At 58.0% G+C, this 52,569-nt stretch carries 47 protein-coding genes, 1 tRNA gene and 4 pseudogenes; 27 read left to right on the forward strand and 25 right to left on the reverse strand.

The window, feature by feature from the left end; all coding sequences use genetic code 11:
* Positions 1–2: 2 nt before the first annotated feature.
* The 6 genes from M5B96_RS06300 to argH form a co-directional block, all read right to left on the reverse strand.
* Positions 3–908 carry a polysaccharide deacetylase family protein gene (locus M5B96_RS06300; RefSeq protein WP_248795844.1) on the reverse strand — a complete coding sequence of 302 codons (906 nt, stop codon included), beginning with the start codon at positions 906–908 and terminating at the stop codon, positions 3–5.
* Complete coding sequence (locus M5B96_RS06305) at positions 901–1,743, reverse strand: polysaccharide deacetylase family protein (protein ID WP_248795845.1); 843 nt, start codon at positions 1,741–1,743, stop codon at positions 901–903. The genes M5B96_RS06300 and M5B96_RS06305 overlap by 8 nt, the downstream gene beginning before the upstream one ends.
* 16 nt (positions 1,744–1,759) lie before the next feature.
* Complete coding sequence (locus M5B96_RS06310) at positions 1,760–2,578, reverse strand: ABC transporter substrate-binding protein (RefSeq protein ID WP_248795846.1); 819 nt, start codon at positions 2,576–2,578, stop codon at positions 1,760–1,762.
* A gap of 39 nt (positions 2,579–2,617) precedes the next feature.
* Positions 2,618–3,382 carry an amino acid ABC transporter ATP-binding protein gene (locus M5B96_RS06315; RefSeq protein WP_248795847.1) on the reverse strand — a complete coding sequence of 255 codons (765 nt, stop codon included), beginning with the start codon at positions 3,380–3,382 and terminating at the stop codon, positions 2,618–2,620.
* A 20-nt stretch (positions 3,383–3,402) separates the two neighbouring features.
* The gene (locus tag M5B96_RS06320; protein WP_248795848.1) at positions 3,403–4,281 is read right to left on the reverse strand and encodes an amino acid ABC transporter permease; all 879 of its coding nucleotides are present in this window, start codon (positions 4,279–4,281) and stop codon (positions 3,403–3,405) included.
* Positions 4,282–4,427: 146 nt separating this feature from the next.
* Positions 4,428–5,855, reverse strand: coding sequence for an argininosuccinate lyase (argH, locus tag M5B96_RS06325; RefSeq protein ID WP_248795849.1), 1,428 nt, complete (start codon positions 5,853–5,855; stop codon positions 4,428–4,430).
* Between the two features lie 307 nt (positions 5,856–6,162).
* Here argH and M5B96_RS06330 point away from each other — a divergent pair, with 307 nt between their 5' ends.
* On the forward strand, positions 6,163–7,134 hold the full coding sequence (locus tag M5B96_RS06330; protein ID WP_248795895.1) for a LysR family transcriptional regulator: 972 nt from the start codon (positions 6,163–6,165) through the stop codon (positions 7,132–7,134).
* A gap of 60 nt (positions 7,135–7,194) precedes the next feature.
* Here the strand turns inward: M5B96_RS06330 and M5B96_RS32685 are convergent.
* The 5 genes and pseudogenes from M5B96_RS32685 to M5B96_RS06355 form a co-directional block, all read right to left on the reverse strand.
* Positions 7,195–7,419: pseudogene (locus M5B96_RS32685) on the reverse strand (type VI secretion system contractile sheath small subunit); the annotation flags it as partial.
* A gap of 249 nt (positions 7,420–7,668) precedes the next feature.
* Positions 7,669–8,946 (reverse strand): efflux RND transporter periplasmic adaptor subunit, encoded by a 1,278-nt coding sequence (locus tag M5B96_RS06340; RefSeq protein WP_248795850.1) that lies wholly within the window; start codon positions 8,944–8,946, stop codon positions 7,669–7,671.
* Positions 8,936–10,426: a TolC family protein gene (locus M5B96_RS06345; RefSeq protein ID WP_248795851.1), complete on the reverse strand. Its 1,491-nt coding sequence runs from the start codon at positions 10,424–10,426 to the stop codon at positions 8,936–8,938. The genes M5B96_RS06340 and M5B96_RS06345 overlap by 11 nt, the downstream gene beginning before the upstream one ends.
* Positions 10,419–11,618, reverse strand: coding sequence for an ABC transporter permease (locus M5B96_RS06350; protein ID WP_248795896.1), 1,200 nt, complete (start codon positions 11,616–11,618; stop codon positions 10,419–10,421). Before M5B96_RS06350 ends, M5B96_RS06345 begins: the two co-directional genes overlap by 8 nt.
* Positions 11,615–12,319: an ABC transporter ATP-binding protein gene (locus M5B96_RS06355; RefSeq protein ID WP_248795852.1), complete on the reverse strand. Its 705-nt coding sequence runs from the start codon at positions 12,317–12,319 to the stop codon at positions 11,615–11,617. Before M5B96_RS06355 ends, M5B96_RS06350 begins: the two co-directional genes overlap by 4 nt.
* A 375-nt stretch (positions 12,320–12,694) precedes the next feature.
* On the opposite strand from M5B96_RS06355, the gene M5B96_RS06360 reads away from it, so the two are divergent.
* The 8 genes and pseudogenes from M5B96_RS06360 (at position 12,695) to M5B96_RS06395 (ending at position 23,039) form a co-directional block, all read left to right on the forward strand.
* The gene (locus M5B96_RS06360) at positions 12,695–13,447 is read left to right on the forward strand and encodes a TetR/AcrR family transcriptional regulator (protein WP_248795853.1); all 753 of its coding nucleotides are present in this window, start codon (positions 12,695–12,697) and stop codon (positions 13,445–13,447) included.
* A gap of 142 nt (positions 13,448–13,589) precedes the next feature.
* Positions 13,590–16,655: a formate dehydrogenase-N subunit alpha gene (gene fdnG / locus M5B96_RS06365; protein WP_248795854.1), complete on the forward strand. Its 3,066-nt coding sequence runs from the start codon at positions 13,590–13,592 to the stop codon at positions 16,653–16,655.
* Complete coding sequence (gene fdxH / locus M5B96_RS06370; RefSeq protein WP_248795855.1) at positions 16,655–17,596, forward strand: formate dehydrogenase subunit beta; 942 nt, start codon at positions 16,655–16,657, stop codon at positions 17,594–17,596. The genes fdnG and fdxH overlap by 1 nt, the downstream gene beginning before the upstream one ends.
* Positions 17,593–18,246: a formate dehydrogenase subunit gamma gene (locus tag M5B96_RS06375; RefSeq protein WP_248795856.1), complete on the forward strand. Its 654-nt coding sequence runs from the start codon at positions 17,593–17,595 to the stop codon at positions 18,244–18,246. The genes fdxH and M5B96_RS06375 overlap by 4 nt, the downstream gene beginning before the upstream one ends.
* Positions 18,247–18,250: 4 nt before the next feature.
* On the forward strand, positions 18,251–19,174 hold the full coding sequence (gene fdhE, locus M5B96_RS06380; protein ID WP_248795857.1) for a formate dehydrogenase accessory protein FdhE: 924 nt from the start codon (positions 18,251–18,253) through the stop codon (positions 19,172–19,174).
* Between the two features lie 169 nt (positions 19,175–19,343).
* Positions 19,344–20,741 (forward strand): annotated as a pseudogene (gene selA / locus M5B96_RS06385) (L-seryl-tRNA(Sec) selenium transferase); the annotation flags it as partial.
* A 134-nt stretch (positions 20,742–20,875) separates the two neighbouring features.
* A complete protein-coding gene (selB, locus tag M5B96_RS06390) occupies positions 20,876–22,819 on the forward strand; it encodes a selenocysteine-specific translation elongation factor (protein ID WP_248795858.1) in 1,944 nt (647 codons plus the stop codon).
* A gap of 124 nt (positions 22,820–22,943) precedes the next feature.
* Positions 22,944–23,039 (forward strand) — tRNA-Sec (locus tag M5B96_RS06395).
* An 18-nt stretch (positions 23,040–23,057) separates the two neighbouring features.
* On the opposite strand, the gene M5B96_RS06400 is transcribed toward M5B96_RS06395, so the two are convergent.
* Positions 23,058–23,672 (reverse strand): TetR/AcrR family transcriptional regulator, encoded by a 615-nt coding sequence (locus tag M5B96_RS06400; RefSeq protein ID WP_248795859.1) that lies wholly within the window; start codon positions 23,670–23,672, stop codon positions 23,058–23,060.
* A 145-nt stretch (positions 23,673–23,817) separates the two neighbouring features.
* Here M5B96_RS06400 and M5B96_RS06405 point away from each other — a divergent pair, with 145 nt between their 5' ends.
* The 4 genes from M5B96_RS06405 to M5B96_RS06420 all read left to right on the forward strand — a co-directional run bounded on the left by M5B96_RS06405 (position 23,818) and on the right by M5B96_RS06420 (position 25,971).
* Positions 23,818–24,258: a hotdog fold domain-containing protein gene (locus M5B96_RS06405; protein WP_248795860.1), complete on the forward strand. Its 441-nt coding sequence runs from the start codon at positions 23,818–23,820 to the stop codon at positions 24,256–24,258.
* 81 nt (positions 24,259–24,339) lie between these two features.
* Positions 24,340–24,750, forward strand: a complete 411-nt coding sequence (locus tag M5B96_RS06410; RefSeq protein WP_248795861.1) for a DUF2946 domain-containing protein — start codon at positions 24,340–24,342, stop codon at positions 24,748–24,750.
* Between the two features lie 127 nt (positions 24,751–24,877).
* The gene (locus tag M5B96_RS06415) at positions 24,878–25,483 is read left to right on the forward strand and encodes an SCO family protein (protein ID WP_248795862.1); all 606 of its coding nucleotides are present in this window, start codon (positions 24,878–24,880) and stop codon (positions 25,481–25,483) included.
* 29 nt (positions 25,484–25,512) lie between these two features.
* The gene (locus M5B96_RS06420) at positions 25,513–25,971 is read left to right on the forward strand and encodes a copper chaperone PCu(A)C (RefSeq protein ID WP_248795897.1); all 459 of its coding nucleotides are present in this window, start codon (positions 25,513–25,515) and stop codon (positions 25,969–25,971) included.
* Positions 25,972–26,096: 125 nt separating this feature from the next.
* Here M5B96_RS06420 and M5B96_RS06425 read toward each other — a convergent pair whose 3' ends face one another.
* The 4 genes from M5B96_RS06425 to M5B96_RS06440 all read right to left on the reverse strand — a co-directional run bounded on the left by M5B96_RS06425 (position 26,097) and on the right by M5B96_RS06440 (position 31,647).
* Positions 26,097–28,094 carry a peptidase U32 family protein gene (locus tag M5B96_RS06425; protein WP_248795863.1) on the reverse strand — a complete coding sequence of 666 codons (1,998 nt, stop codon included), beginning with the start codon at positions 28,092–28,094 and terminating at the stop codon, positions 26,097–26,099.
* A 122-nt stretch (positions 28,095–28,216) separates the two neighbouring features.
* Complete coding sequence (locus M5B96_RS06430) at positions 28,217–28,597, reverse strand: RidA family protein (RefSeq protein WP_248795864.1); 381 nt, start codon at positions 28,595–28,597, stop codon at positions 28,217–28,219.
* Between the two features lie 251 nt (positions 28,598–28,848).
* Entirely contained in the window at positions 28,849–29,904 is a 1,056-nt protein-coding gene (locus tag M5B96_RS06435; protein ID WP_248795865.1) for a sulfotransferase family protein, read from the reverse strand.
* Positions 29,905–29,970: 66 nt separating this feature from the next.
* Positions 29,971–31,647, reverse strand: a complete 1,677-nt coding sequence (locus M5B96_RS06440) for a bifunctional sulfate adenylyltransferase/adenylylsulfate kinase (protein ID WP_248795866.1) — start codon at positions 31,645–31,647, stop codon at positions 29,971–29,973.
* Between the two features lie 573 nt (positions 31,648–32,220).
* On the opposite strand from M5B96_RS06440, the gene M5B96_RS06445 reads away from it, so the two are divergent.
* Positions 32,221–33,141: a hypothetical protein gene (locus M5B96_RS06445; protein ID WP_248795867.1), complete on the forward strand. Its 921-nt coding sequence runs from the start codon at positions 32,221–32,223 to the stop codon at positions 33,139–33,141.
* Between the two features lie 117 nt (positions 33,142–33,258).
* Here the strand turns inward: M5B96_RS06445 and M5B96_RS06450 are convergent, their stop codons facing one another.
* From M5B96_RS06450 to M5B96_RS06460, 3 genes and pseudogenes are all read right to left on the reverse strand, one after another.
* Positions 33,259–34,782, reverse strand: a complete 1,524-nt coding sequence (locus M5B96_RS06450) for a D-arabinono-1,4-lactone oxidase (protein WP_248795868.1) — start codon at positions 34,780–34,782, stop codon at positions 33,259–33,261.
* A gap of 90 nt (positions 34,783–34,872) precedes the next feature.
* A complete protein-coding gene (locus M5B96_RS06455) occupies positions 34,873–35,202 on the reverse strand; it encodes a hypothetical protein (RefSeq protein WP_248795869.1) in 330 nt (109 codons plus the stop codon).
* A gap of 205 nt (positions 35,203–35,407) precedes the next feature.
* Positions 35,408–35,895: pseudogene (locus M5B96_RS06460) on the reverse strand (helix-turn-helix domain-containing protein); the annotation flags it as partial.
* Between the two features lie 896 nt (positions 35,896–36,791).
* On the opposite strand from M5B96_RS06460, the gene M5B96_RS06465 reads away from it, so the two are divergent.
* The 4 genes from M5B96_RS06465 to M5B96_RS06480 all read left to right on the forward strand — a co-directional run bounded on the left by M5B96_RS06465 (position 36,792) and on the right by M5B96_RS06480 (position 41,722).
* Entirely contained in the window at positions 36,792–38,591 is a 1,800-nt protein-coding gene (locus tag M5B96_RS06465; RefSeq protein WP_248795870.1) for a transposase family protein, read from the forward strand.
* Between the two features lie 183 nt (positions 38,592–38,774).
* Positions 38,775–39,671, forward strand: a complete 897-nt coding sequence (locus M5B96_RS06470; RefSeq protein ID WP_263859458.1) for a TniB family NTP-binding protein — start codon at positions 38,775–38,777, stop codon at positions 39,669–39,671.
* Positions 39,672–39,678: 7 nt separating this feature from the next.
* Positions 39,679–40,533 carry a hypothetical protein gene (locus M5B96_RS06475; protein WP_248795871.1) on the forward strand — a complete coding sequence of 285 codons (855 nt, stop codon included), beginning with the start codon at positions 39,679–39,681 and terminating at the stop codon, positions 40,531–40,533.
* Positions 40,534–40,762: 229 nt separating this feature from the next.
* The gene (locus M5B96_RS06480; RefSeq protein WP_248795872.1) at positions 40,763–41,722 is read left to right on the forward strand and encodes a hypothetical protein; all 960 of its coding nucleotides are present in this window, start codon (positions 40,763–40,765) and stop codon (positions 41,720–41,722) included.
* A 797-nt stretch (positions 41,723–42,519) separates the two neighbouring features.
* Here the strand turns inward: M5B96_RS06480 and M5B96_RS06485 are convergent.
* Positions 42,520–42,993 (reverse strand): XRE family transcriptional regulator, encoded by a 474-nt coding sequence (locus M5B96_RS06485; RefSeq protein WP_248795873.1) that lies wholly within the window; start codon positions 42,991–42,993, stop codon positions 42,520–42,522.
* A 246-nt stretch (positions 42,994–43,239) separates the two neighbouring features.
* Here M5B96_RS06485 and M5B96_RS06490 point away from each other — a divergent pair, with 246 nt between their 5' ends.
* The 6 genes from M5B96_RS06490 (at position 43,240) to M5B96_RS06515 (ending at position 46,036) form a co-directional block, all read left to right on the forward strand.
* Positions 43,240–43,647: a DUF6957 family protein gene (locus tag M5B96_RS06490; RefSeq protein ID WP_248795874.1), complete on the forward strand. Its 408-nt coding sequence runs from the start codon at positions 43,240–43,242 to the stop codon at positions 43,645–43,647.
* Positions 43,648–43,835: 188 nt separating this feature from the next.
* Entirely contained in the window at positions 43,836–44,111 is a 276-nt protein-coding gene (locus M5B96_RS06495; RefSeq protein ID WP_248795875.1) for a hypothetical protein, read from the forward strand.
* Between the two features lie 45 nt (positions 44,112–44,156).
* Positions 44,157–44,537, forward strand: coding sequence for a hypothetical protein (locus tag M5B96_RS06500; RefSeq protein WP_248795876.1), 381 nt, complete (start codon positions 44,157–44,159; stop codon positions 44,535–44,537).
* A 41-nt stretch (positions 44,538–44,578) separates the two neighbouring features.
* A complete protein-coding gene (locus M5B96_RS06505) occupies positions 44,579–44,794 on the forward strand; it encodes a hypothetical protein (protein WP_248795877.1) in 216 nt (71 codons plus the stop codon).
* 154 nt (positions 44,795–44,948) lie between these two features.
* Entirely contained in the window at positions 44,949–45,677 is a 729-nt protein-coding gene (locus M5B96_RS06510; protein WP_248795878.1) for a metallophosphoesterase family protein, read from the forward strand.
* 23 nt (positions 45,678–45,700) lie between these two features.
* Positions 45,701–46,036, forward strand: coding sequence for a hypothetical protein (locus M5B96_RS06515; RefSeq protein ID WP_248795879.1), 336 nt, complete (start codon positions 45,701–45,703; stop codon positions 46,034–46,036).
* A 376-nt stretch (positions 46,037–46,412) separates the two neighbouring features.
* Here the strand turns inward: M5B96_RS06515 and M5B96_RS06520 are convergent, their stop codons facing one another.
* A complete protein-coding gene (locus tag M5B96_RS06520; protein WP_248795881.1) occupies positions 46,413–46,586 on the reverse strand; it encodes a type II toxin-antitoxin system CcdA family antitoxin in 174 nt (57 codons plus the stop codon).
* A gap of 256 nt (positions 46,587–46,842) precedes the next feature.
* Positions 46,843–48,021, reverse strand: coding sequence for a phospholipase D family protein (locus M5B96_RS06525; protein ID WP_248795882.1), 1,179 nt, complete (start codon positions 48,019–48,021; stop codon positions 46,843–46,845).
* Positions 48,022–48,304: 283 nt separating this feature from the next.
* On the opposite strand from M5B96_RS06525, the gene M5B96_RS06530 reads away from it, so the two are divergent.
* The 3 genes and pseudogenes from M5B96_RS06530 to M5B96_RS06540 all read left to right on the forward strand — a co-directional run bounded on the left by M5B96_RS06530 (position 48,305) and on the right by M5B96_RS06540 (position 50,325).
* Positions 48,305–49,309, forward strand: a complete 1,005-nt coding sequence (locus tag M5B96_RS06530) for a hypothetical protein (protein WP_248795883.1) — start codon at positions 48,305–48,307, stop codon at positions 49,307–49,309.
* Positions 49,310–49,475: 166 nt separating this feature from the next.
* Positions 49,476–50,102, forward strand: a pseudogene (locus M5B96_RS06535) (DUF4011 domain-containing protein); the annotation flags it as partial.
* Between the two features lie 34 nt (positions 50,103–50,136).
* Positions 50,137–50,325 carry a tautomerase family protein gene (locus M5B96_RS06540; RefSeq protein ID WP_248795884.1) on the forward strand — a complete coding sequence of 63 codons (189 nt, stop codon included), beginning with the start codon at positions 50,137–50,139 and terminating at the stop codon, positions 50,323–50,325.
* Between the two features lie 85 nt (positions 50,326–50,410).
* Here the strand turns inward: M5B96_RS06540 and M5B96_RS06545 are convergent, their stop codons facing one another.
* The 3 genes from M5B96_RS06545 to M5B96_RS06555 are packed head-to-tail and all read right to left on the reverse strand — an operon-like array spanning position 50,411 to position 52,428.
* On the reverse strand, positions 50,411–50,911 hold the full coding sequence (locus M5B96_RS06545) for a MaoC family dehydratase (protein ID WP_248795885.1): 501 nt from the start codon (positions 50,909–50,911) through the stop codon (positions 50,411–50,413).
* Between the two features lie 30 nt (positions 50,912–50,941).
* Complete coding sequence (gene panB, locus M5B96_RS06550) at positions 50,942–51,784, reverse strand: 3-methyl-2-oxobutanoate hydroxymethyltransferase (RefSeq protein WP_248795886.1); 843 nt, start codon at positions 51,782–51,784, stop codon at positions 50,942–50,944.
* A 26-nt stretch (positions 51,785–51,810) separates the two neighbouring features.
* Positions 51,811–52,428, reverse strand: a complete 618-nt coding sequence (locus M5B96_RS06555) for a LysE family translocator (RefSeq protein WP_248795887.1) — start codon at positions 52,426–52,428, stop codon at positions 51,811–51,813.
* Positions 52,429–52,569 lie beyond the last annotated feature (141 nt).

A 52,569-nucleotide genomic window follows, 5' to 3' on the forward strand; every position in this document is an offset into this window, starting at 1 on the left:
CATCACGCCAGGTACTTGCGGTAGTGGTGCTCATAGACCGCCGCCGGGTGGTCCTCCGTCATGGCGCGAGCGCTGTCATTCCACCACTGGGCCACTTCGGCAGCCGTAGCAATCCATACATCGTCGTGTTGCTGGATCCCCTTGAGCAATTCCCGCAGCACGCCGATGCGCCCCGGCGTGGCGATGACCTCCGGGTGCAGGCGCAGGACATAGCACAGCCCGAACCGATGGAAACCGGCAAAGTCCACCTGCAGGTTGCCCAGGGTATGGCTGTAGGACGCGATCCGCGACTGTGCCGGCGGTACCGCCGGGCTGAGATTGAAGGCGAAGTAGGGCTCGTCCTCCAACTCATAGTGCAGCGGTAGCTCGATCACCTGTGGCGCCGTCGGATGGGCGAAGGGCAGGTCGTCGCCACGCCAGGAGGACGACCAGAGGATGCCCTCGTCGTGCAAGGCCTCGGTGAATCCCGGCAGCCAGTTGCCGGCCGGAATCCGGAACCCTTTCGGTCGCTCGCCCGTCAGTGCCGCCAGGGCCTGGCAGCCTTGCTTGAGCGCGGCTCTCTGCTCATCGAGGGTCAGGCGGTCGTAGTTCTGGTGGCGGTAGCCGGCACAGGCGATTTCATGGCCGCCGGCCTGGATCGCCTGAATATGCGCCGGCTGCTCCTCGGCGACGATGCCCGGGATGCACCAGCTGCTGCGGACGCCCAATTCGTCGAACAGTCCGAGTAGGCGTTCGACCCCGCGCTGGCTGCCATAGCGCCAGACCGACAGGCTCTTGTCGCGCCCGGCGACCTCAGGTGCTTGGGTAAGAATGCCGTGTATGTCGTTGTAATCAACGGTAATGATCACCGCGCAGCGATAAGGCGCAGGCCATGGGCTATGGAATGCGGGACGCTGGAACTCAGCCATGATGATGCTCCTTCAGCCACCAATGGGCGACGTCGCGGCAGGTGGCAAACCAGACGTCATCGCGTTCGCGCATATGTTCGAAGAGCCGCTCCAGCAACAGGATGCGCCCCGGCTTGCCGCTGATCTTGGGGTGGAACAGGGTGGTCAGGCACAGGCCTTCGGCAACGGCGCCATCGAATTCGCGGCACCAGTTGTCCAGGGTCAGCGCATAGCTGGCGGTGCGGTCCAGTCCGGACGGAAAATTCGGCTCGCGGGTGTAGGCGATGGAGGCGTAGTCATCCATTTCCCAGCGGCCGGGGATTTCCACCAGGGGTTGCGCATGCCCGGGTACCTGTACCAGGTAGGGCCGGTCGTCGCCGCGCATGCTGCTGGAGTAGGTCACCCCGGCTTCCACCAGCATCGCCGGGGTTTCCGCGCGCCAGTCGCCGGAGGGCGTGCGAAAGCCTTCGGCGCGGATGTTCAGGTGTTGCCAGAACACCTCGCGGCATTTGTTCATCACGTCCCGCTGCTGGTCCAGCGTCAGGGCGTAAAAGGATTCGTGTTTGTAGCCGTGGTAGGCCACTTCATGTCCGCGTTCGACAATCGCCTGGCATTGCCGCGGCCAGTTTTCCACAACCCAGGCCGGGACGAAGAAGGTGGTCGGCAGGCGAAACTCGTCGAGCAGGTCGAGAATCCGCGGCAACGCTCGATACGGACCGTAACCGCCAAAACCGAAGTAATCGGGCTTGTGCCAGATCGAGCCATCGAGCATGGCGTCACCGGTGGGACCGTCGAGGTCGAACGCCAGGGCCAGGCAGGCTTTGTGCCCATCCGGCCAGGTCGGGGTCGAGGACATGAGTGGCGGCTCCCGTTTACTGGCCCTTGTTGACGGCGATGTTATCGACGGCACCGACCGAAAGGTCCCATTTCTTCAGGATGGCCTGGTAGCTGCCGTCGGCGATCATGCCTTGCAGGGCCGCCTGGATAGCGTCACGCAGCTGCTGATTCTCCTTGCTCACGCCGATCCCGGTGAACTGCACCACCATCGGTGTGCCGATGATCTTGAAGGTGTTCTTTTCCTGGGCCGCGAGGTACGGCAGGGTCTCGCTGCCTTGCACGGCAACATTGATGCGGCTCTGGCGCAGCTGCGCCCGGGCATCGGCCGAACCTTCGGTACCGATCACCTTGATCTGCTTGTCAGCCGGGCAGTGCGCGCTGCTCCAGGCGGCGATTTCCGCCGGGAAGGTGGTGCGCCGGCTGGTACCGGCGGTCTTGCCGCAGATATCGGTCATCTCGTTGATATCCTTGTTCTTCTCCAGGGTGTAGAACTGCGAACCGCTGGTGAAGTAATCGACGAAATCCACGGCCTTTTGGCGCTCGGCGGTGTCGGTCATGCCCGAGAGCACGATGTCCACGCGTTTGGTAGTCAGGGCGTTGATCATCTGTTCGAAGGAGGTTTCCTGCCACTTCATTTTCACGCCCATATGCTGCGCCAGGGCATTACCCAGGTCGAAGTCGACACCGGTGAGTTCGTTGCTGGCCGGGTCCTTGAAGTCCATCGGCGGGTAGTTGGGCATGATCGCGGCGACGATCTCGCCCTTGGCCTTGATGCTGGCGGGCAATTCGGCGGCCCAGGTAAAGCTGGAGGCCATGAGGCCGGCGAGTACTGCGGGAATGACGAAATTCTTCATGGTCGTTCTCTTATGAATGTTGTGAAGGCTCAGCGGAACCTAGGTTCGAACGGCAGAAATGAAGCTTTGGGTGCGCGGGTTTTGTGGACTTATTAGAAGTTCTTCGGGGCTTCCTTCCTCCACGATCTGGCCGCCATCCATGAACACCATGCGGTTCGAGACTTCGCGCGCGAAGCCCAGTTCATGGGTGACGACGATCATGGTCATGCCGGTCTGCGCCAGGTCGCGCATCACCGACAGCACCTCTGCGACCAATTCCGGGTCGAGTGCCGAAGTGGGTTCATCGAACAGCATCAGCTTGGGCCGCATCGCCAGGGCCCGGGCGATGGCCACCCGTTGCTGCTGGCCGCCCGACAGCTCGATCGGATAGCTGTCGCGCTTGTGCGCCAGGCCGACCCGGGCCAGCAACTCCAGGGCCTCCTCGACCGACTCCTTGGGCGAGCGCTTGAGCACCTGGACCGGACCTTCGATGATGTTTTCCAGCACGGTCATGTGCGGAAACAGGTTGAAGCGCTGGAACACCATGCCGGTGGCCAGTCGCTGGCGGGCGATCTGCGCTTCGTTGAGTTCATGCAGCTTGTTCCCGGCGATGCGGTAACCCACCAGTTCGCCGTCGACCCAGAGGCCGCCCTTGTCGATCTTTTCCAGCTGGTTGACGCAGCGCAGCAGGGTGCTTTTGCCGGAGCCGGAGGGGCCGATGATGCACAGCACTTCGCCTTGCTCGACTTCGATGTTGACGTCCTTGAGGGCGTGGAAGGCGTCGTAGTATTTGTGCAGGCTGACAGCCTTGATGATGCTTCTCATGTTCGAATTCTCCAGGACACTTACGAGCGCTTGCCGGCGCCGCGGGCAAAACGTCGTTCCAGGCGGCTCTGGCCGAAGGAGAGCACGGTAACGGCGACCAGGTACCAGATCCCGGCGACGATCAGCAGCTCCATCACTCGGGCGTTGGCGTAGTAGATGTTCTGGGCGTTGTAGAGCAGTTCCGAGTACTGGATCACGCTCGCCAGGCTGGTCATCTTGACCATGCCGATAAACTCGTTGCCTACCGGCGGGATGATGATGCGCATGGCCTGGGGCAGGATGATCCGGCGCAGGGCTTGCAACTGCGGCATACCGATGGACTTGGCGGCCTCATACTGGCCGGTATCCACCGACAGCAGGCCGGCGCGGACCACTTCGGCGGTGTAGGCGCCCTGGTTGATCGACAGCCCCAGCAACGCGGCGACGAAAGGCGTCATCAGGCTGACGGTATCGAGCTGGAACAGCCCGGGAATCCCGATGCTGGGGAAGATCAGCGCCAGGTTGAACCACAGCAGCAACTGGAGAATCAGCGGCGTGCCGCGGAACAGCCAGGTGTAGGTGATCGCCACGTAGCGCAGGATCGGGTTGGCCGACATGCGCATGATTGCCGTGATCACTCCGAATACCACCCCCAGGGCCATGGCCAGGATCGCCATGATGATGGTGTTCAACAGGCCGGTGAGGATCGCCTTGGCGGTCAGGAACTGACCGATATAGGACCATTCGATCTGGCCCTGGGCAAAGGCCCGGACCAGCCCGACCAGGGCGACGACGATCAGGGTGGCGAAGAAAATACGTCCGTAATAGCGCCGCGGTACGTGTTCGTACTGGGTGATATCGAACTGGTTCTCGGCCAGTTTGCGCTCGGCGAGCAAGCGTTCTGCCTGGGATTGGCTCATGGTGTTTCTCCGTACGCGGCACCCGGGGCGCCGCCTTTGTTTCTGGTGTGGGAGCGGAGCTTGCCGGCGAAGTTTTTGGCGGACTTGAGGGCCCTTTCGCGGGCAAGCTCCGCTCCGACAGGTATTTCGGTTTTTTCTAAGCCTTGTTACACACGCAGGCCGGCATATTCGGCGGCCCATTGGCGCTGTGCTTCGAGTGCGACTTTCAGCCGGGCGATCTGTTCGCGTACTTGCGCCGGCGCCGTCCCGCCCCAACCGCTGCGGGCGGCGATGGCGGCTTCCAGGGTCAGGCAGTCACGCACTTCTGGCGTCAGGCGCGGATCGATCTCGGCCAGCAGCGCCGGGCTCGCTTCCCAGAGTTCCAGGTCGCCGGCTTCGCAGGCCTTGACCAGCGCACCGGTGATTTCATGGGCCTCCTTGAAGGGCACGCCGCGCACCGCCAGCCAGTCGGCGACTTCGGTGGCCAAGGTAAACCCGAGGGGCGCCTGGCGCCGCAGTTCCTCGACATTGACGGTCATGGTCGCGACCATCCCGGCCATGGCCGGCAGTACCAGCAACAGGGTGTCGACGCTGTCGAGCACGCCGTTCTTGTCTTCGCTCAGATCGCGGTTATAGGACAGCGGCAAGGACTTGAGGGTCGACAGCAGCCCGGTCAGGTTGCCGATCAGACGACCGGCCTTGCCCCGCGCCAGCTCGGCGATATCCGGGTTTTTCTTCTGCGGCATGATCGAACTGCCGGTGGCGTAGGCATCGTCCAGCGCCACCCAGCGGAACTGCCGGGACGACCACAGGCAGAACTCCTCGGCCAGGCGCGAGATATTGATCCCGAGCATGCTGGCGACAAACAGGAACTCGGCGACATGGTCGCGGCTGGCCACCGCGTCGATCGAGTTTTCGCAGACACCGTCGTAGCCCATTTCCCGCGCCGATTGCTGCGGCTGGCGGGCGATGGCGGAACCGGCCATGGCCGCCGCGCCCAAGGGTGACAGGGCGGTGCGGGCATCCCAGTCCACCAGGCGCTGGACGTCACGCAACATCGCCTGGGCGTGGGCCAGCAGATGGTGGGCGAAGACGATCGGCTGCGCCTGCTGCAAGTGGGTAAAACCGGGGCAGATGCTCTGCACATGTTGCTCGGCCTGCTCGATCAGCGCCTGTTGCAGGGCCAGGACTTCCACCGCCAGGGTGCGCACATGGTCACGCAGGAACAGGCGCAGGTCATTGGCGGTCTGGTCGTTGCGCGAACGCCCGGCCCGCAGCTTGCCGCCCAGGGCGCCGAGGCGCTCGGTCAGCAGGCGTTCGATGAAGGTGTGCACGTCCTCGTCGTCGAGGGTCGGGGCGACACGGCCGGCGCGGAAATCCGCGCCGATGGTGTCCAGGGCCTCGACCATGCGTTGGGTTTCCTGCTCATCGAGCAGGCCGGCCCGCTGCAGTTCGTGGGCATGGGCCCGGGAACCGGCGAGGTCATAGGGGGTGAGGCGGAAATAGCGATCCGGGCAGCGGGAGAGGGCGGCCAGGGCGGCGGATGGGCCGCTCTTGAACCGGGCACCCCAGAGACGTTCGGTGGCTTGAGCCATTGTTGTTTTCCTCACGCAAATGATCGATTCGACACAGGACCGCCGCCAGCCGTCCGGGGAGGGGCAGGGTCATGCAATATCAGGAGGGCAGTTACGAATCCTTGTAGAAGCAGCCGCTCAATGCCGCTGGCACCTACAAGTACAAAAGAATGGCTTTTAAACGCTTGCAATCAGCGACTTGTGGCTGATTTGCAAAAAACAGCGGTGGTTGCCAAGCCTGGTTTTCTGTGTTCATTATTATCGACCGGCGACGTTTTTGTTGTGGAGCTAAGCCTGTTGAATATGTGGTTCGAGGTCAATAAGCATGATGGAAACCCAGCTTTCCAATTCTGGAAACCCGGCGCCGAAACCCGGACACCGAGCGCCCCTGGCCCTCAGTGGACTGGACTTCAAGTTACTCAAAGTGTTCAAGGCGGTGGTCGAGGCCGGAGGCTTCAGCGCGGCCCAGAATGAACTGAATGTGGGGCTCGCGGCCATCAGCAAGCAGATTTCCGACCTGGAAATCCGCATTGGCATGCGCCTGTGTACCCGCAGTCGGGAGGGTTTTTGCCTGACCGAGGAAGGCAGCCTGGTGTATCAGGCCTCGATCGATTTGTTCGCCTCGGTCGACAACTTTCGGGACCGGCTTAGTTCTGCTCAAAATGAACTGATCGGAGACCTTAGTGTCGGCGTCGTGGACAACACTATTTCCGACGCTAATTCACCTTTAGTTGCAGCATTACGGAAAATTCATGATGAGTCGCCGAAAGTAAGATTTCGCTTGCATGCGGCGCAGTTGGATGAAGTCGAACGCGGCGTGGTAGAAGGACGTTATATCGCTGGAATCGTACCGCTTTATCAAAAAAGAGAAGAGTTTGATTATTTCACGCTCTATGAAGAACGCGCCGAGGCTTACTGTGGTATCGGCCACCCGTTGTTCGACTCGGACGACGCGCACAACAGTGTCGAGGTGCTGCGTGAGCACGCCTTCGTCAACCATCGCTATGCGATTCACCGCGACAAACTCGACTTTGTCACCTACGACGGTTTTTCCGCCTCGGCGTCCCAGGTGGAAGCCGTCGCCATGTTGGTCCAGACCGGACGTTTTCTCGGCTTCCTGCCGCAGCACTATGCCGCCCCCCTGGTGGCCAAGGGCTTATTGCGGGCGTTGATGCCGGAGCGGGTCAGCTATCACACCCCCTTCAATCTGATCCTGCGACACAACACGACGCGCAGCCCGCTGGTCAAGGCGTTCGCCCAGGCCCTGGGGGTAGATCTCAAGACGCCGTTGCAGGGGTAGGCCGGGACCGAAGGAAGTGATGCTCGTGGCTTCGCAAACCCGCTTGCCCAGCACCCGTTCATGCACCTCATTGTTGAGCAGTACACTTTCGATCACCTGCCGAAAGCCGGGCTCGTTGGACAACGGGCCCTTGAGTGCCACCAGGGCATTGCGTAGAGCCATCAACTTGATCAAGGGCGGCGCCGAGTTCAACGCGACGCCGTTGCCGGGACTTGAACCCGAGGTGCCCGGAATGTTCGCCTCGACGGCGCAAGGCAAGGGCGGGTCGCAATCTTCATTGGACATGACGGCTGCTCTACAGAAAGTGTGCACTGCGCAAAGAGAACACAGGGTAAAAAACTCGACTTTTTTAGTCTAAAGCAGGCTTGGCCGGGTGCTAGTTATGAGCGGATTTTAATAGCTGTCATATTTACGGATATATACGTAGGAGCTTTCCAGAAACCCACTCTGCGTGTAGGTAGAACTCCTTTGAACAGCAGGAGGCTCCATCAGAAAGGGTGGGATGTCATAACAGGGCCAACCGGCATCGGTGCTTCACTCCAACAACCGCACAAACCCGGGCTGCAAACCGAACACCTCGACGCCTTCCGGAGTGGCCTGGCCGGTACTGACCGTCACGCGCTTGACCGGCTGATCCACGGCTTCACGATATTCCACCACCAGGCCGTTATCGACATGCCGGAGTGCCGCGGGTGGCAGCACGATCGCCTGGTCGTTGCGATAGGTGATGATGGTCAGTCGGGCGCTCATGCCCAAGCGGACCCGTTGCAACTGGTCCTTGCTCAGTTTCGGTACCGTGAGCGTGACCGGGAACTGCGCGCTGCCGCCGGGCGCATCGCTGGGCAGCGCCAGGCTGCTGACGATGTCGACGGCACCGTCGAGCCGCACACCATCGAAACCATCGCCCAGTATCTCGACACTCTGGCCCTGGTGCAGTTGGTTGATGTCCAGTTCCGAGACCTTGCTGACAATCTTCAACTGTTCGATATTGGCCAGGCCGAACAACACCTGCCCCTGGCTGACCCGGCTGCCGCTCTGCACCGGTCCGGAACTGTTGCTCGCCGAGCCGGGGGCGTTGTTCGCGCCCGGGGCCGGGACGACAATGCCGGCAAAGGGGGCCAGCACATTCTTGCCCTCGAGCAGGGTGCGCAAGGCTTCATACTTGACCGTGGCATTGGTCAGCTCCATATCGGCGATCTGGCGATATTCACCCTTGCCCTGGTCCAGCGCCTGTTGCAGATCGCCCTGGGCCGCCACCAGGTCCAGGCGCTGGCTTTGCAACTGCTGTTGCAGATCGTCCAGTTCGTTGCGGGCGATGATGCCGCGCTGGAACAGGGCCTGGCTTTCGCGCAGCTTGCGCTCGTTGTTGCTCACGGACATTTCCGCGGCCCTGAGTGAGCGCCGGGAACGGGCCACTTGCTGGCTGTTGTTCCAGTCCTGCAACTCCTGGACCGCGCGGCGCGCCTTGAGCTGGGCGGACAAGGCGTCACGCAGTTGGATCTCCAGCAGCGCCGGGTCCATCTGCACCAGCGTTTGCCCAGCTTCGACCCGTTGCCCCTGTTCCGCGAGTACCGCACGCACATTGCCGTCGAAGGGGGCGGTCAAGGTGATGGTTTTCTGCGGCTCGATCTTGCCCACCAGGCCGATCTGATGGACCAGCGGCGCGACCTGCACGGGTATCCAGCGGGCGTCCTTCGGCGGGTCGGCGGCGGGGGCCCGATAGCCGAGCAGCGCGGCGCCGGCGGCCATCAGCAGGGCCACCGCGGTGCCTTGCAACCAGCGTTGGCGGCGGGTTGTTCTGTCAGTAGTCATTGAGCGCAATGTCCCAGCTCTCCAGAGTCATGCCCAGGGTCAGATCCAACTGGGTCTGGGCGTTCAGATAGGCAATCAGGGCGTTGAGCCGGGCGTTTTCGGCGTTACGCAGATCGCCTTCATAGCTCAGGACCTGGAAGTTGCTGGAGCGCCCGGCACTGAGCTTTTCCCGTTCGATATCCAGCTTGCGCCGGGACAGGTCGACGGCACGCTGGGCGATCTCGTATTGCCGCCAGCGGGTGCCCAGGTCGCGCACCACGTCATTGACGCTGCGCTCCAGCGCCTGGCGGGCATCCGCCAGGACGATCTGCTGATTTTCCACATCGACCCGGGCATGGACCTCGGCCTGGCGGGTACTGAGGTCGCCGATGGGGATCTGCACCTGCACGCCAGCGTAGCTGTCCCAACGGCGGCTGCCGACGTTGCCGTTGTTATTGTCGTAGCGATCGCGGATCTGATTGGCCCCGGCGACCAGCGACACATCCCAGCGCCCCTGGTCCTTGGCGATCACCAGGTTCAAGTCGGCCTGCTGGCTGCCGAGCAGGGTCGCGAGGTACTCCGGCTGCTGGACCTGGGCGACCCGGAAGGCATCCTGTTTGTCGATATTGACCCGGTTGGCTTCCAGGGCCTCGGTGGCGTGGATCGGCGTGGACAGGTCGAGGGCCAGCAGGCGCAACAGCGACAGGCGATTGATATCGACCTGGTTGCGCGCCTCCTCCACACCCAGTTCCTGGGTGGCGATATCGGCTTCGGTCTGGACGATCTCGAACTCGGCCATGCGGCCCGCGGCGATCAGCGCCTTGTTGACGTCCAGCAGGGCACGGGCGCGCTTGAGGGCGTCCTGGGTAATGCTCAGTTGCTCCTGGGAGCGGAGCATTTCCCGGTAGGCGCTGATGATGTCACTGATGGTCTGGGCGACGTTGGCCTTGAGGTTCAGGCGGTTGACCTGCTCGGCGATCCGCGCCACCCGTAGCGGTGCGGTGGTCACATCCCAACCGGCGCCGCGCAGCAACGGTTGAATGATCGCCAGGTCGAGGCCGTCGCTGCGATAACGGCCGGCGACATCGGCATTGTTCAGTTGTCGGGTCCAGGCCATGCTCAGGCGGGTACCGTACTCACTGAGCAGGCTGGTGGTCGGCGAGAGGCTGGCGTTGCGCGAACTGTCCTGGGAACCGCGGTTCGCCTGGTAGGTGCCGCTGATCAGCAGCTTGGGATTGAACACATCCTCGGAGACCCGCAGGTCGAACTTCTGCGCGATACGTTGCAGGTAGGCACTGCGAATGCTGCGGTTGTTGCGCAAGCCCAGGTACACCGCATCGCCCAGGGTCAGGTCGGTGTTCTGCTGGCTCAGCAGCACGCCGCGGGCCTGCTGGCCACGCAGGCTCGGGGCCGAGGGCAGGCCGACCAGGTTGTCGGCGGCCGGCGCCGGGCCACACGCCAGGCCGAGCAGCAGGGCCATCCATGGCCGGGGTCTATTCATCGCGCAGGGCCTCCACCGGTTGCAGTCGTGATGCCGAAATCGCCGGGTAAAGACCGAAAAACAGGCCCACCAGCAGGGTGCTGCCGACCCCCAATGGCAGGGACAGCAGGGCCAGGGAAAACTGCCAGCCGGACATCCGCGCATAGAGGTAGGCCGCGGCCATGCCGACCAGCGCCCCCGACAGCGCGCCGAGCGCGGTCAGGGTCACCGCCTCGAGCAGAAACAGGTTGCGGATATCCTTGCGCCGCGCCCCCAGCGCCATGCGCACGCCGATCTCCCGGCGGCGTTCGGAGACATTCATCAGCATCACATTCATCACCCCGACGCCACCGCCGACCAGGGAGATACCGCCCAGGGCCATCAGCAGGTAACCGAAGGTCCGGCTTTGCCGGGTCATGCCATCAATCATCTGTTGCGGCACCTGGACCTCGACCTCGCGGCCCCTGAGGCTCTGCTTCAAGACCTCGGTCAAGGTCCCGGCGACCGCATTGGTGTCCTGCCCGGCGGCGACCCGCACGATCAGATTGCTGATCTGCGGTGCACTGATGATCCGCCGTAGGCCTTCAAGGGGCAGAAACAACGAATCGTCGGCTTGTATCGGAATCAGGATCGCCGGTGGCTGGCTGCGAGCGATGCCGATCACCTGGAACAGGTAATCGTTGATGCGGATGCGCTCGCCCAGGCGTAGCGGATCGCCGGGGCGGCTCAATGCCTGGGCGATCTTGTGGCCGACCACGACATAGGTTTCGCTGTGGTCGAAGTCGGAGATAAAGCGACCTTCCCGCAGTTGCAGGCGCGTCGCGCCCATCAACTGGGCGGTGCTGCCCACCAGGGTGGCATTGGTGGATTGGCCGTGAAACACCACCGCACCGCTGGACAGGGTAATCGGGGCGATATACAGCAGGCTCGGTATGGCCTTGCTCAACGACGGCACATCGAGGGTCGCCGGCATCGGCCTGCGGGCATCGCCGTTGCCGGGAAACTGTACCGACAGGGTATCGGTACCCATGTCCTTGAAGATCGCCGAGGCTTCCTGCGCGGCGTTGTGGCCGATATTGATCAGGGCGATCACCGATGAGCTGCCGATGACAATTCCGAGCAAGGCCAGGAGCGAGCGTTTACCCAATGTCCTCAGGCTGACAAAGGCCTCGTGGAGCAACTGGCTGGCACTTTGCTCGACCTGCACGCTCATGCCGGGCTGGCCTCGCATATCACACCGTTATGCACCCGGATCTGCCGCCCCAGGCGCTGGGCGATCTGCGGGTCGTGGGTGACGATGATCAGCGTGACCTGGCGCACGCGATTGAGCTCCAGCAGCAGGTCCATGATTTCCCGCGCGGTGCTGCTGTCGAGGTTGCCGGTGGGCTCGTCGGCGAGGATCACCGAAGGTTCGCCGACCAGCGCCCGGGCAATCGCCACCCGTTGGCGCTGGCCGCCGGAGAGGTCGGCGGGGCGATGGTGCGCGCGCTCCCGCAGGCCGACCTGTTCGAGCATGGCCATGGCCCGCGTCAGCGATTCGCCACGGGGAATACCGCGATAACTCAAGGGCAGGGCGACATTGTCCAGGGCGCTGAGGCGTGCCAGCAGGTTGAAACTCTGGAATACGAAGCCGATCTGGCGGTTGCGAATCGCCGCCAACTGATCGGGGCTGGAGCGGAAGATGTCATGGCCGGCAAAACGATAGTAACCGTCGTCCGGCAGGTCGAGCAGGCCAAGGATATTGAGCAGGGTGCTTTTGCCCGAGCCGGAAGCGCCGAGAATGGCGCAACTCTCGCCGACCTCGATGGACAGCGAGACATTATCGAGAATAGTGAGTGTTTGCTCGGCGAGACGATAGCGCTTGCCGATGCCTTGCAGGGAGATGAAGCCTTCGTGAGCAATCGTGTCTGTCATTGCTGATCGCGCCGGCCGGCTCGACCTGACAGGAGCCACCTGCCCGGGCGCTTCAGGGCACGCTCAGGCGGTTCTCGGGGCAGGGGCGAGCACAGGGTTTATTTTCTTATTTTAAATAATTGTTTGAATAGTAGCTGTGATCTCGGGTCGGCGCTAGCCGTCTACTTCAAGGAAAACCGAGGTCTTTCCAGGTGGGGTTTGTGACAATTGGATACACTTTATTGGTCGGCCAGCATGGTTTTCAAACACCCGATAACCGAGGTTGACTGGCGTAGAGGCTTGCTTTCAAAGGCTTTCACAGGTATAAAAAATCAAATTTATTTTTAAAACGCTGTTCGTCCGGTCAATTTTTTATCCTGTTAAGGTTTCTCACATATGGTCGCAAAGAAACTCAGTGCCCCCAATGTCACCAAGACCCGACTGCTGGATGCCACGGAGGCACTGTTTATCAAATACGGCTACGACGCCGTGTTATTGCGCCAGATCACCGAGCGCGCCCAGGTCAACCTGGCCGCGGTGAATTACCACTTCGGGGACAAGGACTCCCTGATGACCGCCTTGCTCATGCAGCGCCTGGGGCCGCTCAACGAACAGCGCCTGGAGTTGCTGGCCAAATGCGAGGAACAAGCGGACGGTCCGCTGGACTGCGAGACCCTGCTGGGAGTCCTGTTCGCCCCGGCCATGGGCCTGGAGCGCAGCGGCGACGGGGATGAAAGCCGTTCCTTCATTCGTTTCCTCGGTCGGGTCTACAGCGATACCTCACCGTTTATCCAGGAATACCTCAAGGAGCATTACCAGCCGGTTTTCGAGCGTTTCTTCAATGCTTTCGCCCTGGCGCTGCCGGACATGCCGCGCAATGAAGTCGGGGTGCGCCTGCAATTCGCCCTCAAGGCGATTTCCGGGGTGATTGCCGGGACCGAACTGCGTTTCCTGATGCAGGCCATGAGCCTGGGGCGCCCGGCCACGGATGCCGAAGTCATGACCAAGCTGATCAGCCTGGTCTCGGCGGCCATTCATGCGCCGATGCAGGACCGTAAGGCGGAGCAGGCGCTGGAGCGCGTGCTGCAGACCCAGCGCTCGATCCGCCAGCACGCCGTCCCGGTCGCGACCAAGCTGGCCGGCAAGTAACCGCCAAGCGCACCGATGATCAGGTCACCGCGCACACTTGCCAATCTTGGCTAGAGTGAAACTGACGGCAATCCTGCCGCCACCGTGATCGTTCCAAAGGCCCGGCACCTGACCGGGTTCTTCACCTGATCGGGAGTACACGATGGATCTCAACCGTCGTCAGTTCTTCAAGGTTGCCGCCATCGGCCTTGGGGGCTCGAGCCTGGCCGCGTTGGGCATGGCCCCGACGCCTGTCTTCGCCGAGCAAGTGCGCCACTTCAAGCTCACCCATACCCATGAAACCCGCAACACCTGTCCGTATTGCTCGGTCGGTTGCGGGCTGATCATGTATAGCCAGGGTGATACCGCCAAGAACGTGGCGCAGAACATCATCCATATCGAGGGCGACGCCGACCATCCGGTCAATCGCGGCACCCTGTGCCCCAAAGGCGCCGGCCTGCTGGACTTCATCCACAGTCCCGACCGCCTCAAGTACCCGCAGGTGCGCAAGCCGGGCAGCCAGGAATGGACACGGGTTTCCTGGGATGAAGCACTGGACCGCGTCAGCGACCTGCTCAAGGCCGACCGCGACGCCAACTTCATCGAGAAGAACGCCCAGGGGCAAACGGTCAATCGTTGGCTGACCAGCGGTTTTCTCGCCGCCTCGGCGGCGTCCAATGAAGCCGGTTACCTGACCCACAAGGTCATTCGCAGCCTGGGCATGCTCGGGTTCGACAACCAGGCGCGTGTCTGACACGGCCCGACGGTGGCAAGTCTTGCCCCGACGTACGGCCGTGGAGCCATGACCAACACCTGGACCGATATCGCCAACGCGAACCTGATCCTGGTGATGGGCGGCAACGCCGCTGAAGCGCATCCTTGCGGCTTCAAATGGGTGACCGAAGCCAAGGCCCACAACCAGGCACGCCTGATCGTGGTCGACCCGCGTTTTACCCGGACCGCCTCGGTGGCCGACTACTACGCGCCGATCCGCACCGGCAGCGACATCGCCTTCATGGGCGGGCTGATCAACTTCCTGCTGAGCGAGGACAAGATCCAGCACGAATACGTGCGCAATTACACCGATGTGTCGTTTATCGTCAAAGCCGGCTTCGGCTTCGAGGACGGGCTGTTCAGCGGCTACGATGCGGCCAGCCGCACCTATACCGACAAGTCCTCGTGGGGCTACGAACTGGGCGAGGACGGTTTCGCCAAGGTCGACCCGAGCCTGCAACACGAACGCTGCGTCTACCAGTTGATGAAGCGGCACTACAGCCGCTACAGCCTGGAGCTGGCAAGCCAGACCTGCGGCATGCCCCAGGATGCCATGCGCAAGATCTGGGACGAGATCGCCACCTGCTCGCTACCGGGCAAGACCATGACGATTCTCTATGCCCTGGGCTGGACCCAGCACTCCATCGGCTCGCAGATCATTCGTAGCGCCGCCATGGTCCAGCTGTTGCTGGGCAACGTCGGCATGCCCGGCGGCGGCGTCAATGCCTTGCGCGGGCACTCCAATATCCAGGGGCTGACGGACCTCGGGCTATTGTCCAACTCGCTGCCCGGCTACCTGACCCTGGCCTCCGATGCCGAACAGGACTACGACGCCTATATCGCCAAGCGTGCCCTCAAGCCCTTGCGTCCTGGCCAGTTGTCCTACTGGCAGAACTACGGCAAGTTCCATGTCAGCCTGATGAAGGCCTGGTATGGCGCCAATGCCACGGCCGAGAACCACTGGGGCTACGATTGGCTGCCCAAGCTCGACAACCCCGGCTACGACATCCTGCGCATGTTCGACCGGATGGGCCACGGGCTGGTCAACGGCTATATCTGCCAGGGCTTCAACCCGATTGCCGCCTTGCCCGACAAGAACCGGGTCACCGCGGCGCTGGGCAAGCTCAAGTGGCTGGTGGTGATGGACCCGCTGGCCACCGAAACCTCGGAGTTCTGGCGTAACGCCGGGCCCTACAACGACGTCGATAGCGGCGCTATCCAGACCGAGGTGATCCGTCTACCCACCACCTGCTTCGCCGAGGAAGATGGTTCGCTGACCAACAGCAGCCGCTGGTTGCAATGGCATTGGAAAGGCGCCGAGGGACCGGGGGAGGCCCGTACCGATGTGAAGATCATGAGCGAGTTGTTCCTGCGCCTGCGCAAACGTTACCAAACCAATGGTGGCGCTTTCGCCGAGCCGATCCTCAAGCTCAGTTGGCCGTACAAGATCGCCGATGAACCCTCACCGGAGGAACTGGCCCGGGAAATCAACGGCTATGCCAGCGCGGATGTCACCGACGCCAGCGGCAGTACAATCAAGGCCGGCCAGCAATTGGCCGGGTTTGCCCAACTCAAGGACGACGGCAGCACCGCTTCGGGTTGCTGGATCTTCTGCGGTAGCTGGACCGAGCAGGGCAACCAGATGGCCCGGCGCGACAACAGCGATCCCTACGGCATGAAACAGCACCTGGGCTGGGCCTGGGCCTGGCCGATGAACCGGCGCATTCTCTACAACCGCGCGTCCGCCGACACCCAGGGCAAGCCCTGGTCGGCGGAAAAACGCCTGGTGTGGTGGAACGGCAAGGCCTGGGCCGGCACCGACGTGCCCGACTACAAACCCGATGTACCGCCGGAAGCGGGGATGAATCCGTTCATCATGAACCCCGAGGGCGTGGCGCGGTTCTTTGCCGTCGACAAGATGGCCGAAGGGCCGTTCCCGGAGCATTACGAACCGTTTGAAACACCCATCGGCATCAATCCGCTGCACCCGGACAACAAGAAGGTCACCAGCAATCCGGCGGCGCGGATCTTCGATTCGGTCTGGGACACGTTGGGCGTGGCCAAGGACTTCCCGTATGCCGCCACGACCTACCGGCTGACCGAGCATTTCCACTTCTGGAGCAAGCACTGCAAGCTCAACGCCATTGCCCAGCCCGAGCAGTTCGTCGAGATCGGCGAGGTGCTGGCCAAGGAGAAGGGTATCGTCGCCGGCGACCGGGTGCGGGTCAGTTCCAAGCGCGGGCATATCGAGGCGGTGGCGGTGGTCACCAAGCGCATCCGGCCGCTGCAGGTCAACAACCAGGTCGTGCACCATATCGGCATCCCGCTGCACTGGGGGTTCACCGGGGTGGCGCGGCACGGCTACCTGACCAACACCCTGGTGCCGTTCCTCGGCGATGGTAATTCACAGACCCCGGAATCCAAGTCGTTCCTGGTCAACGTGGAGAAAGTCTGATGGCCAGCCAAGACATCATTGCCCGTTCGGCGACCACCACCGTGCCGCCCTCAGTGCGCCAGCAGGAAGAAGTCGCCAAACTGATCGACACCACCAAGTGCATCGGCTGCAAGGCCTGCCAGGTGGCGTGTTCGGAGTGGAACGAGCTGCGCGACGAGGTCGGCCACAACCACGGGACCTACGACAATCCCCAGGACCTGAGTGCTGAAAGCTGGACGCTGATGCGCTTCACCGAGCATGAAAATGCCGCCGGCAACCTCGAGTGGCTGATCCGCAAGGACGGCTGCATGCACTGCGCCGATCCCGGCTGCCTGAAGGCCTGCCCCAGCCCGGGGGCGATCATCAAGCACGCCAATGGCATCGTCGACTTCAACCAGGACCATTGCATCGGTTGCGGTTATTGCATCACCGGCTGTCCCTTCGACATACCGCGTATCTCGCAGAAGGACCACAAGGCCTACAAGTGCACGCTGTGTTCGGACCGGGTGGCGGTGGGCCTGGAGCCGGCCTGCGTGAAAACCTGCCCGACCGGGGCGATTGTCTTCGGCAGCAAGGAGGACATGAAGGAGCATGCCGCCGAGCGCATCGTCGACCTCAAGTCCCGCGGTTTCGACCAGGCCGGCTTGTATGATCCGGCCGGGGTCGGTGGCACCCATGTGATGTACGTGCTGCACCACGCCGACCAGCCGTCGCTGTACGCCGGCCTGCCGAACCAGCCGAGCATCAGCCCCTTTGTCGAGTTGTGGAAAGGCATCAGCAAGCCGCTGGGCCTGCTGGCGATGGGCGCGGCGGTGTTGGCGGGCTTTTTCCACTACGTACGCATCGGCCCGCAACGGGTGGAAGAGGACGAGCATCCGGCGCCCCCCGATAGCAGCGTCCACCAGGTCGACCCGAGCGTGCATGTCTTTGATCCGAAAACCGGTGAGGAGCCACGGCCATGAGCGACAAGCCGATCCTGCGTTATACCGCCAACCAGCGCAGCAACCACTGGCTGGTGGCGATCCTGTTCTTCATGGCCGGCCTGTCGGGGCTGGCATTGTTTCACCCGTCGCTGTTCTGGCTCAGCCAGTTGTTCGGCGGCGGTCCCTGGACCCGTATCCTGCATCCGTTCATGGGCCTGCTGATGTTCGTGCTGTTCCTCGGACTGGTGATCCGCTTCTGGCGGGCCAACTTATTTATCGCCAACGATCGCCTGTGGCTCAAGCGGGTGGACCGGGTGATCCGCAACGAGGAGGAGGGCGTGCCGCCGATCGGCAAGTACAACCCCGGGCAGAAGCTGCTGTTCTGGACGCTGCTGGCCTGCATGCTGGTCTTGCTGTTCAGCGGGGTGGTGATCTGGCGAGCGTATTTCAGCCAGTACTTCGGCATCGGCGGCATTCGCCTGGCGGTGTTGCTGCATGCCCTGGCGGCGTTGGTGCTGGTGTTGAGTATCATCGTGCATATCTATGCCGGCATCTGGATCAAGGGTTCGGTCGGGGCCATGCTGCATGGCTGGGTCAGTCGCGCCTGGGCGCGCAAGCACCATGCGCTGTGGTACCGCGAAGTCACCCGGGACGAGGCCGCGCACGCCGAGCCGGCGAAAAAGGGATAAGCACTTGAGCACGATATTGGAACCTGGACAGATCGAAGCCGCGGCCAGCTCGCCGCCGTTTCTGCACCGGCCGCCGCCGACGCTGTTCGCCCTGCGCGCAGCCCGTCTGGAGCAATTGGCGGTAGGGCATCCACTGGCGGAGTACATCGGCCTGGTCGCGGGGCTTTGCCGGGTCCAGCAGCAACTGCTGGATCAGCCGCCGGCTACCGCGGCTCCCGATCCTGAGCACCAGCGGCTGTGCCTGGAACACGGCCTGCCACCGCTGGCGGCCGACAGCCTGGTGCGCGAAGACCTGTGGCTGCCGTGGCTGGATGCCCTGTTGTCGGGCTACGTCAGCAGCGTCCCCGCCGTGCGACAGGCCATCAGTACCTTGCAGGACAGCCGCGCCGGTCAGCGCAAGGTCTGGGCGCTGGCCTTGCTCGGGGGCCAGTACGCCGGGTTGCCGGCGGCGTTGGTGCCGTTTCTCGGTGCCGCGTTGCAGGCGGCCTGGAGTCATTGGTTGCTGAGTGTGCCGGACCTGGCCCTGAAACCCGGCGACAGCCTGGTCCAATGCCCGGCCTGTGGTTCGCCGGCCATGGCCGGGGTGATCCGTCACCGTGGCAAGTTCAACGGCCTGCGCTACCTGGTGTGTTCCTTGTGCGCCTGCGAGTGGCATGTGGTGCGGGTCAAATGCATCTATTGCGAACAGAGCAAGGGGCTCAAGTACCTGAGCCCGGGGGATGACCGCCATGCGCCCGGCCATGCCCCGTTGCGCGCGGAAATCTGTCCCGGCTGCAATAGCTATCTCAAGCTGATCTACCTGGAAGAAGACGCCGAGGCCGAGGCGCTGTCGGCGGATATCGCCAGCCTGGCGCTGGATATCCGTCTCGATCAGGAAGGTTACCTGCGTCAGGCCCCGAACCTGTTGCTGGCCCCTGGGGGCGATTGAATTCCCCCTGTAGGAGCTGGCTTGCCAGCGATGAGGCCCTTGAGCCTTGCGTTGCCCTTCCGAACGCCATCGCCGGCAAGCCGACTGCCACAAAGTCGTGGCCATCCCTCAAGGAGCGAGGGAGGCGTCTACACTGAGGTTTCCGCATCGCGTCTTCAGGAAACCGCTGATGTCCTCAAGCCTTGCCGCCGTTCCGCCACGCCTGCCTTCCATTGATAGCCTGTTGCGCGACCCTGCTTGCCAGCCCCTGGCCGAGCGCTACGGTCGCGATGCCTTGCTGGCGACCCTGCGGCATTTGCTCGATGAACTGCGTGAAGCAGTTCGCTCGGGCCGACTCACGGCCACCGAGTTGACCCCGTCGGTCCTCGCCGGCCGGGCCGGCGAACGCCTGTTCAACCAGCACCGCAGCCGGGTGCGACGGGTGTTCAACCTCACCGGCACAGTGCTGCACACCAACCTCGGTCGGGCACTGCTGCCCGAAGAGGCCATAGAAGCCGTGCAAATGGCCGCCCGTTACCCGCTCAACCTCGAATTCGACCTGCACAGCGGCAAGCGCGGCGACCGTGACGATCTGATCGAGGGCCTGATTCGCGAACTGACCGGCGCCGAAGCCGTCACTGTGGTCAACAACAATGCCGCCGCCGTGCTGTTGGCCCTCAACAGCCTCGGGCAACGCAAGGAAGGCATTATTTCCCGGGGCGAGCTGATCGAGATCGGCGGGGCCTTTCGGATTCCCGATATCATGGCCCGCGCCGGTGTCCGCCTGCATGAGGTGGGCACCACCAATCGTACCCATGCCCGTGACTACGAGGCGGCCATCAATCCACGCAGCGGCCTGTTGATGCGCGTGCATGCCAGCAACTACCACATCCAGGGTTTCACCGCCCAGGTGTCCACCGCCGAGTTGGCACAAATTGCCCATCGGCATGGCTTGCCGTTACTCGAGGACCTGGGCAGCGGCAGCCTGCTCGACCTCACCCGCTGGGGACTGCCCGCCGAGCCCACGGTGCGTCAGGCCCTGGAGGACGGCGCCGATATCGTTACCTTCAGCGGTGACAAGTTGCTCGGCGGCCCCCAGGCCGGCTTGATTGTCGGGTGCAAGGACCTGATCGCGAAGATCAAGAAGAACCCGCTGAAACGGGCGCTGCGGGTCGACAAGCTGACCCTCGCGGCGCTGGAAGCGGTGCTGGGGCTGTATCGCAATCCGGAGCGACTGGCCGAACGCCTGCCCAGCCTGCGTTTGCTGACCCGGCCCCAGGCCGAGATTCTCGCCCAGGCTGAACGCCTGCGCCCGCTGTTGGCCGGTGTATTGGGGGAGGGCTGGAACGTCTCGGCAGTACTGGCGCTGGGCATGATCGGCAGCGGTAGCCAGCCGGTGGCGCGGTTACCCAGCGCGGCTTTGTGCCTGCGGGCGAATACCTCGAAACGTCTGCGCGGGCGCAGCCTGCATGGACTGGAGGCGATGTTGCGGGGCTTGCCGATTCCGGTGTTGGGGCGCATTGACGATGACGCTCTGTGGCTGGATCTGCGTCAGTTGGACGATGAGGCAGCCTGGGTGGCGCAGCTTGGGGGGATAAGCCCTGGGACCGCGTCATCGTTCATCGCGAGCAAGCGTGCTCCTACGAAAAGCCGTTCGACAGCGATTCCGCAGAGCGGGGCGGCCGGGGCTCCAGAAACTGCGCGGCAGGGGAGTCGGGCGGGGTGATCGTCGGTACGGCAGGGCATATCGACCATGGCAAGACCCGTCTGCTCCAGGCGCTGACCGGCCAGGCCGGCGACAAGCGCCGGGAGGAGCGGGAACGTGGTATCACCATCGACCTGGGGTATCTCTATGCGCCGCTGGAGCCCGGCGCCGCGCTGACCGGATTTATCGATGTACCCGGCCATGAGCGGTTTATCCATAACATGCTGGCCGGCGCCCAGGGCATCGATCTGGTGTTGCTGGTGGTGGCCGCCGATGACGGGGTGATGCCGCAGACCCGCGAGCACCTGGCGATCGTCGAGTTGCTGGGCATTCCCCGGGCGCTGGTGGTGCTCAGCAAGTGCGACCGGGTCGAGCCGGCACGCAGAGCCCAGGCGCGTGGCGAGATCCAGGTATTGCTGGCGTCCGGGCCCTATGCCCAGGCGCCGCTGGTCGAGGTTTCCAGTGTCAGCGGCGAGGGCATCGAGACACTGCGCCAGGCCTTGCTAGAAGCTCAGGGCGAGGTCCGCCGACGCAGTGACGAAGGTGGTTTTCGCCTGGCGATCGATCGGGCGTTCAATGTGCCTGGAAGCGGCATTGTGGTCACCGGCACGGCCTTGTCCGGCCATGTCAGCAGCGGTGAGGTGCTGGCGTTGGGCCCCACGGGCAAATCCGTGCGGGTCCGCGGTCTGCATGCTCAGAACCAGCCGGAAGCCACGGCGTTTGCCGGACAGCGGGTTGCGCTGAACCTGAGCGCCGAGCGCCTGGCGCTCGAACAGATTCAGCGCGGTCACTGGCTACAGGCCGAGTGGCTGCATGCCCCGACCCAGCGGCTGGATATCGAGCTGCAACTGCTCCCCAGCGAAACCCGCCAGTTCGAACACTTCAGCCCGGTCCATATTCATTTGGGCACCCAGGATGTACTGGGCCGGGTGGCCTTGCTCGATACCACGCAGTTGGCGCCGGGAGCACGGGCGTTTGCCCAATTGCTGAGTCATGCGCCCTTGCAGGCCGTGTACGGTGACCGCCTGGTGTTGCGCGATCAAAGCGCACAGCGAACCCTCGGTGGCGGCCGGGTGCTGGATCCCTTTGCACCGGCTCGCCAGCGGCGCAGTCCGCAACGTCTGGCGCAGTTGCAGGCCTTGGCGCAGGCGCAGAGCCTTGAGACGGTACTGCCGACATTACTCGCTGGCAGTGCTGGCGGTGTTGATCCGCAACGGCTGGAGCGCCAGTTCAATCGCCCGCGCGACAGTTGGAAGCTGCCCGCCGATATCTGTGTGATCAACACGCGACAAGGTTCGCGGCTGTTCAGCGGTGAGGGCTGGCAAGCCCAGAAAGACGCCTTGCTCGCGCAACTGGCGCGCTTTCACAACCTGGAGCCCGACCAGTTGGGCCCGGACCGTGATCGCTTGCGGCGCTTCGCCGCCCTGGCGCTGGAACGACCGGCGTTTATCAGCCTGCTGGAGACATTGCTCGACGATACCTCGATTGTCGCAAGCGGACCCTGGCTGCATTTGCCTGATCATCAGGTGCGTTTGAGCGAAGAGGACGAGGGCTTGTGGCAACAATTGCAACCGCTGCTGGAGCAGGGCGCAATCGATCCTCCGTGGGTACGCAGCCTGGCGGCGTCGACCGGGACGGATGAAGTCAGCGTGCGCTTGCTGCTGCGCAAACTGGCCAGGCTGGGGCAGGTCTACCAGGTGGTCCACGACCGTTTTTACACGGCGGCGGCGGTCCGGCAATTGGCGGCTATGCTGGTGCAATTGGCGGCGGATAATCCGACGGTAAAGGTGATTGCCTTTCGTGACCGGCTGGGCTTGGGCCGTAAACGCTGCATTCAGATACTGGAGTTTTTCGATCGTATCGGCCTGACCCGGCGTGTCGGCAACTTGCGTTTCATTCGCGCCGACAATGCACTGGCCCGAAGCGAACCGGCGGACTTGCGCCGGCCGAAAAACCTGTAAGGGGCGGCTTGTCGGGACGCCGCAGCGCAGGAGGTCGCAGGACCGCTAAAAGCTTCGCTGGCAAGCCAGGCTCCCACAGGTTCAGCGGCGTGCCCAAGGCCTCGGCTGGTCATACGGATTTCAAGGAAGGTAATCGCGCCCGGTGGCGCGGCCGGGCTTCAAACCCGGTTGGGGACGGCATCCGTTCCCGGGCAGGTTCGACTCCGGCTACCTTCCGCCACTTTATCGAACTGTCCGGCTAGATCTGCAGCGAGCGCCAGGCCGCTTCGGCCAGTTCGGTGCGGAAAGTCGCGGGGCGACTCTGGACCCGCCCGGATAACCAGGCCCGGCAGTAGTTCTCCGCCTGTCCGACGATCAACGACAGCAACAGCTCGGCCGGAACGTTCTTGAGGCCGTCGGCATGGGTCGGCTCGCTCAGCCAATCGCGCAACTGCCGGTTACGCGCCTTGTTCCGGGTCTCCAGTTCCTTGGCGTGAGGTCCCCGGGCCACGACAAACCGCGCCTGGAACTGGAACCGCGCCCATTGTGGTTGCGCGTCGACCCAGTCGACGTAGCTGTGCACCAGCGCCTCGATCCCTTCCTGCAATGTCGCGGCCGCCGAGAGGTAGCGCTCACGCAACCCGGCCTGGTCCTCCAGTGCGGCGAAGAACAGCGCCGCCACCAGCCCTTCCTTGTTGCCGAAATGGTGATAGATCGCGCCCACGCTGGTGTCGCACTCGGCGCGAATGGTTTCGATGGTCGTGGCTTCGATCCCATGCTCGTTGAAGCTGGACAGGGCCTGCGCGAGGATTGCGCGTTTCAATTCGGCCCGACGGCCCGGGTAACAGCGTTCGAGAAGATCGAGGTTTTCCATGGAAGCAACAACCTGAAGTCCGGTGGCAAGACAGCAATCATATGAAACAGGGGAGCGAGCTTGACAGATTTTCCGCAAACGGAATATTGTTCTTTTACAGAATAATATTCTGTAAACAGTCCATTCCCCAACAGAGGTACACCCTATGAGCCAGTTCCTGAACATGTTCACCAGCGTAGGTCCGGAAAAATTCAGTCAGATGGCCTGTCAGATGGCCCCTTATTTCAGCACCATCAGCCCCTTGATCAGTGAGCTGCGCGCCGGGCATTCGCAGGTTCTGGTACCGTTTCGTCGGGAAATCACCAATCACCTGGGCACCGTCCACGCCATCGCCCTGTGCAACGCCGCGGAACTGGCGGCCGGGGTGATGACCGATGTGTCGATTCCAGCGGGGGCGCGCTGGATTCCCAAGGGCATGAGCGTTGAATACCTGGCCAAGGCGAAGACCGACGTGCAGGCCGTGGCCGATGGCAGTGCCGTCGACTGGTCGACGGCGGGCGACAAGGTCGTGGCGGTGGATATTCGTGACGCGGAGGGCGTGCAGGTGTTCACGGCGCGGATCACCATGAACGTCAAGCTGGCGTGACCCGCTGAGCCGGTGGTGCGGCAGCCGATGTGCCATTTTGTCGCACCACCCACCACAATGACGGTGTTACATTCTGCGCCCATGAAACCCATCCAGTCCCTCCGACCGTCCAGACGCCGCCGCGCCGCTGCCTGGCTCAGCCTGCTGGCCATGCTGCTGGTCTTCGTCGGCCCGCTGATCGGGCAGGGACTCAGCCTGGCCCACAGCGCCGTCCCGGCGAGCACGGATATCTGCGGCGCGGTGCCCGGCCTGGGCCTGGCAATGCAGCAGGATGCCGCACCGGCGGATCATCACGGAACGATGATCTGGGAAAAATGCGGTTATTGCTCGCTGCTGTTCCAGCACCCGGCGCTGAGCGACTCCCATGCCTTGGCGCCGCGCCTGGGACTGACCCCGCTCAGTTTTGCAGACAATCACTTTAGCCCCGGGCAAACCTCGGCCCCGGTGTTCCCGGGGGCCCGTTCCCGTGCGCCGCCTCGCGCCAACGCCTGATTTTCCGCACCGATTCTTGTCGAAACGGCCGGCTGCCGATAAGCCCCGGGATCCGGGATGCGCCTCACTGTGCATCTGATCGGCAGCGCCAGCCGGCGACACAGCTCCATACGAAGGACAACAGAACATGAATGAATTGCTGACTCGCCGCCAGGTCGTTGCCGGCCTTGGCTTGCTCGGCCTCGGCGCGCTGACCGGTTGCGACAGCTCCAGCCGCCTGTCGTACAAATACGGCAAGGACCTGAGCGACCAGATTCTCGGACGGACCTTCAAGCTGAAGGACACTGCGGGCAACGTCAAAACCTTGTCCAGTTACCGCGGCCTGATGCCGATGGTGTTTTTTGGTTTCACCCAGTGTCCGGCCGTCTGCCCGACCGCGCTGGCCAGGGCGGTACAGGCGAAGAAACTGATGGGGGTGGATGGCGACCGCCTGCAGGTGATTTTCATCACCCTGGACCCGGAGCGCGATACGCCCAAGGTGCTCGACGCCTATGTGAAAGCCTTCGACCCGAGCTTTGTCGCGCTCTACGGCACGCTGGAAGAAACCGCCGCCACCGCCAAGGAGTTCAAGGTGTTCTACGAGAAGATCCCCAGCGGTTCGACCTACACGCTGTCCCATTCGGCGAGCAGTTTCGTCTATGACACACGGGGCGAACTGCGCCTGGGGCTGTCGCCGTCGCTATCGGCCAAACAGTGCGCAGAGGATCTGCTCACGGTGATGGAAGTCTGCTGATGAATACTCGAATCAACAAGGTCACTGCCATGAAACCCCTGAATACCCCGATGTTTGCCCTGCTCGCGTTGCTGAGCGTCCCGGCCTTGGCCGAAACTCGCGTGGACGACGCCTGGGTGCGCGCCACCGTACCCGGCCAACCGTCGACGGGGGCCTTTATGCGGATCACCGCCAGTGACAATGCCAAGCTGCTGGAGGCGAAATCGCCGGCGGCCAAGGTTGTGCAGATCCACCAGTCGAAGATGGAAAACGACGTCATGAGCATGCAGCCGGTGGACTTCGTGCCGCTGCCGGCCGGCAAGACCGTGGCCATCGAGCCCGAGGGCTATCACGTGATGCTGATCGACCTGGCGGGGCAGGTGAAGGAGGGCGATGAAGTGCCGCTGACGCTGGTGGTGGAAAACGCCAAGGGCGTCAAGGAGTCGATCGAGGTCAAGGCCCGGGCTCGGGCGCTGAACAGCATGGCCGAGCACGGTGACATGCACTGAAGCCGGTAGCTGGCAATTTGTAGGCGTTGCTCAGCCAGAGCAGGACGCAGGCCAGCACCGCAGGATGCAGATATCCGAAAACGGGGAGCCTTGGCTCCCCGTTCTTGTGTCAGGCGCTCACGCACTCAGTGAGGTGCGCGAATCGTCTTGAGCAGATCTTCAGGACTGATATGACCGACGATTTGCTGCACGCCACTACCCGGCAGCGGCAGGTCGAGGATATGCCCCTTGATCTTGCCGATCACGTGCATCTCGCAAGGCTTGCAGTCGAACTTCAGGGTCAGCACCTCGTCACCGTGTATCAGTTGCATCGGCGCGACCTTGGTGCGCACGCCGGTGACGCCCTTGGCCTGCTTGGGGCAAAGGTTGAAGGAGAAGCGCAGGCAATGCTTGGTGATCATCACCGGTACTTCGCCGGTCTCCTCGTGTGCCTCGAAGGCCGCGTCGATCAGCTTGACGCCGTGACGATGATAGAAGTCGCGGGCCTTCTGGTTGTAGACGTTGGCCAGGAACGACAGGTGTGATTCCGGATACACCGGTGGCGGCGTGGTCTCGGCCTTGCGTACACCGCGAGGGTGGGCGGCGATACGGGCCAGGGTCAGCGCTTCGATGACTTCGCGGCGCAAGGTCTTGAGCTGCGAATTGGGGATGAAATACGCCTGCGGTGCATCCAGCGTGATATTCGTGGCGTGGTACTGGGTGGTGCCCAGTTGCCCGAGCAGGTCCTGCAGTTGTTCCAGGGCCTGTTCCGGTTTGTTGGCGAGGCCGAACGGACCGTCCAGGGTGACGCTGACACTGACACCTTCTTCGCTGGTGGCGGTCAGTTCGAGGCGCTCCTCGCGCAGGCGAGCAGCCCAGCACAGGCCGATCCGGCGCTCGGCGGAGGTCTTGAGCAGGGCCTGTTGCCAGTTGTGGTCCAGGTTGCGGTTCAGCGGATGGTTCGGTCGCAGGCTGTGCAACCCGGCCGGCATCTCGTTGGGCTCCACGCGGTAGCGGTAGCGCTTCTCGCCATCTTCCTCGAATTCGCCCTTGGGCTCGGCGATGTTGGCACGGAAGCCCACCACCTCGCGTTTGACCTGGACGTTGAGCCCGTCGCCATTGGACAGCGGCTCATGGGTCACCACCTGCATATCGCGCTTGCCGACTTTCTCCACCATTCCCACCGGCAAGCCGGTGAAGGTTGGCGTGTCGAAGGCACCAATGTCGATCTTGCGATCGCTGACAAAGTAGTCGGTGCTGCCGCGATGGAAGGTTTTTTCCGGATCGGGCAGGAAGAAGTGCGCGGTACGGCCGCTGGACGCGCGTGCCAGGTCCGGGCGGTCTTCGAGAACGTCGTCCAGGCGCTGGCGATAGTAGGCGGTGATGTTCTTCACATAGCCCATGTCCTTGTAGCGCCCCTCGATCTTGAACGAGCGCACGCCGGCCTCCACCAGGGCGCGAATGTTGGCGCTCTGGTTGTTGTCCTTCATCGACAGCAGGTGTTTCTCAAAGGCCACCACGCGGCCCTGGTCGTCTTTCAGGGTGTAGGGCAGGCGGCAGGCCTGGGAACAGTCGCCACGGTTGGCGCTGCGGCCGTTCTGCGCGTGGGAGATATTGCATTGACCGGAGAATGCCACGCACAACGCGCCGTGAATGAAGAACTCGATTGCCGCCTCGGTCTCGTCGGCGATGGCGCGGATCTCTTGCAGGTTCAGCTCGCGGGCCAGTACCAGTTGCGAGAAGCCGGCCTGGTCGAGGAACTTCGCCCGTGCCAGGGTGCGGATATCGGTCTGGGTGCTGGCGTGCAGTTCTATGGGCGGAATATCCAGCTCCATCACCCCCAGGTCCTGGACGATCAGCGCGTCGACACCGGCATCGTAGAGTTGATGGATCAGCTTGCGGGCCGGCTCCAGCTCGTTGTCGTGCAGGATCGTATTGATGGTGGTGAACACCCGGGCATGGTAACGCCGGGCGAACTCCACCAACTCGGCGATCTCGCTCACTTCGTTGCAGGCGTTGTGGCGCGCGCCGAAGCTCGGGCCACCGATGTACACGGCGTCGGCGCCATGCAGGATGGCCTCGCGGGCGATCGCAACGTCGCGGGCAGGGCTGAGCAATTCCAGGTGATGCTTGGGTAGGGACATGTTTTTTTAGTCAGGCTTCACGGTCAAGGCGTGCATTGTAGCGGCGAAACGCCTGACCGGCACCCGGATACTGCCGGTCGGCGACCACGCGCTGGGCGGGGCCGCCAACCAGGGCCATGAACTCAGCCCCTGGCGGCCATCGCGGTCACTTCCACGCGCATGCCTTCGACCGCCAGGGACGCCACGCCCACTGCGGCGCGCACTGGCCAGGGCTTGGCGAAAAAGCGTTTGTAGACTTCGTTGAAGGCGGGGCGCTCGGCGATGTCGGTGAGGTAGATGGTCAGGTGCAGAACCCGGTCCATGGAACTGCCGGCGCGCTCCAGTGCGACCTTGAGGGCCTGCAGGGTGCATTCGCTTTGCACGGTGATGTCGCCCAGCTCCAGGCTGCCGTCGGCGCGGGTGGGGATCTGGGTGGAGACCAGCAGGCCGCCGAAACCGGCAACATCGGAGGAGATGGACTCCGCATCGGGGTCGGCGAGGAAGGTGATGTCTTGGTTTGCCATGGGGGCTTCCGCAGTGATCAGGGGCTTGTTTCAGCCACCCACCCGATATTCGTACGGGCTCTCAATGGAGGCTTGTACAGTGGACGGCTGATTTGACTGGGCAGCATAACATCCCGCTTGAGGATCGCTGCAAAAGCCTGGCAATGGCCAATGCGCTTGCGGGGGGACAGCCAAGCCGGGCACTTGGCTGCGCTGGATGCCCTGATCAAGTCAATCGCCCGGCTGGGAGGTTCCGGGCGCCGCGAGCAGCCTCATCGACTGCGTTCGAGCCGGTTGCGCACCGAGGCCAGGTAATCCGCACGGTACTGGCGCAGGATGTAGTCCTGGAAGTTCTCCTGTTCCAGCTCTCGCCAGGCCAGTTCCTTGGCTTCGACCGAGCGTTCGGTGGCAGCCACCGACATGTGCGCGTCAAATGTAAAGTTGGCCTCGGTCATGGGTTCATAGCCATATCGCAACATGAACTCCTTGGCCAGGGTCTCGATCATTTCGACTTCGTGGTGTTTCAACTGCCCCTTGAATTTATCAATGTTGCTGGTGATCGGCGAAAAACAGTTGGATGACCACAGCGCCGACATTTTTGAGATCTGCCGAGCTTCCTTTGACTCGGAGATATCCAGCATTTTATCGAGAAACTCAATGTCGAAGAAATTGCATATCTGCCGGAGCGTGGTTTCCTCATCAAGAAGAAAGTCCTCATAGCGTATGGTCAATACCCGCTCGGGGTATCGCTCGATCAAGGATTGCGCCGCGCGATGCGCAGCCACCCATGTCCGGGCGTTGATCAAGGTATCGAAGTCATGAATGATTGCGCGATTCATCGAGGCGACCTGCGCCCGTGGGTCCCGGACCACATTGAGCAGTCGCATGTCTGGGAAAAGCTGCATGAGTTCATGGGCGTAGTGCACATCGTCGAGCGACTTGTCCATCACCACCTGTGCTTGTTGCTGTTCAGCGGTGCACAACAGCAACTCCCAGGTAATTCGATGTACGCTGCGCGGCTCATGGCGAACCCGCTCGAAAATGTCGATCGGATCGAAAGCGCTACCGGGCCATTTGACGATGCTTGCGGCCTGCAGACCGACAATATCGACCACCATGCGAAAGTAGGCGTTGTCATCGGCAATATCACCGTACAGCGGGACAATCGGCATAAAGTCGGCGATGTGCAACGGATAAGGTGAATAGAACCGCGGATTGAGATTGAGGCGTAGCCGCAGTGCGTGACTGCCGCAGCGTCGCAACGGAATCATCAATACCGGCCGCGGACGCGCATTGCCAGTGGACACAGCTTTGTCGGTGACGGTCACATCGTTCTCCTTGGGAACACAGCGGGCTCGACCTGCGTGGATGGAAGTATTCAAGGCGGTTGCGGTTCAGGGTTCATGAAGGAGAGAGGAGGGCAGATAGTCCAGTTCGACCAGGGTGGCAATGATCAACTCTACTGCCTGGGCCGCGCTCATGCAGGCCGTGTCAATTCGTAGATCGGGATAAAGCGGTGCTTCGTAGGGGGCATCGATACCGGTCATCCCCGGTAGCTTCCCGGCCCGCGCCTTGGCATACAGACCCTTTCGGTCACGCCGTTCGCAAACTTCCAGATCCGCCGCTATGTATATTTCGAAAAAGGCCGTCTTGTGGGTTGCGGCCAGCTCCCGACAGACCTGGCGCGTGCTCGCATAGGGGGAGATACACGCGCATATTGCAACGCCGCCGGCTCGGGCAATCTCGATCGCCACAAAACCAATACGCTCGACATTGGCCTCACGGTCCTCTCTCGAGAATCCGAGGCCCTTGGAGAGGCTATGACGGACCACATCGCCATCCAGCAAACTCACGGTGCGTCTGCCGTCTTCGCGCAGTCGCACGGCAACGCCATTGGCAATCGTCGACTTGCCGGCGCCAGACAGCCCGGTAAAAAAGAGCACAAAGCCTTGCTGTTGTTTCGGACGATATGAGCGCCGCAGTTCGGCGACGATATCCGGCGTACTGAACCAGTCGGGGATTTCCGCGCCGCTGGCCAGCTTTTCCCGAACGGCGGTTCCCGACAAGCTCAGGACAGTGGCGCCGGCGGGTGCCTCTGAGGCTGGCGCATAACGTCGCTCCTCCTTGAGATACAACATTTCCTCGAAGGCCAGGATCTGCAGGCCGATTTCTTGCGCATGGGCCAATGCCATTTCCTGGGCGGCATAGGGGGGATAAAACGCGTTGCCGTGCTTGTCGTTGCCAGGGCCGGCGTGATCACGCCCAACGATAAAGTGCGTCGCGCCAAAGTTCTTGCGAATCAGCGCATGCCAAACGGCTTCGCGGGGACCGCCCATGCGCATGGCCAGCGGCAGTAACGACAGCAAGACCGCATCGGCGGGATAAGACTTCAAGGCATGTTTGTAACACCTGACGCGGGTGTAGTAATCGATATCGTCCGGCTTGGTCAGTCCCACCACCGGCTGTAGCAGCAAGGCCGCATCGGCCTGTTTCATGGCGCGAAGGGTCAGTTCGACATGGGCACAATGCATTGGATTACGGGTTTGAAAGGCGACGACTGCCTTCCAGCCGCGACGAGCTATCTCGCGCTTGACTTGAAGAGGTGACAAACGTAAATCAGCAAAATCATAGTGCGTTACCGAGTCAACTTTTTTTATGATTCCGCCGATGTTGAACGCATGTTGACGATATAAGGCCGCCACACCAGGGTGCGCCTTGTCCTGGGTACCAAACACCTGCTGCGCCTCAATCCGATGGTCCGGTTGGTAGATTGAATCAACTATCAGCACAGCTAATGTGAGACCTTCCGGATCCCGCAGGGCCAACTCGCTCCCAAGCACTAGCTGATCAGCCAAGGCTTGCGGAATATCCAGGGTGATGGGCATCGGCCAGAGGGCGCCGGAACTCAATCTCATGTTGTGAACAACACTGAGATAATCCTCCAGGCCGAGAAAACCTGCCAACGGCGAAAAGGCCTCGTTAACGATCAACTCCAGGTCGCAGAGTTGTTTCGCGGAGAGCACCCAGAAAGGCAGAGAGGATACTTTATGCTTTTCTTCGTAGTCTTCCATGGCACACCTCCCTTTGTACGTCCGAACTGATCCGATTCGGCGCACATCGTAAATCAAGATATCCAAAGATTCATTTGGGAGTATTTAAGAGCCTGACGCTTGCTTTCGAGCCGTAGCAACACCTGTCGCGGCACAAATGCATCAGTGTCAGCTGGTTTCAAATCAGGTTTTTTTCGGAGGGGGGAATTCGATTATTTCAGCATCCGTGCTCATGCGCTGACTCCTCAATATATAGATGGCACTACGCAAGCCAGAGTTAAGTTTGATCTCGGCGAGATGTCAATGTGATAGCATAGAACAAAACGGACTTGCGATTTTCGAATAAGGTTATAACGAATCGATCCTTGAGGCTAGACACTCCATCATGGTTGACCTGACCTCATGTGAAGATGGCCAAGTCGGCAGGCATAGGTGTTGGCAACCGTCCTTCATCCATGGATCTGCCGGGCTTCCTTGGCCGAGGCCTACCGTTCGTCGGCCAGGCCGGTATGGCTTTGTGCCCAACCTATGCTGCAGGCAACGCGAATGCGCTCAAATATAATTATAAGCAGGATGATGGTCGGAGCGATGGGCATGGACTTGTTGAAATGTGCGTGGCAAGTAAAGTTATCGCGAGCTGTAGCCCTCGCCGGTATTGTTTTTCTACAAGGATGCTCTTCCCAGGCGCCCTTTAACGCTATGTCAATATCTGAGGCGGTACCTCGCGATCATACCGGCACGCTGAGTACCGAGAGCCTGCTCAAGCAACCGTTTGCACCCCGTTACGCAGTCGATGGGCATTACTCCACTGTCGGTTACGTTGCGCAGTTGGCTGGCTATTCGAATGACAAGGTTTATAAACTATCCTGCTACTCCCAAACACCCGACCAGGAGGCACTTCACTATTCAGCCCCTTATGTAGCCATATGGGGAGTGTTTGATCCGCCTTTTCGCCATCAGGTGGTCAATGGTCTTCACTCCTTGCATGGTGGAGATGCCCGTGCCATTGAGGCTCGGAGAAACAAGTTGAAGTCTTTGATTGCTAAATCCATACATGATCAGCGTCCAGAATGGGAGCTGGGATTCCTTATACACGCCCTTGGCGATAGTTATGCTCACGTGCACAGTCGTGCAGACGGAGCGCATGCTTATGGAGAGTTTGCAGGGCACGCCATTGCCAATCTGCCGTGGGGCGAGCGCCCAGACTCAATTTTTGTCGATCATCATTATATAAATTACATTGAGTATGTGAACGCTTTATATGATGCCTTCGTCTCCGCTGACCTGACAGCGAGGGGCGACGCTGTATCGCTCAAGCGTTTCACTGATGAAATTGCACGGGAGGCTGCCAAGGGCGATGACGCCAAGAAAAAGGTCAGTTTTTTTATGAAGACTCCGGCTTTTGACGACACACAGGGTGACAGCGTACAGAAGTGCGACTCCTTGAATGCAAAATTGAATGACAAGGATATCAGGGTGTTTCTTGCCGGCTTGTCCCGCGCCCTGGACAACTAGACCGGCACACCACATGGACCCGGAGGAGGGGGCAGGCCTGCTGCCCCCGATTCAGCCGTTCCCGCAAACCACCCCGCAGGGATAATCGACAGTTTTCATGTATTCGAAGCGCATAGGCTACGTAAACAGCTCCTGCTGCGACAGGAACGGATTCAGGAACATCCCGTGGGGATCGAGCCGGCGGCGCAAGTCATTGAACTTTTGAAAGTTCTGATCTGGGTAGAGTGATTTCACTTTCACGTGTGGGACGATGTATTGCCAGTTTTTCGCCCAATGCGGGCGTCCATGCCGGGTTCCGATCCAGTCCGCCATCACCGTGTTGATCATGGCAAGGTGGGGAGCCATCGCCGCGGCCCGTTTGCCGGCATCCGGCTCGGATTTGGGATAGGCACTGAGGATCTCCATCCAGCAGACCCGATCTTCCGTGGCCGTCGAAAAAGCCGGGGAGAGCAGGGATTGGCTGGTTTTCGTAAAGCGCGCATGGAGACAGGTTGTCAGCGGAAAATCGCCTTGAAACTTGTAGGCGTAGTTGAGTGCCGCGTACCAGGCCCGGACGATATTGCCAACGTCCCATGTTCCCGCTCCCGTCTGGGGAATGGGAATGGCAACTTCAAGGTCGAGGATCGGAAAGGCCTGGTCTGCATAAAACATCACGCGTGGGGCAGGGGCCACGAAGCCGCCTTTGGCCTGGATAGCCTGCGCCCTGTCGTGGATCGTATTCCAGGCCAGCGAGAGGATCGGCGTCCAGAACAGTGGGTGGGTCGCTGTCCACTCCATGACTTGGGTCGCCATCTTGTCGACCCAGCCATCCGGCCGTAGGGGAACGTCGCGCGGCTCATCCTGGGTCCGATTGAATTTCTTGAGCCAGATTTGCCCGTTGTTGTAACCGCTGCCCGGGAACCAGAACAGTTCGACGTATTCGTTCTCGGTCAGCAGCTTGTGCAGATTCTCGGTCCGGATCTCTCCATCAGTCGCATTCGGGTTGGGGCCCATCACGCTTTCGGTAGCGGTGACGATTTCCTCGTCATGGAGATTGTAGAGCGGCTCGACCCTCAGCGTCAGCTTGGTGATGATTCCCAGCGTGCCGAGATTGACGCGGACGGCAGGCATTTCGGCAGGCGTGGTTTCCTCGGAAAAGACGTGCAACTGGCCATCGGCGCCGACCAGTTCGACCGCGTAGACAAGGTCGGATACAGTCTGCTGATTCCAGCCAGTGCCATGGCAGCCCGCCGCAACGAAGCCGGTGGCGTTAATCGAGGCCAGGGCTCCCGTTGACGACAAATACATCTGTGGCAGTGACGGATCCGGAGCCGTCAAGGCATCGCGAACTTCGGACCAGAGCGCCGAGGGCAGAAAACTGACAAGATCGAGCCCTTTGTGCTGCCACCGCCAGGCCTTTCGCGGACCGTCGACATAGCGTGACATTTCGACAAGGGTCTCGCCATTGTTGACGATCAGAGGGCTGAAGGAATGACCTGTACCTATTGTGCGCAGGGTGGTGCCGGCGGAACGTTTTACTAAAGCCTGTACCTCGGACAAACTGGTGGGACGGGTGATTTCATCCGGGACACTGGTCAGGTTGCCCGCCCAGTTGGTCCAACGGTTTTCATTGCCGTCGTCATTATCGTTCTGATCGTTCACGATACATCTGCTCCTTGATGTGCTGCGTTATTTTCCCCCAGGTGCGGTACCCACGGGAGTCGCATAGTCGCGGCTCCCGTGACCAGGGCGTCACTCCACGGAGATCAAGCCAAGGGTATTGCTCAGCGTGGTGCCGGTAATGGTGTAGTGGGCAACCACCGGGCTGCCTTTTTTGTAGATGAAAGACTGCCTTGCTTCATTGTCGGTGCCCCATACGACAAAGACATAAAGTGAGACAATACTTCCATCCGGAACGCCGAGCTTATCCGGGTCAACATCCTTGGTCTGACCAAGGAGAATGTCGCCGCTATTACCGGAAAGATGTTTTTCGCCATTGTCATCGAGATAAGAAACTTCGCCCCTTGCAACAAAGCCGCCGCCATTATGCAGTGTAAATTTACCGATCTCTTTCATAGCCATGAGTAGTTGCTCCTTTTAAGTAAGAAAGCACTCGCCATCCGAGGCTTATCAGCACGAACAGTGATTGAATAAAAGCCCTGCAATGTTTATGCAAGCCCGTTTTGTATAGTCAAGGTCGTATGACTGCGCAAGTCCTTTCAGCAGACTTTCCCGAGTAAATACGTAGCTGTAGTACGTTGTCTCAAAAAAATCAGCTATATCTTATGGGTATAAGATACTGCCCGATGAGGTCTCGGATGTGATCTTGCAGTTGGTCTCATTGGATCGTTTGAAGGGACGCTGCAGGTGCGGCTTCACGTCATTTGCAGCCCATATACGCTGAACGCTGGCCGGTGAAATACCGACGGCTCGCGCCATGCTTCGGCAACTCCAACGAGCCTGGCCAGGCAGTGGCTGAACCCCGTTCTCAAGCACTTGGATTATCGCCTCAGGTGACAAGGAGGGCTTGCGTCCGCGCCCGGGCTTGTCGATTAAACCGTCTAGCCGCCGATCTTGAAAACGCTGGCACCAAAGCCTGACCGCGCCAGGGGAAAACCCAACCAGGCGGGATATTTCCATCCGCGAACAGCCTTGAGCAGCCAACAGGATCACCCGGGCACGACGGCCATCACGCTGGCAGATAGTTGCAGACCTTACGCGGCGGCTGAGTTCGCTGTGTTCCGCAGGGCTTAGGACAATGTCTTGGGCTCTCATCTATTTGCCTCCATGGCGCGATGATCGACAGAGCATAGCCAGTTTTCAGGAAATTTATTTTAGAGACAGGGCGCCAGGCGGTTACCGCCGGAATGGGCTTTGACTGCGGTGGTGTGCCAATCGCGATTTGAGTGGAAAGCCCTAAAACCCAGCAATTCCTAACCCAAACCTTTCTCTTACGGAAATTAGTGGAATCCTTCGCGGTTTTTCCACTCAAGAAACAAAATAAATCGTGATTTTCCGCTCATTCATTTAAACCCAATTCGTGAATTTCCACTCATTGATTCGAACCATTTTCAGCGTCTCGCAGAAATCTGGCTAACGCCTGCCCCCATCCTCTCCTGTGTCTCCGCATGCGCCAGTCAGAGCAACTTGGCTGCCAAGATCCCTGTCAATACTTATATATTATTCACAGCGTTCTCCGAAAGAACTAAGGAGAAAATGGCAATATATCCATAATTATTTGGCAGTTGGATCGGTCTAGCATTTAAAAAATTTTTTCATCTAAATTTTAGATGGATTTTGGCGTTAAGTAATATTATTAAATTCAAATGACTAACTGGAAGTCCTAATCGGCTGTCAATATAACCATAAAGCTATGGGCGGTTTTCAGTAATAAAAAATATTCGAAAATTCTGGAGTGCCTGTTACTTAAGGCTTTCAGCGATTTAGTGCGGTAACGTAAATTCAGAAAAGTTTTTATTTTACATATATTGACACAGCCAAGGGGCGCTCTTGACCTTCAAAATGGATTTGGGTTTACTGCTCGGCATCCAATAGCTGGACAGTTACAACCCGCTCTTTAAAAAATCAAAAGTGGTCGATCTAAGGTCTGGCAAGTATTTCGTTAGCAATGTGAGATCTTTAGATCTGACCACGTATTAGAGGAATGGCAAATGCAAGATGTTCCTGAGCACATTTTGGAAGCTTCTAATGTGAAGCTGGATTCAACAAGTACTCTCGCCGAAATAAGACGGCATGAAGAGGCGGTTAGGCGGTACGAGATTCTCAAAGACTATTTGACAGGAACAATCAGTGCTGATGTAGCTATGGAGATTCTCTGCGTCAAGAAGTCTCGCTTTTACAAGCTACTGAAATACATGGCAGGAGCTAAAAGTTATAGGGCACTGGTATCGGATGTAACGGGAAGAAAGCCAGGCCTCACAGTGACAGATCCTGAGACACTGAAGCTGATAGAGGAGATGTTCGAGGAACACTACCCTGAGCACAAGACCATCGCGGCGGTATGGAAACATTGCCAAACGCAAGCTGACAATAGACGGACGCTCAGGCCGAGTTACCATACCGTTGCGACTTGGATCAAAGCCAAAACAGAGTCGCTCCTGTACAAGATGACTCACACGGGCGACCAAACCAAGCAAAGGTATGGGGCAAAGCCTGGTTATAAAGTTACGAAGAGGCCGTTGGAATGGGTGCAAATCGATCATACGGTTGTCGATCTTATGGTGGTGGACGAGGACGACAGAACAGTCGTCTTAGGACGTCCTTACATCAGTGTCGCGGTTGATCTGCATACCCGTGTGATATTGGGATTCTACGTCTCATTGCTTCCGCCAAGCGCTGTATCTGTGGCAATGCTGATGGAAAACTGCGCCTTGCCCAAAGTGGCATTCCTGCAAAGCCTAGGACTCCCAGAACACCTGCTTCCCTACTACGGACTCGCGGAAGTCATCCACACCGATAACGCAAAGGAGTTCATCTCTGACGTGTTCGTCCTCAACGCCAAGGACTTTGGCATTGACGTTGAGCACCGAGATATTCCCGAAAAGCACCAAGGCGGTCACATTGAAAGTCTGATTGGTAAGTTGATGCTCAACACGATGCATCCGCTGCCAGGCACTACAGGCTCCAATGCCCAGCAGGGTAAACATCTGAAGAGTAACAAGAAGTCCGCAATCGGGTTAGCCGGGCTACGGCGTATCTTGGCGTATACCTTACATGCTTACCATCAGACAAAGCACTCGGAGCTGGGGAAGACTCCTGCGGAAGCATGGGAAGGACATTTTGCTAAAAAGCCGAATAGCCGGGTTTTGGAAGCTTCCCAGTATGAAGACTTCAAATACCGGTTCTATCCAGAAATCCCGAAAAAGAAAGTTGTGCCGGGAGGCATTGAAATTTTCCGCAGGTTCTATTATGGGCGCTTTCTTAGGGATAGGGTTCGGGATGCGGTCACGGTAAAATATGACCCTTACGACTTGAGTTTCATTTACGTGAAATCAGGGGAGATCTTTGAAAAGATCTCTTGTGTACGTAATAGTTTTAACAGGAGTGCAGACTATGAAATGTACCGCTGGCAACGTCAGCAGAAGGGAGAGCGGGATGGCACCATGACGAAAGAAGGGGCGCAGTCGTATGGTGAAGTTACCAGGCAGAAAAACAAGGAGGTGAAATTAACCACTCAGGAAAAACGCAGGAGGAAGGCGGAAAAAGGCAAAGTTGACTATAAGAAACAAGCAGGCGTACACGGCAACAAGCCAGAAGACGACAGCTCTCTGAGTCGTACGACTCCGAACAAAAATAGCAGCAACAGCGAAAATACAATCAATACCACCGGCAAGACCAATAACACCAGCAAGTCATCTAAGAAATCTAATGTTTTTGACATTGGCAGTTTCTTCAAGAAAACGGAGGATGTTGACTACAACCAACCCCCGACTTTTTACGACAGCAACTGATTATACACTTATCTTGTACTTAACCTGAACGCATGGGGCTGGGTCTCTTTGTCTATTATTTGGACATCGGTCTAACGCTTGCTGATCAGAACTATCGAAGTGCCGATAACTTGAAGCAAACTTTGATAGTCTGCTGGTCGATATCTCAGGGGAATTCATGCGCTCATACTTTTGTGGACTACTATGACTGATTACTCTCACGTACACCCTGCATCCCACATCCACTTCAATGAGCCAGACGATGTTCGTCTTATCACCTGCTCCAACGACTTCTGGGTGCACCATCCTAGCGCCCAGAAAATCATACTAAGGATGGAAATGGCAATGAAGATGCGTAACAAGATTAACGCTCCAAGTATGCTTGTTACCGCTCCAGGAGGAGGGGGAAAAACCGCTCTGATTGGCGAGATGAAGGCTAGGAATGCTACGAACGAAAACAAAATGATCTTCGTGACCATGCACCAAAGCCCTAATGGCTACTCACTTAAGGATCTTATCCTGAGCGAACTTGGTCTGGGGGTAGGACGAAGGGCGCGGCAAGGCCATAACATTACTCCAGAACTTCAATACATCATTAGGACGGAAAACATTTGCGCCATTGTGATTGATGAGATTCATGATGCACTGACATTGACCGAGCTTCAGCAGCGCATCAACCTTTCGCTGCTGAAGAATCTGTCAGGCTCCACCTACGGCCTCTCGGTGTTTGCTTTCGGGGTGCCGGCAGCTGCGCGTGTGCTCCGTCAGGATCCTCAGCTTGAACGCCGATATCCTGTGGTGGCCCTTAACGGGTGGGAAAATGGGCCAGAGTTTCGAAACTTCGTGTCCAGCTATATCCACCATTTGCCGCTGAAGAACAAAACTAACTTTCAGGATCAGATGTTGTTCCTGAAAATTATGAACAAGGGGCAGGGTATCACCGATAACGTTGTGAAGATTCTGCAGGCATCTGCTATGGCGAGCATCATTGACGGCACCGAACACATCAACCACCGCCACCTCGATAACATTGACGACATTATGGCGAGTTTCAACTACGCGCTGCGTGGCGCAGAGATGCCATTAGAGGAGGAGCAGTAAGGATTAGATGAAGCGAAATCTGTCATTAAGTAAAAAGCGTCAGATTGCCCGCACGGTGCTGGAAGGTCTCCACGGATTCCAGCATCGCTGGCCTGAACGCACAAAGGTTAACGAAGCTTTGGATAGTATAGCTAAATCCGACGACGCCATTCTTGTGATGTTGCGGGGGGCTGCAGGAGCAGGAATCAGCTCAATACTCGAAGAGTTTTCTCTCAAATTTTATGACGAGGTAATCGTTGTGACGCCACGCATATACTCAACGAGGCTTAACATAATCGGCCAAGTACTCCACGCACTTTTTCCTTTTAGCAGCTTTCCCACCTATAAGCATGTGCCTGAGAGCTTGATACAATGCCGTCAGGCCGCCCGAAAGACTATCATCTTCGATGACCTGGATATCATTTCTAGTCAAAATAACATGGAAGAGGTGATTTTTGGCCAGCTCTATCAACTTGCGCGAAGCCGAGGTCGATATAAAATCATCATGTCTACGAGAAATAGGAGGTTACTTGAATATTACTCCAAGGTCATGGGGGTCACGAGCATGGTCATCCCAGTATCGGGGGTAATTCCAGCATTCGATGTAAGCACTGTTGTTCAAGGATTCTATGATTGGTGCAATCAGCAATACGGTACGGACGTTCAATCTCCCTGCATGTCTCGATTTAGCAAACTCGACCAAGACATGCCTATCGATCGTATCATCTACGCGTGCGAAACCCTGTACTGCTCAGAACTTCTGAAGACACATCTGAGGTTTAACGGCAAGACGATCAATTTTACGGACGCGCCTTTCACTTATGAATTCCCTGATCACTTTTCCGATCTTCGTCACAAAGTTGAACATAAAGCTTTCTCCTAAACCTCAATGCATACAAAGTAACCCTTATTATGCGCGCAGGGATCCTCAATACTCACAAGGGATCCTCAATGGCGGAGTGGCACTTAATAGCCTAGTAACTATTGAAGTTGCGGATGATAAATCAGCCAGTAACGCCCCTTCAAAAAAATGAGTAGCGACAGTGAAACCAGGAAAGCATACAGTACCGGAACCATTAGCAGGCGAAACCCTATCCTCATGGATGTGGAGAGTGAATTCAACAGCCCACATACCTATTATGTCCTATCAGAGATTCAGCTCGCCGGAGGGCGAGATCATAAGCCGTGATTCAATAGGACTCTGGGGTGAATGGTTTGCAGATCGCGACCTCTTGACTGAAAACGCTTTCGTCGAGTCCTTCAAGCAAGCATTCAACATCTCTCAAGCCTGGTTGAATAAACGATTCCCTAAATTCAGTCAACCCACCATACCGACTCAATTCAGAAGGGCGTTTTGCTCACAATGTTTTATGGAGTCCTTCCAGAAGTTCGGCATTCCGGTCAGTAAGGTTCAGTGGTGCTATCTGACTAAGCCGCTCTGTGAGTTACATGGTGTTCCACTTCACGATTCGTCGATTTTTTTTATAAATCATGACGATTACACAATTCAGGCATTTGTATCATACTGGGATGATCCGCAGTTCAAGGAAAATTGCGATTTGATTCGTGATGCTGGGAGGGTGAGAAATAGCCTGGCGCTAATGGCTCAACAGCGATTGCATAAGCTGACGAGACGAGCATCCAAATCTGGCCATAGTTTTGATGTGCAGATGTTCGTGCTGACCCTAATGAGGGCAATGATGATTCCCGTGCTCCATCACGGCTATCCCAAAATAGCATTCGATCATTGGGGTGGCAGCGACCACTATGCGGGTCTCGGGGTTCATGGCGATTTTTACAATGAAATCTATCGAAGCACTTGCTTGGCGCGGCTGTATGCTCTTTATTTCAGCGCAATTATTTTGGGCTGGATTACCAGTGAACAGGCACGCAAGACCCTTCATGAAGGTTATTTTTCCCCTTGGAATACTCACACGATATGGTCAAGACTGGATGATTCTCCAGGAATATTGAGTTTGCTTTTTTCGGAACTTAAGCTTTATGAAACGTCATACCTCAATCTCACTCGGATGGATATTCCTGAACTAATCCGGATCCGTTATGATGCATAAGATAAGTACAATATACTGGTTGCCGGGTTGCATGGTGCATTGCCCCGGTAGCCACTCATGCTCTCATTTTGTCGTCGCTTTACATGTAGATGTGGTTGCTTGGAAGATCTTGACTTACACGCTTCGGTTCAGAGAAGGACGTAATGGATTTTCTAAGCCGGCCTTGATCTACTTGAGGCACCCTAATCGTTTCTGGCTCTGGCAAGCAGATAGACGAAACTTGAAGGAGCAGACGGCTTCGATCATCCCGTCGCAGGGGATTACCAGGCTGGATTTTGATTCATTCGGCCCTTTCCGTGTCGTTCGAAAAATTCCAGCAGCTAAGTTAGCCCTCTTAACCAATAGCCTTATGAAGGCATTCTACGACTTAAGCTTCTGGCATCTCGGTTATCTCTATAACCCAATACGAATTCCTGACGCTCTCCTGCTCCAAAGAATCGGTAGTGCTATTGAATACGCTAACGGATTTGCAATAGCGAGAGCTAATTGACCTGTTGCCTGTCGACACTACAGAAAGTTTTCGCTTCAATCTATATAGTCAAAACAACTATGAAATTGCGTGAGCACTGACATCATGAAAGCAAGGTCGCGGCTTAGGGCGCAGTAAAACTGCTTCGTATGTTGGATGGTTCAAATCATTACGCGCCCGTTTCGTAGCATCGTAATAGCTCCGTGAACCCACCTTGTGAAAAATGGGCGGCGCGCTCAGGAAGCCTGGTGTTTGATTAAATCACCACTAGGACACTACGCCAGAGTTTGGAGCGTGAGCTCATGTGCTAGGGGTGAACACCTGATTATCAGCTCTTCCTCCAATACTCCCTCACCGACGTCAAAGCCAGCCCCAACTGCGCTGCTGCCTGCTGCTGCGTCGCACCTTCGGCTTTGAGTGCCAGTACCGCTCTCTCGTTATCTGCGTTTAGCGGTTTGCCGCGGCCTCGTTTTATGAGGTTACCGTCAGCATCGAACTGGTCGCTGAGCACCTTCATGCCACCTTCAGCTTCAAAGGCAGCCACGTCGGTCAATGCACGACCAATAACGGTGAGTGGCTGCTCACCCTGGCGGTGAGCAATGCAGAGGGTAAGCATCGCTATGGGATCGAAGCCAAGGGATTGCGCCAGCTCGTCAAATTGCTCGACGGTGATGCTGGTCTGCGCGTTCTCGAGAGCACTGACTTTACGTCGGTGGGTCGCATCCGAGACGTCAGCGTACTTGGCGCGCCGGACGAGGCGGAGCGCCCGAAGTACGCCTGCAAATGCGGTTCTCAGTTCCATGACTTTCTCAAAAGTCAGGATATAGCCATAACTGAGGTTTACGAATAAACGTCAATATAGTGTATTATCCGTTGAAGCGATGCCCCAGTGGGCCGCAAGCAGTGGTGTGAAGATAGTGGGGCATCACCAGAGCTGTCTCAAGGAGCATCAAGACCGCCTAACCCGTGATGGGTACTCCGGTTCAAGAGCCCTTTCTGGTGGTCATCCCTCAACGAAGACAGCAGATTTATTGACGGAGGTTTGAGATTGAGCACGCATAAAAAAGAAGGTGCTGAGGAGCTACTCGATGGCGATCCTGGCGTACCTCGCCAAGGTGTCGTGGATTCAGATGAGATTCTGATGGGGCTGGTGCAGGCCCTCTATCCCCGCAAACCGTATTGCTTAGTGGAGGACTGGACGATTTTTCGAGCCGAAGTCACCGAAGACGAGCTACAAAAAATCCACGCGGCGGGACAGCTCCCGCTTGTGTTGTTTGCTCACAATGTACGCTTCGACAGCCAGCGTCGTTTTGATGTCGGCGACTGGGTGCGCAGCACTTTTGCGGTTTCGTTTGAAGATGGATTTCTTTTCGAAACGAGGAACACTGTGTATGTCCTTTGTGGGGGCGGCCACGAAAAACCAGCGAGCCTCAAAACAATTTTTTCTTTCTTTTAGACGACGCGTTGCCCAGGCAATGATTTCCAACTGAGACAAGAATGTTCAGAACCAAAATCGAAGACATTGAGGGAGTACCTGGTATGTTCGGGGAGGGTCTCGCTCACTGGCATGGCATTTCGCGAGCGTTGAATATTCACTGGTACCACGTATGCGTTAGAGAGAGGCACGACGGTCGATTCGTAAACATGATTGAGATGTTGAATGACGAGACACGGCTGCTTGAGCTTCTTGAGTCGCAGAATGAAGACTTTGTCATTACTGAAATCCAAGCGTTGACACCCTCTTGGATGAATGGCGGCAAAAGTTGGCGAATGGAAATAATCAAGGCGATTTCCATCGGCCATGACCGTAATGGCTGCGTGATATGCGTGCTTGAGGTTGAGAGCGGCAAGATCTACACAGACACTCACGATCGCTCTTTCAAGCCGGAGGCGTTAACTAACGTCAGAAAAATTTACTGACGTTTTTACTCCATCGCTGGGCGAATACTGAATCGGAGAAAATTAATGAGCGACATCCACGAAGTCGATCTTCACTCAAAGCGTCTTACGGAGTTCCAGCTGCGTCGGATCGTTCGTGCAAGTGAATACGTCTATGACGCGCCGATCACTGCATGCTTGAGCGATGTCTTCGTATCAAATGGCGTGGCTGTTGGTGTGGTTTTTGGCCATACCAAGATGGATCGCTTTGGGCGTTTCGCGGATGGACATTTGATGCGCACATCCAGCATTCGCTATGCAAAAAAGGAGGGGAAGTTCTGGGTGTTGACGACCATGAATTCGCGATATTTGGTCGCTTCTTTCATGAAAGGGGTAGGGCGGCCAAGTTTCAGAGCTTTCATGCAACCCGCTACGAATGGGTCTCCCGTGTCACCGACTGTTCAGTGAGCACAGGGCACGCCAACGCAGCATGGGAATCTGGATTTGATATGGCTCGGGAAGACGACGATACCGTGTATTGCAATGTTCAAATGTCCCTTGCTAGTGGCAAGGAGCTGCGTCAGCTAGTAACAGCGCTTCGTGAATCGGGATCTCATCCGAACCTCGATGCTGTTTTTGCTCGTATGCAATTTGAGCTGACGATGACGATCGATATTGTTGAAAACCCACCGACGTGGGGTGCTGGAGAACCTACGAAGCACTGATTAGCCCAGGCAATTGTTCGCTGGCTGATGAGGACACGGTGAAGCTAGGCGCTTGCGCGAAGGAGCGATTCAATCGTCATGGTGCAACTTGCTCGCCTTTCACTGGCTCATATTTTTCCTAGCGCACCTAGCGAATGAGCTTGAGGAGTCACAGATGAAGGTTTACGTCCTTTCAGACCTACACCTCGAGTTTTCTGAATTCGTGCCGCCTCCGAACGACGCAGATTTGGTGATCTTGGCGGGAGACATCCACACAAAATGTCGTGGCGTGGAGTGGGCGAATCAGACGTTCGATCGTGAAGTCATTTATGTCTGTGGGAACCACGAATTTTACGGTGGCCACATCGATCACACCCTTCACAAAATGCGAGACGCTGCCGCACCCAATATTCACGTCCTGGAAAACCAGGTTTGGATTCACGATGAAATCCGGTTTTTGGTCACAACAGGGTGGACGGATTTCTCATCTACCGGGGACGTAATCGCGGCGACGTTGATATGTGGGCAATTGATGAATGACTTCAAGATGATTGCGACTGAGGACAACTTTCGCCGTCTATGCCCAGCAGATGTGATTGAGCGAAATCGCGTGGCTTTTGAATTTTTGAAGCGCGAGCTTAGCGAGCCATTTCATGGCAAAACCGTCGTCGTTACGCATCATTGCCCTGTCCCCGAAGCGGGCCGTGAAAACTATGACGGTCATCTCAGCGCCGCATTTTTCAACCGCTGGCACGCGCTTCTGCCGCTAGTGGACGTGTGGATTTTTGGCCACACGCATCGAGCGGTGGATATCTCGTTAGGTGGATGCCGAATCATTTCGAATCCCCGTGGTTACCCAGGGGGAAACGCGGATTTTGCCCCCAATTTGACTGTAGAAATCTGATCGCTGTAGAGGGGGACGCCCAAGTGCACTGGATCAAAACTTATGGAGCGGAGCTGTCTGACTTCCGGTTGTACAGGCTGCCGAAGGTCATTGAGCGAGCACGCAAAGCTGTTGCTGATCCAGACGTCCTTGGCTATTTGCTATGCGCATTGGAGCGTCCTCCGCGCATGACTGGGCTTTTGTTTTGCGATCATGCCAGGAGCTTTCCGGAAGGGTTGCCAATCCATACGCAACCCATTGCTGATCGACACAATCGAGATGGATACGAAGTCGTGATTGCAGCCGATGGCGGTAAGTATGTCGTAGCCCACTGGCTTTATGACAATGGCGCTTTAGACCGGTTTGATCGAGTTCACTGACGTCGGTATCGAATGCTAAGAGGGTTGATAGTTGGGATTCCCAAAGAGCGTGTTAGAGGCACAGGAAATTGATTTCGGTTTCCGGATCAGCGGATACATTTGCTTTGCTGAGATTCAGCCTCCGTGCATGACTGGAGTTGTTTTTTCAGAATCGCGGGGCCGATTTGTAGACGGCGGGAGAATCCGCACTTCCAGGATCGAAAGGGTGTTCGAGCTTAAGGGATATCGGGTTTGCGAGACACGTAATGGTAGTAGGTACGTGATCTGCCACTGGTGGTACCAAAACGGTGCCTTGCCCCTGGTCGATATCATCCACTGACTTGATGCAGTCATGCCCTCGATGATGTGAGTGCGATCCGCTGGCGAAGTGATTGCTTCAAAAGCTCCGCACATTGTCGCTGAACACTCCAAGGGCCTCTACGTGTTGGTTGTAGGCATCTAATTCCTCCCTGTTCTCTGCCAGCCATTCCTCGTGCCGCTCCGTACGCAGCGCCTCCGCTCGATTCCGCTCCATCATCGCAGAGAGGATAATGTCTTCCTGTTGGTGCATGGCCATCGCCTCTTCTGAATCGCTATCAACAAGATACCGGTAGCCGTGTTGCCGCAAACTGCTAGCCCCGGCGTTAGATTTTGGGCTCTGGTTTGTACTCGTCAAGCACGAAAACATGACTACCGCGCATCCTCGTCCTGCATCACCTCTTGGCTAAGCTACTGCGTGACAAGGGCAACAGCTTTCCGAAGGGGGAGAGTCCTTAGACGCATATGGGCCTGAGCCGATGGAAGCAGCTCGCATTCGACGCATCAGTTTAAAATTCTGAGTCGGGATTACTCTCCAACCAGATAAGGGCGTCGAGTTGAGCAATGTTTTTCGCTGGATAATCTTTCGCGCGCTCGAGCGCTATACGAAATAGGCGTGCACAGCGAATGTAGTTCTCGCCCTCGGTCGCGCCTCGTACTCTGTCTAGGCTTGAGTCTCGTAGCCAATCTCTGACTGGTTTATTGAGCACGTGGTATTGCTTCGGGAAGAATTGGCAGAGCATCTCTGAGAGGAGGGCGCCTCTGGTGTTCACGCCAATGTGGTGCAGGCGATCAATTTCTACCTTCACGACACGATCTCGGGATACTACCTGCGCGTCCAATATTCGCACCAGGCTTCTCGCAAGCTCTTGAAAATTACTACCTCGCCCGTGTCTTTCCCAACCAAGACCTTGGAACCGGCTTCCGGTATGGAGTGACCATAGCTCGTTTAGGTTGCCGTAAAAGTCTAGGTTGCGAGACGGATTCCATGCGCGGGCTCTCGCAGTCGTCCGGAATAAAGTTTCGAGGTCGGGCCTGACGCTTTTGAACAGGCGCATCTGTTGTCGTCGTCTGGCGAGAACGGCCGCGTAACGCTTGAGCGTATGGGGATCGGGTAGTATCAGCTCAAAGACAGCTCCATCATCTTCGCCTTCTGTTTCTGATGTATCTGGTGATTTCGGCTTCTTAGGTTGGATGGCCTCTCGGTAGCGACGAATCCAATTTTCGTCGAGGGTTACACACATGTTTGCGAGCTTTTCGATCCACTGTTCGGCGGCTTTGAAAGTCTCATCAGAAATCAGTGAGTAGCCATTAGCTTCGTAATTGGTAGAGAAAGCAGCTTTAGAGAGATTTGAAGAACCGACAAGCGCGTAGGATTTGCCATCCAGTTCTCTCCAAAAAACGGCCTTCGGGTGGAATCCGTCTATTGCTTCCGCGGCGAGAAAATCATCATGCCTGTCTGAGGGAAGCCATCGGAGTACGTCCTCGCAAGCTGCCTTGCGGGTAATTCCAAAGTCTTTGCCAACTATGAACTTGAATGACTCGCACTGGTGGCCCAGGTCGCCCTTGATGTCCCAATGAGTCAGGTAAGCGCTGACGATGTACAGATGAGTCGATTCGCGAAGGGCGCGACGATAGACGTCTTGAAGCTCGGTGCCGGAACGTTTGGGAAGTAAAAGCAATTTCATGCAAAAAAATCCGCGTTGTTGTTGAGGTGGCGTCGCTGGGTTTGCCAGTGGCAGCGGTCAGGTCGAGGGTTACCAAAGTGGCCTTCGGTTAGCCCAATACAAACGAGCCCGGAATACGGCGAAGAAGCTGGTCTTCTGATTCGTTGTATAGCCCAATCAAGCTCGTGCAGTCTTCATCAAGTTCATCACCTTTCCAAATCGAGTCTTGGTGCTAAGCTGCCATCATCATCCGAGGCTGTTCGTGGTCTGAAACCGATCAACCAATACTTCGAAGGAATGAGATATGGGCTGGAAAGGAACGTTGCGTTCGATGCAGGCAGCTTCGCGTAAAGCTGATCGTAACGCCCAGCGTAGGCAACGTGAGCTTCAGTCACGCCAAAAAGAATACGCCAAGATGGAGGCGCTTGAGCAAGCAGCCTACGAAGTCGAAGTCTACGGAAACCTAATCGATGTTCTGCTCTCCGTGCATAAAGAATGTGGGGAGGAAATAGATTGGCAATCATTCGTTGATAGGGCTGAACCCGTAAAGCCCGCATTCGCAGATACGAGTGAAGCGCATGCTAAAGCTCAAGAGCAAACCTATAAGCCTGGTTTCTTCGCAAAGTTGTTCAAGCTCGAAACGCGCCAACGTAAAAACTTGGCTGCCGCCATTGAGACGGGGCGCCTACACGATGCTAAACAGCATGAGGCCGCTGTCGCGAAGTGGCGAGTCGAGCATGACTCTTGGCACCAGGAATACACTATCGCGCAGGGTGTCCTGAGCGGTACAGGGAAGGCGAAGCTAGAAGCTATCAAGCTCGTCGATCCATTCACTGACATTTCTCATCTCGGCACATCGATCAAGTTCTCAATAGGGGAAACGGGTCTAGTGGAGGCTAGTCTTGGCGTTCATGGTGTTCGCGTCATTCCAGCTGAGATCAAGTCCTTGCTGCAGAGCGGAAAGCTTTCAACGAAGAAGATGCCAGCCGGAAAGTACAATGAGCTTTTGCAGGACTATGTGTGCAGCTGTGTTTTGAGGGTAGGGCGCGAGCTTTTGTCGATGCTCCCTGATGACCTTGTGATCGTGACGGCCATCGACGCTGTGCTGAACTCAGCTACGGGGCATATAGAAGAGTTACCTATATTGAGCGTAGCGCTCTCCAGGCACACCCTGGAAGCATTGAATATGGATTCGATCGATCCTTCCGATTCCATGAAAAATTTCGTGCACAACACATCCTTTAAAAAGACGTCCGGTTTCCAACCTGTTAATGCGTTGGATGCTCGACAGTTCGTCACGAACGCCTAACAGATAGACGGTCTTGGCGAACCACCTTTGAAGGGGACTGCCCCCGGGAACCCGTTATAAGATGGCGATCATTTCCGGCGCCTACTTGCCGCGTTGAGCCCACTCACCATGCTCCGCGTTCATGTGCGCCACCATAGGCAGGATAGGGGAAGCGCATGAGCGCCTGCTTGATCCAAAAGATCGCCTGGGGCGGTGGCAACGCAAGCTACTGGACTTGTCGCTTCGCAATAATTTGCTCAACTTCAAGGCCGGGAAAAAGTCTCTGAAGCTCGAGTCTCCCGATCCTGCAGCGCTGGAAGATTTCCTGGCCAGCGGTAAAAAACTGAAATTGCTGACACGTCCCGACCTGATGGATGGGGCTGACCCACGTGACCAGGTACTGTACGAATTACGTGAGCGAGAAGATGTTCGTCGTCTCCACGCCCTGGACGCCTTGAAACGGAATGAGGTGTTTGTCGGCCTCTCCAGCACTGAAATGGAAGCACGGCTGATCGAACTCTATCGGGGAGCTCGAACTGCCTTGCAAGAAGGGGGCTCTAACACCCTTTACCTTGCTCTGGGTTTTCTCAGCTGGGAGCGAGCGGACAAAGGCGGGCAGAAGTACCGGGCGCCGCTTGTCCTGATCCCTGTGACGCTTGAGCGCAAAAGCGCGCGTTCAGGTTTTTCGATGGTGCTGCACGACGACGAACCTAGATTCAACCCGACACTCATCGAGATGCTTCGCCAAGATTTCGAATTGAATCTCGGGTCGCTTGAGACCGAGCTCCCTCGGGACGATTCGGGCCAACACGTAGACAAATGACTGAATCAATCCAGAGGAAAAGCTTATGCCTGTTGTACGTGTAACCTGGTTCGACGATAAAGACCAGGATGCCAAGAAGCACGTTGCCGCAGAGATCACTCAAACGCTGGTAAAACATACCGGGGTTGATCCCAAGTGGGTCTACGTTCTTTTTGAGGATGTCCCTGCCAGCAATTGGGCCGTAGCGGGGGAATTATTCGAGTCGGAAAAGTAGATCATGCGTCGACAGGCTACATAAGATAAGGACAGCTATCCCTCTACTCAAGGCTAGGGAAGCATCCGATTCGTGGCGGAGACCCCTAGCGCTGAGGCAGGTGATTTAGGACGTGGATGGCGCCGTTGGTGGGATCTCCGTCAGCGAGCATCTGTTTAAGGCGTTCACGTTCTTCAGTTCCAGGTAGTACACCAGAAGTCGTCGCCTCCATCACCGGGATTCCTTCTGCGTTAAGTATCCTGACTTCGGCTTTTGCGTGACCGCGTTCATCTACTTCAGTGATGAGCCAGTGACAGGTGATCTGTTCTTCCGCGTATACCGGTCGTTTAAACTCGAAACTCATTCCTGTTGCTAGCCATCCTATTTGCCCCCCAATCTCGGTGAGGAGGCTGGCTGTCAGCAGGCCATGAGCAATAGGCGCCTTGAACTTGCGCAGATCCGCGTAGCGTGCGTCGCAGTGAACCGGGTTGTAGTCGCGAGAAATCTGAGCGAATTGACGAATATCGTCCTCGGAAAAACAGCGGACTATCGTGAACCGGTCTCCGACCTCAAGACCTTCGGCAGCACGTTCTCTTGGACTTTTCATCACAACTCCTTGGAAGGTGAGGGGAGGCACCTAAAAAGTATGTTCAGGGCCTGGAAATGTTCCTGCATTCACCTCAAGCGCAAAGTCCCTCGCTGCCGTGTGAAGTACCGATCGAAGATCTGCGTACTGTTTGACGAATCGCGGCAGACATCCGCTGCGTAGCCCGGCCATGTCCTGCCAGACCAGCACCTGGGCATCGCATTGGTTACCTGCTCCAATCCCGACAGTCGGGATTGAAATGGCTTCAGAGATCGCTCGACCCACATCACCGGGCACCATCTCAATCAAAACAGCAAAGGCACCGGCGGCCTCAAGCGCTTTGGCTGCGTCTATCAAGCGCTGCGCATCTTCGCCCCGACCTTGGACACGGTAGCCTCCCAGTTGATGTTCCATCTGTGGGGTGAAGCCAATGTGCGCCATGACGGGTATGCCTGAACTCACGAGTTTCTCGACCTGAGGCAGCATTTCGATACCACCCTCGAGTTTGACCGCATGCGCTCCAGCTTCTTTCATGAAACGTACGGCTGTGTGGAAGCACTGCTCCGCCGAGGCCTGATAAGAGCCGAATGGAAGATCAGCAATTACCAGTGCTCGTTGTGTCGAACGGCTTACTGCACGAACCAGAGGGATCAGTTCGTCAACGGTAATGGATAACGTGGATTCATTACCGTAGACATTGTTGGACGCAGAGTCGCCGACTAGCAGGACGGGTATTCCGGCTTCTTCGAAAATAGCTGCGCTGTACATGTCATACGCGGTGAGCATCGCCCATTTCTGCCCCTCTACTTTCATCTGTTTCAGATGCGGAATCCGGATTCGTGGCGCCTTGGAGACTTGTGGAGCACCGCCATATGGTGAAGGTTGATCGGTCATGGTGTTTGCCTCGTTTAGAAAATGGATCAACCCAGCACCTGCTCGGTGAGCAGAACGACCGCGATGATGATCATAGCCGCGCCGGAGAAACGGCTGACGAAACGAGCCGCGACTGGACGCGCTTGCAGCACCACCTGCGAGCCAAATCCGACCAGCAGATAGATCACGCCGCAACTGACCGTGTGGATGAGCCCCAGGGCAATCATCTGCATCGGAACAGGCCAGGCAGCGGTGGCGTCGGTGAACTGAGGCAACAGCGCCAGGAACAGCAGGAATACCTTCGGATTCAGCCCGCTTACACAAAGCCCCTTGATCGCCCAGTGCTTCCAGGAACTCGACGCCTGAACATCATCAGAATGTGGTGTAGCGGGGTGGGCAAGCATATTTAGACCTAACCAAAGCAAATAACCTGCCCCGGCAACGGTCAGCACGGCCAAGGCAGTGGGGTGGTTGGCCACCAGCGTGCCGACACCACCGGCAACGATCATGGTTGCGATCAAATGGCCGGACAAGAGTCCGCCCACGGCAGGTATGACGACTCGGCCCTTTAGGCCCGCTGAAATCGCATAGGCCCAATCTGCGCCCGGCGTGATGACGAATAGAATCGACACGGCCCAAAAGGCAACAAAAACGCTCAAGGTCATGGTGCTGCCCACCTCAGTTGCTGGCATATCGCTCGTTGCATCGTCTCGCTCCAATAATTACTGATACGAGGAAGAATAATGAAATCTTGTTAGAATTTACTTCCAAAGATAATCATCGGATTGCTGCAGATGGGGAGATTC

The sequence above is a fragment of the Pseudomonas sp. MWU13-2105 genome (genome assembly GCF_023242315.1).
Taxonomy (GTDB): domain Bacteria; phylum Pseudomonadota; class Gammaproteobacteria; order Pseudomonadales; family Pseudomonadaceae; genus Aquipseudomonas.

Coding starts and splice junctions, on each gene's coding strand:
- M5B96_RS06300 (WP_248795844.1), bottom strand. CDS start 908: ATGGCTGAGTTCCAGCGTCCCGCATTCCATAGCCCATGGCCTGCGCCT.
- M5B96_RS06305 (WP_248795845.1), bottom strand. CDS start 1,743: ATGTCCTCGACCCCGACCTGGCCGGATGGGCACAAAGCCTGCCTGGCC.
- M5B96_RS06310 (WP_248795846.1), bottom strand. CDS start 2,578: ATGAAGAATTTCGTCATTCCCGCAGTACTCGCCGGCCTCATGGCCTCC.
- M5B96_RS06315 (WP_248795847.1), bottom strand. CDS start 3,382: ATGAGAAGCATCATCAAGGCTGTCAGCCTGCACAAATACTACGACGCC.
- M5B96_RS06320 (WP_248795848.1), bottom strand. CDS start 4,281: ATGAGCCAATCCCAGGCAGAACGCTTGCTCGCCGAGCGCAAACTGGCC.
- argH (WP_248795849.1), bottom strand. CDS start 5,855: ATGGCTCAAGCCACCGAACGTCTCTGGGGTGCCCGGTTCAAGAGCGGC.
- M5B96_RS06330 (WP_248795895.1), top strand. CDS start 6,163: ATGGAAACCCAGCTTTCCAATTCTGGAAACCCGGCGCCGAAACCCGGA.
- M5B96_RS06340 (WP_248795850.1), bottom strand. CDS start 8,946: ATGACTACTGACAGAACAACCCGCCGCCAACGCTGGTTGCAAGGCACC.
- M5B96_RS06345 (WP_248795851.1), bottom strand. CDS start 10,426: ATGAATAGACCCCGGCCATGGATGGCCCTGCTGCTCGGCCTGGCGTGT.
- M5B96_RS06350 (WP_248795896.1), bottom strand. CDS start 11,618: ATGAGCGTGCAGGTCGAGCAAAGTGCCAGCCAGTTGCTCCACGAGGCC.
- M5B96_RS06355 (WP_248795852.1), bottom strand. CDS start 12,319: ATGACAGACACGATTGCTCACGAAGGCTTCATCTCCCTGCAAGGCATC.
- M5B96_RS06360 (WP_248795853.1), top strand. CDS start 12,695: ATGGTCGCAAAGAAACTCAGTGCCCCCAATGTCACCAAGACCCGACTG.
- fdxH (WP_248795855.1), top strand. CDS start 16,655: ATGGCCAGCCAAGACATCATTGCCCGTTCGGCGACCACCACCGTGCCG.
- M5B96_RS06375 (WP_248795856.1), top strand. CDS start 17,593: ATGAGCGACAAGCCGATCCTGCGTTATACCGCCAACCAGCGCAGCAAC.
- M5B96_RS06400 (WP_248795859.1), bottom strand. CDS start 23,672: ATGGAAAACCTCGATCTTCTCGAACGCTGTTACCCGGGCCGTCGGGCC.
- M5B96_RS06405 (WP_248795860.1), top strand. CDS start 23,818: ATGAGCCAGTTCCTGAACATGTTCACCAGCGTAGGTCCGGAAAAATTC.
- M5B96_RS06410 (WP_248795861.1), top strand. CDS start 24,340: ATGAAACCCATCCAGTCCCTCCGACCGTCCAGACGCCGCCGCGCCGCT.
- M5B96_RS06415 (WP_248795862.1), top strand. CDS start 24,878: ATGAATGAATTGCTGACTCGCCGCCAGGTCGTTGCCGGCCTTGGCTTG.
- M5B96_RS06420 (WP_248795897.1), top strand. CDS start 25,513: ATGAAACCCCTGAATACCCCGATGTTTGCCCTGCTCGCGTTGCTGAGC.
- M5B96_RS06425 (WP_248795863.1), bottom strand. CDS start 28,094: ATGTCCCTACCCAAGCATCACCTGGAATTGCTCAGCCCTGCCCGCGAC.
- M5B96_RS06430 (WP_248795864.1), bottom strand. CDS start 28,597: ATGGCAAACCAAGACATCACCTTCCTCGCCGACCCCGATGCGGAGTCC.
- M5B96_RS06440 (WP_248795866.1), bottom strand. CDS start 31,647: ATGGAAGACTACGAAGAAAAGCATAAAGTATCCTCTCTGCCTTTCTGG.
- M5B96_RS06445 (WP_248795867.1), top strand. CDS start 32,221: ATGGACTTGTTGAAATGTGCGTGGCAAGTAAAGTTATCGCGAGCTGTA.
- M5B96_RS06455 (WP_248795869.1), bottom strand. CDS start 35,202: ATGGCTATGAAAGAGATCGGTAAATTTACACTGCATAATGGCGGCGGC.
- M5B96_RS06465 (WP_248795870.1), top strand. CDS start 36,792: ATGCAAGATGTTCCTGAGCACATTTTGGAAGCTTCTAATGTGAAGCTG.
- M5B96_RS06470 (WP_263859458.1), top strand. CDS start 38,775: ATGACTGATTACTCTCACGTACACCCTGCATCCCACATCCACTTCAAT.
- M5B96_RS06475 (WP_248795871.1), top strand. CDS start 39,679: ATGAAGCGAAATCTGTCATTAAGTAAAAAGCGTCAGATTGCCCGCACG.
- M5B96_RS06485 (WP_248795873.1), bottom strand. CDS start 42,993: ATGGAACTGAGAACCGCATTTGCAGGCGTACTTCGGGCGCTCCGCCTC.
- M5B96_RS06495 (WP_248795875.1), top strand. CDS start 43,836: ATGATTGAGATGTTGAATGACGAGACACGGCTGCTTGAGCTTCTTGAG.
- M5B96_RS06500 (WP_248795876.1), top strand. CDS start 44,157: ATGAGCGACATCCACGAAGTCGATCTTCACTCAAAGCGTCTTACGGAG.
- M5B96_RS06505 (WP_248795877.1), top strand. CDS start 44,579: ATGGCTCGGGAAGACGACGATACCGTGTATTGCAATGTTCAAATGTCC.
- M5B96_RS06510 (WP_248795878.1), top strand. CDS start 44,949: ATGAAGGTTTACGTCCTTTCAGACCTACACCTCGAGTTTTCTGAATTC.
- M5B96_RS06520 (WP_248795881.1), bottom strand. CDS start 46,586: ATGCACCAACAGGAAGACATTATCCTCTCTGCGATGATGGAGCGGAAT.
- M5B96_RS06525 (WP_248795882.1), bottom strand. CDS start 48,021: ATGAAATTGCTTTTACTTCCCAAACGTTCCGGCACCGAGCTTCAAGAC.
- M5B96_RS06530 (WP_248795883.1), top strand. CDS start 48,305: ATGGGCTGGAAAGGAACGTTGCGTTCGATGCAGGCAGCTTCGCGTAAA.
- M5B96_RS06540 (WP_248795884.1), top strand. CDS start 50,137: ATGCCTGTTGTACGTGTAACCTGGTTCGACGATAAAGACCAGGATGCC.
- M5B96_RS06545 (WP_248795885.1), bottom strand. CDS start 50,911: ATGAAAAGTCCAAGAGAACGTGCTGCCGAAGGTCTTGAGGTCGGAGAC.
- panB (WP_248795886.1), bottom strand. CDS start 51,784: ATGACCGATCAACCTTCACCATATGGCGGTGCTCCACAAGTCTCCAAG.
- M5B96_RS06555 (WP_248795887.1), bottom strand. CDS start 52,428: ATGACCTTGAGCGTTTTTGTTGCCTTTTGGGCCGTGTCGATTCTATTC.